This is a genomic window from Micromonospora sp. C81 (assembly GCF_018070425.1).
GTDB classification, from domain to species: domain Bacteria; phylum Actinomycetota; class Actinomycetes; order Mycobacteriales; family Micromonosporaceae; genus Micromonospora; species Micromonospora zamorensis.
Window position 1 is genome coordinate 1 of record NZ_JAGPXS010000016.1, and the last position, 56,533, is coordinate 56,533.

Below are 56,533 nucleotides of genomic sequence, written 5' to 3' on the forward strand. Positions count from 1 at the left end.
TCACCAAGATCAGCGAAGAACTCGGCTACACCCCCAGCATCACCCTCGACCACGGCCTCGCCGACACCGTCGCCTGGTACCGCGACAACCGCACCTGGTGGGAACCCCTCAAGACCACACCCACCGCATGACCCGGCTACTCGTCACCGGCGCCGGCGGGATGCTCGGCCGGGACCTGGTCACCGTGCTGCGCACCCGGGCCGACCTCAAGGTGACCGCCGCCACCCGCGCCGAACTCGACGTCACCGACCCCATCGCCGTCCGGGGCGCGGTTGCCGACCACGACATCGTGATCAACACGGCAGCGTGGACCAACGTCGACGGCGCCGAGGCTGACGAGGCGGCAGCCACCGCCGTCAACGGCACGGGGGTGGCGAACCTCGCGGCGGCGTGTGCCGCCACGGGTGCTCGACTCATCCAGGTCTCCACCGACTACGTCCTCGCCGGTGACGCGCAAACCCCCTACCCCGAGGACGCGCCCACCGCACCGGTCAACGCGTACGGCCGCGGCAAGCTGGTCGGCGAGCACGCCGTCGCCCGGCTGCTACCCGACGCCGGGTACGTGGTCCGCACCGCCTGGCTGTACGGCGCACACGGAACGAACTTCGTGGCCACCATGCTCCGGCTCGCCACCCAGCGGGAGCACCTCGATGTGGTCGACGACCAGCACGGCCAGCCCACCTGGTCCTTCACCCTCGCCGAGCGGCTGGTCACGCTCGCCGACGCGGCGTTGGACGGTCAGGCGGCTCCCGGCATCTACCACGGCACCTGCTCCGGCCAGACCACCTGGTACGGGCTGGCTCGCGCCGCGTTCATGCTGGCCGGCCTGGACCCCGACCGCATCCGGCCCACCACCAGCGACCGGTATCCGCGTCCCGCCCCCCGGCCTGCGTACAGCGTGCTGGGGCACAGCCGCTGGGCAACCGCGGGTCTGCCGCCGCTTCCGGATTGGCACGACGCCCTGGTTGACGCGTTCGACTCCCCCGATCCACCCGCCCCGTGGAAGGTCGCACGAAGCTCACCCTCGTCACCGGCCTGATCGGTCTGCCGCTGCTCGCCACCATCGTCGAGTTGCACACCAGCGCCGGGAACCGCGAAGGCGGTCCCCGGCGCTGTGCGTCACACGATCAGAGGTCCGCCTGACCCGGCCGATCCTCCAGGTCCGCGGAGCCCGCAGAGCTGGTCGGCTTACCGGCCTCACCGGTCGGCACGATCGGCGTGTCCCGCTCGTCGCTGGCCGGCGCCGCAGCCTCACCGTTCAACAGCCCCGTCAGCGGTGCACCGGTGATCCGGCGGAACGTCCGGCCGACCCGCTGACGGTCCAGCACCGCAACCTCAAGCTGGTTGGCGGCGATCGTCCGGGCAGCGCCGCCCTCCCCACCAACCGTGCTCAGCGCCTGAACCGCGACCTTCACCGCCTCAGAGAGCGACATGTCCGCCCGGTGGTTGGACTTCAGCACGCCGGTGATCGCCTCGGCCTGGCCGCCCATGGCCATCCGCCCCGGCTCGTCATTGACCGAGCCGTCGTACGTCAGCCGGTAGAGCTCGTCGTCGTCCGGAGTGGCACCGACCTCCGCCACGCAGATCTCCACCTCGAACGGCTTCGACTGCTCGGTGAAGATCGCACCGAGCGTCTGCGCGAACGCGTTGGCAAGTGCCCGGCCGGTGACATCGCGCCGGTCGTAGCTCAGCCCGTTCAGGTCGGCCATCCGCACACCGGCCCGGCGCAGATTCTCGAACTCGTTGTAGCGGCCGACAGCGGCGAAGCCGATCCGGTCGTAGATCTCGCTGACCTTGTGCAGGGCGCTGGAGAGGTTCTCCGCGACGAAGAGCACCCCGCCGGAGTAGCTGAGGACCACCGCGCTGCGACCCCGAGCGATGCCCTTGCGGGCCAACTCGGAGCGGTCGCGCATGATCTGTTCGGGCGAAGCGTAGAACTGCATGGCCACGGCGGCGGTTCTCCTTACGGCGCTGTGCTGACGACTGCTGGCAGGTGGGCGTGGACGAGACTCAGCCGCCCGGGTTCTCCATCCGACCGGCGACAACGCCCTCGGCGATCGTCGCCGTCTCGGCGTCGGTGAGCCGGTAGGTGCCCTCGGCGGTAGCGGTCATCACCACCGGATAGATCCGGCGGGTCAGATCCGGGCCGCCGGTCGCGGTGTCGTCGTCGGCTGCGTCGTAGAGCGCCTCCACCGCGAGCCTGGTCGCGTCCTCGACCGACACACCAGCCCGGAAGCGCTTCTTCAGCGCCGACTTGGCGAAGAGCGAGCCGGAGCCGATCGCGTCGTAACCGGTCTCCTCGTAAGGGCCACCGGTCACGTCGAAGCTGAAGATCCGGCCGGCCCTCGACGGGTCGGCGGCGGCCAGGTCGAAGCCGGCGAAGAGCGGCACCACGGCGAGCCCCTGCATGGCCGCACCCAGGTTGCCCCGGATCATCGAGGCCAACCGGTTGGCCTTGCCGTCGAGCGAGAGCATCGCGCCCTCGATCTTCTCGTAGTGCTCCAACTCCACCTGGAACAGTCGCATCAGCTCGATCCCGATGCCCGCGGTGCCCGCGATGCCGACCAGCGAGTACGCGTCGGCGGGGTGCACCTTCTCGATGTCACGCTGGGCGATCAGGTTGCCCATGGTCGCCCGTCGGTCGCCGGCCATCACCACGCCCTCCGCAGCCGCGACGGCCACGATGGTCGTCGCGTGTGGTGCCAGGTCGGCGGCCATGCCCGGCGGCAGCGGTCGCCGGCCGGGCAGCATCTCGGGGGCCACCCAGCTCAGAAACGTGGTGAAGGAGGACGTCCCCGCGTTGGTGAACACATCTGGTAGACGCCCGGATGGATCAAAGCCCGCTGCCACGTGGTTCCTCTCAGGTACGTGATCGCCCTGGCCAGCCTCATGGGACTGTCACGGAACTGGCCAAGACCACCGTTGCAGTTGAAGCAGAGTATCCCGCCCGCCCATCCGGTGCGATGATCGTGGTCCAGATGTTGCGGGTCGGCGCCGCCGCAGATCGCGCAGACCCCGCCCTGCCCGGCCAGGAGCTCGGGAAACTCCCTCTCCCCGCCGCCGCCGGTGGTACTCGCGGAACCCGCCATGCAGTCGGAGCTTGCTCTCCCTGCCCATCTTGTGGTGGCAAGGCTTGCAGTATCGGCCGTAACCCCCACGACCGGAGCGGTTCCGCGGAAAGTCGGCAAGGGGCTTGGTGGCATCACAGTCCGGGCGTCGCCGGTGGCCATCCGGTGCCGCGTCCGGCCGCGTGCTGGTGGCGCAACTGATCGAGGGGCAGCCACTCGCCGCAGTCGCGGCAACGGCGGTGGCCATCTCGGCTATCGAGAGGACGAGCATGCCCGATTTATCCAGACATGCTCTATTCGCCCCCTTTTTGCACGTATCCCCTCACGAACTCCTCTGCGTTCTCTTCGAGGACGGAGTCGATCTCGTCGAGGAGGTCGTCGACATCCTCGGTGATCTCGGCGTGCCGCTCGGCCACCTCAGGGTTGGCCTCGGTGGTGACGTCCTCGATTTCCTCGCCCTGACGGGACTTGCCGGACTGCGACTGGCCGCCGCTGTCATGAGTGGCCACTGCTGCCTCCTCCACGATCGTCTGCGATGAACTTACCTCGCGCGGGCGACGAAAAGCCCGCCGCGCGCCGGCTTGCGGCACACGACGGGCATCCGGACGCGTGTTCAGCCCCCGGTCAACGTCTCCAGCAGGTCCTTGGCGCTAGCGCAGCGGTCGAACAAGGCGCCGACGTGCGCGCGAGTGCCCCGCTCCGGCTCCATCATCGGGACCCGGACCAGCGACTCCCGGCCCACGTCGAAGATAACCGAGTCCCAGCTCGCGGCGACCACCTCGGAGGCGTACTGGGCCAGGCAGCGGCCACGGAAGTAGGCCCGGGTGTCCTCCGGCGGCTCCGTCATCGCGGAGCGGGTCTCGTCGTCGGTGAGCAACGTCTTCATCGCCCCCCGGCTGACCAGGCGGTGGTAGAGCCCCTTCTCCGGCCGGACGTCGGAGTATTGAAGGTCGACCAGCTGGAGCTTGTGTGAGCCCCAGGCGAGCTTCTCCCGCTCCCGGTAACCCTCCAGCAGCCGCAGCTTGGCCACCCAGTCCAACTCGTCGGCGCAGAGCATCGGATCCCGGCCCAGCCGGTCCAAGACGCTCTCCCAGCGGTCGAGTACGTCGACGGTCTGCTCGTCGGCATCGGTGCCGTACCGGTCGTCGACAAAGGACCGGACCCGCTCCAGGTAGGCCCATTGCAGGTCCAGGGCGGTGAGCCGGCGGCCGTCGCGCAGCCGCATGCGGTGCGTCAGGGTGGGGTCGTGGCTGACGGCGCGCAGCTCGCTGACCGGGTCGGCGACGCCGAGATCGGCCCCGAGCGCCTTCTCCTCGATCATGGTGAGGATCAGCGCGGTGGTGCCGACCTTGAGGTAGGTGGAGATCTCGGAGAGGTTGGCGTCGCCGATGATGACGTGCAGCCGGCGGTATTTGTCGGCGTCGGCGTGCGGCTCGTCGCGGGTGTTGATGATCGGCCGCTTGAGCGTCGTCTCCAGGCCTACCTCGACCTCGAAGAAGTCAGCGCGCTGGGAGATCTGGAAACCGTTCTGCCCGCCGTCCTGGCCGATGCCGACCCGGCCGGCGCCGCAGACGATCTGGCGGGTGACGAAGAACGGCGTCAGGTAAGCCACGATGTCGGCGAACGGGGTCTGCCGACGCATCAGGTAGTTCTCGTGGGCGCCGTAGCTGGCGCCCTTGTTGTCGGTGTTGTTCTTGTAGAGGTGGATCGGCTGGCTGCCCGGGATCGTGGCGGCCCGGCGGGACGCCTCGGCCATCACCCGCTCGCCGGCCTTGTCCCAGCGCACCACGTCCCGAGGGGTGGTGACCTCCGGGGTGGAGTATTCCGGGTGGGCGTGGTCGACGTAGAGCCGTGCACCATTGGTGAGTATCACGTTGGCCAGGCCGAGGTCCTCGTCGGCCAACGCCTCGGCCGGGTCGTAGGCGGCCCCGGAGTAGGTGAAGCCGCGGGCGTCGCGCAGTGGCGACTCTTCCTCGTAGTCCCAACGGGCCCGCCCGCCCCGGTTGAGTTCTGGACGTGCGCCATATGCATTGACCACCTGCGATGAGGTGACCATCGGGTTGGCTCCGGCCTGCCCGGGCACGGAGATGCCGTACTCGATTTCGGTGCCCATGATCCGACGTACCGTCATGCGACCACTCGCTTCGCTCGCCCACGGAGCCGGCGTGCCCGCCGCTCACACCATCGAGACTAGTCTGCGCGGTGGCCTACCGCCCGTCGCTGTCGGTCGGCGCGGCGTGACTACCGGGCTTTGGCGGGTTTGAGTGGCACCACAGTCAGGCCCGCCCGGAGGCACGGGTGCACCGTGCGGATCCGGTCGATGGGCGGCCGGGTCGGCCACGATGGGCCGGCTACGACGCAGGCTTTCCTCGGGCCGAACGGGCTCGCCGACGATAGCGACGTAGCTGTGCCGGGCCGGACCACCGGGGAAGCAGCGAAGCGGCGTCTCGCGGTGGGACGCACACAGCGGCGGCACCGGACGGGTCCGGTGCCGCCGCTGGCGGTCAGAGGTACTGGCCGGTGTTGCTGGCGGTCTCGATGGACCGACCGGCCTCGGCGCCCTTGCCTCCGGAGACGAGCGTGCGGATGTAGACGATCCGCTCGCCCTTCTTGCCGGAGATGCGGGCCCAGTCGTCGGGGTTGGTGGTGTTGGGGAGATCCTCGTTCTCGCGGAACTCGTCGACGCAGGCGTCGAGCAGGTGCTGCAGGCGCAGCCCCTTGCGGCCGGACGTGAGGAACTCCTTGATGGCCATCTTCTTGCTCCGGTCGACGATGTTCTGGATCATCGCGCCGGAGTTGAAGTCCTTGAAGTAGAGGACTTCCTTGTCACCGTTGGCGTAGGTGACCTCGAGGAAGCGGTTCTCCTCGGTTTCGGAGTACATCCGCAGCACCACGGCGTCGATCATGGCCGCCACGGTGGCCTGGGCGTCGGCCCCGTGCTCGGCCAGGTCGTCCGGGTGCAGGGGCAGCCCGGAGAGGATGTACTTGGAGAAGATGTCCTTGGCCGCTTCGGCGTCCGGTCGCTCGATCTTGATTTTCACGTCGAGCCGACCGGGGCGCAGGATCGCCGGGTCGATCATGTCTTCCCGGTTGGAGGCGCCGATGACGATGACGTTCTCCAGGCCCTCCACGCCGTCGATCTCGCTGAGCAGCTGCGGGACGATGGTGTTCTCCACGTCGGAGGAGACACCGGAGCCGCGGGTCCGGAAGATCGAGTCCATCTCGTCGAAGAACACGATCACCGGGGTGCCCTCGCCGGCCTTCTCCCGTGCCCGCTGGAAGATCAGCCGAATGTGCCGCTCGGTCTCGCCGACATACTTGTTGAGCAGCTCAGGGCCCTTGATGTTGAGGAAGAAGCTGGTGTGCTTCTCCTTGCCCTGCCGTTCGGCGATCTTCTTGGCCAGCGAGTTGGCCACCGCCTTGGCGATGAGCGTCTTGCCACAGCCGGGCGGGCCGTAGAGCAGGATGCCCTTGGGCGGGCGGAGCTGGTGCTCACGGAACAGGTCCGCGTGCAGGAAGGGAAGCTCCACGGCGTCGCGGATCTGCTCGATCTGCGACTGAAGGCCACCGATGTCGCCGTAGTCGACGTCGGGCACCTCCTCCAGGACCAGCTCCTCGACCTCGCTCTTCGGGATCCGCTCGTACGCGTAGGCCGAGCGGGGCTCGATCATGAGCGAGTCGCCGGCCCGGATCGCCGAGCCGATGAGCGTCTCGGCGAGGTGCACGATGCGCTCCTCGTCGGAGTGGGAGACCACCAGCGCCCGGTCGCCCGGCCCGCCGTTCGGCCCCTCCAGGATCTCCTTGAGCATCACCACCTCACCGACCCGCTCGTAGCCGAACGCGTCGACGATGTTGAGCGCGTCGTTGAGCAGGACCTCCTGGCCACGGCGCAGGTCACCCACCTCGAGCGAGGGCGAGACCGCGACCCGTAGCTTGCGGCCACCGGTGAAGACGTCCACCGTGCCGTCCTCGTGCTTGGCCAGGAAGACGCCGTACCCGCTCGGCGGTTGCGCGAGCCGGTCGATCTCCTCCTTGAGCGTCACGATCTGCGTGCGAGCTTCCTTGAGGGTGCTCACCAGCCGGTCGTTGTTCTCGGTCAGCCGCGCCAACTGTGCCTGGGTGGCCGCCAGCCGCTCTTCGAGCTGCCGGACGTGTCGGGGGCTTTCGGTCAACTTGCGCCGCACCAGAGCGAGTTCCTCCTGAAGGAACGCGACCTGCGTGGAGAGATCGTGGGCTTCCTTCTCCCACCGTGCGGCGCGCGAGTCCGCGTCGTCGCTGCGTGCTGCCACGTCCCACCTCCCCGGGGGGCTTGAACGTTCTGCCCTAACACTAGCCGCTATGAGGCCGATTCGGTCCCACGCAACACCCTCGTCACCGAACCTTGATCGCCAAGGGTGGCCTGACGGGCCGTTACCGGCGTTCGGGTACCGTCGAAGCGTAGGACGGGAGAACATGGGGGGTGCACCGTGGCCGAGGTCGCGACCGATCAGCTGCAGGTCTGGGTGGACCAGGATCTCTGCACAGGCGACGGGCTCTGCGTGCAGTACGCGCCAGAGGTTTTCGAGTTCGACATCGACGGTCTCGCCTACGTCAAGGGCGCCGACGGTGAGCTGCGGATGGCGCCGGGCAGCCGCGTCGACGTGCCGGAGCACCTGCGACTCGAGGTGATCGACTCAGCGAAGGAATGCCCCGGCGACTGCATCCACGTGGTGCGCGGCGACGGTGTCGAGGTCGCCGGCCCGGACGCCGAGGACTGAGCGACCCACCGGCCGGGCCGCACGGCCCGGCCGGCCCCGAAAGGGGTACGCCTCAGAGCATCGGACGACCGACCACCGAGGCGACCAGCCGCGCGAACTCCTCCAGCCGGGCGATCTGACCCGCCCCGCCGTCGTCGAGGGTCTTGCCGAAGCGCAACGCGTCGTGCCGTGGTGTGCCGGCCATCTCCTCGGTCGGCGGCGCCTCGTCCAGTGAGGTCAGCAGCAGGTAGACGTCGATGCTGTCGACCCGGATCTCGCCGCTCTCGGCACGGTTGAGTCGCCGCCGACAGCCGACCTCGGTGACGGTCGAGACCGGCACCACCCGCAGCGACGAGGTCATCGAGCCCGGGGGGCCCTCCTCCGGAGGCACGTCCTCGCCGTGCCAGAGGATCAGGCGGCTGCCGTCGCAGACGACGACCTCCTGCCACACGCCGTTGACCTCGTTGACGAAGCGTTCCAGGGTGAAGCCGAGCACCGACGCCCCACGCAGCACGCCGCCGAGTGCCTCCAGGGCGACGTCCGGGTCGCGCAGGTAGGCCCGCGCCGCCGACTCCAGATCCTGGTACGGCGACCAGTCGGGAAAGACCGCGGGAAGGTCACCGCCGCCGTAGCCCGGTCGGCTCATGCCGGCGCCTCCCCCGGCTCGGCGGTGCCCACGCCCAGCTCGATGGTCACGGCCTGTCCATCTCCCCCGTACCGTCGGGCTGCGCACCGGCCGCCTGGGCGGCGGCGGCCTGTCGGGCCGCCTCCGCCTCACGCAGGTCCTGGCGGCGCTGCGCGTACGCCTCGTTGCCCTTGCTGGGCTTGCGCCGACGCGGCGGCGCGGTCACCCCCGGGGCGAGCTTGCGCGCGGACACCAGGAACGCGGTGTGCGCGATCATCCGGTGGTCCGGGCGGACGGCGAGGCCCTCGGCGTGCCAGTCGCGGACCAGGGACTCCCAGGCGCGCGGCTCGGTCCAGCCGCCGCGCTCGCGCAGCGCCTCCACCAGCTCGGAGAGCTGCGGCGTGGTGGCGACGTAGCCGATGAACACTCCGCCGGGCACCAGAGCCCGCTCGACCATGTCGAGGGTCTCCCAGGGGGTCAGCATGTCCAGGATGATCCGGTCGAAGCCGGTCTCCTGGCACTGCGCTACGTCGCCGACGTGCAGATTCCACGAGGGGTGCGGCCCGTTGAAGAACGCCTCGACGTTGCGCTTGGCGATCTGGGCGAAGTCGTCGCGCAGCTCGAACGAGTGCAGCTCACCCTCGGTGCCGACGGCGCGCAGCAGGGAGCAGCTCAGCGCGCCGGAGCCGGCGCCGGCCTCGAGGACCTTCGCGCCGGGGAAGATGTCACCCATCGCGACGATCTGCGCCGAGTCCTTCGGGTAGATGACCTGCGCGCCGCGCGGCATGGACAGCACGTAGTCCGACAGGAGTGGCCGCAGGGCCAGGAACGCGGTGCCGCCACCGGCGGTGGTCACCACACTGCCGTCGGGGAGCCCGATCAGCGTGTCGTGCGCCAGGATGCCGCGGTGGGTGTGGAACTCCTTGCCCGGCTCCAGCGTCACGGTGTGCATCCGCCCCTTGGGGTCGGTCAACTGGACCCGGTCGCCGGGCCGGAACGGCCCTCGGTGCACGGGTGTCAGCGCCGGGGTGGCGGGGACGGTGGAGGGAGTTGCGGTCACGGTGTCATCTTCCGGTTGGGTTCGAGGAGCTGTGCCAGGTCCGCGATGTGCAGAATGCCGACGACATCTTCGCCTGACGTCACCACGTACTGCGCGCCCGGGTGGGTCTGTACGGCCTCCATCACCCGCTCGCCGTCCCACCCGAGGGTGAGCGTGGGAAGTGTGCCCAGGGACCGGGCCACGGCGTCCACCGCCAGCCACGGCCGGCGCTCGACGGGGACCGCCTCGGCGGCGGCCGGGTCGACCAGCGCCACCGGTCGGCCGGTGGAGTCGGTGACCAGCAGGGCGGCGCCGGGTTGAGCGGCGTCGGCGCGTCGGCGCTGCGCCTCGGCCAGGGGCGTGCCGGTGCTCACCGGCCAGACCGGGCGGGCCAGGCGGGACAGGTCGATCAGCGGGAACCGGCGGCTGACCCGGGCGGCCCGGATCGACTGGCCGGCGCCGCGCCAGAGTGTGACGGCGACCAGCAGCATCAGCGGCAGCGCCAGCGGCGCCAGGCGGTCGGTGACGGTGAGCAGCAGGACCACGACCGTGGTGCCGACGGCGACGACGCGGCCGGCCCAGCCGGCGACCTCGGTGCCGAGGTGCCGGTCGCGGGTCAGCCCCCACACCGCGGCGCGCAGCGCCCGGCCACCGTCGAGCGGCAGCCCGGGCAGGCTGTTGAACAGCGCGACGATGACGTTGCTGACCGCGAGCTGGAAGGCGAGCTGGTGGGCCACTGTCCCCTGGGGCAGGGCGAGCGTGGCGGCGACCGCGAGGACGCCGAGCACCGCGGAGACCGCGGGGCCGGCCAGGGACACCAGCAGGTCGACGCGGGGGGACGGGGCGTCCCGGTCCATCTCGGTGTAGCCGCCGAGCAGTTCCAGGGTGATTCCGCGCACACCGATGCCGTACCGCCGGGCGGTGAGGGCGTGACCCAGCTCGTGCAGCAGCACCGACCCGAGCAGTGACACCACGAAGCCGAAGCCGATCAGATAGCCGCTGATCTGCGGCAGGTCCAGCTGCCGGCGGGCGAACTCGGCGTACAGCACGGCGATAAGCACCGCGAACAGGACCATGGAGACGTTGAGGTGCAGCGGCACCCCGAACACCCGGCCGACGTTCAGGCCGGGGCGCCGGTCGGGTCGGCGCGGCGGCCGGGATGTCTGCTCCATCGCCACGATGCTACGGACCGTTGCTGTGTGGGGCGGGCGGCGGTCGGTGTCACACCGGTGCCCTAACCTTTGCCGACATGACGGCGGAACCGGTCACCACTCCCCAACCTTCCACCCCGGCGCAGGCGCCGCCGACGGTGCGAGCCTCGCTGTCGCCGTCGCGTGCGGCGGATTTCAAGACCTGCCCGCTGCTCTACCGGTTCCGCAGCATCGACCGGCTGCCCGAGCGCACCACCATGGAGCAGGCCCGGGGCACGCTGGTGCACGCGGTGCTGGAGCGCCTGTTCGACCTGCCCGCGCAGGGCCGTACACCGGCGGCAGCTGGCGATCTGGTGGCCCCACAGTGGGACCGGCTGGTCACCGAGCAGCCGGAGCTGGCCGGGGTGTTCGACGGCGCGGAGCCGGCCGACCCGGTGGAGTTCCTCCGCTCGGCCGCCGGGCTGCTGGAGGGTTACTTCGCCGTGGAGGACCCGACCCGGTTGGAGCCGGCCGAGCGGGAGAGCCTGATCTCGGCGGTGGTCGACGACGAGTTGCTGATCCGGGGTTACCTCGACCGGCTCGACGTCGCCCCGGACGGGGCGCTGCGGGTGGTCGACTACAAGACCGGCGGCGCTCCTCGGGAGGCGTTCGAGGCGCGGGCGCTGTTCCAGCTCAAGTTCTACGCCCTGGTGCTGTGGCGCACCCGGGGGGTGGTGCCCCGGGTGCTGCGGCTGCTCTACCTGCGCGACGCCGAGGTGTTGGACTACACGCCGGACGCCGACGAGCTGGTCCGCTTCGAGCGCACGGTGGTGGCCCTGTGGCGGGCCATCGAGCAGGCCACCGCCCGGCAGGACTTCCGGCCTCGGCCGAGCAAGCTGTGCGACTGGTGCAGCCACCAGGCGCTCTGTCCCACCTTCGGTGGCACTCCGCCGCCGTTCCCGGTCGCGGCGGCGAGTGCCGACCCGTTGCGCGACTCCCGATCGGTTCCGGTGGTGCCGGGCGCCGACGAGTGACAGCCGCCCCCCGCGTCGCGGTGAGGTCGGTCCGGCTCCGGCGACGCTGATCGCCTCCTCGGGTCGGTGGGCGAGCCGCGCCGATCGGTTGGGGACCCGACCGCAGCGGTGCCGCTGCGGTCGGGACAGGGCGACCGGCCGGCCTCTACGGTGATCCGCGACGCACCCGCCGACGTACGCGAGGATGACCGGGTGCGGCAGGCCGGACAGGAGGCGAGATGACCGAACAGGCGACCCCGGGGCGGCCGGTGCGGATCCTGCTCGCCGACGACCAGCCGCTGCTGCGTACCGGGTTCCGGATGGTGCTGGGCGCCGAGGGCGACCTGCACGTGGTGGCGGAGGCCGGTGACGGCGTGGAGGCGGTGGAGCTGTCCCGCCGGCTGCTGCCCGACGTCGTCCTGATGGACATCCGGATGCCCCGGATGGACGGGGTGGCCGCGACCCGGGCGATCGTCGACGCCCGACTCCCGGTGCGGGTGCTGGTGCTGACCACCTTCGACCTGGACGAGTACGTGGTGGGCGCGTTGCGTGCGGGCGCCAGCGGGTTCCTGGCCAAGGACGTGCCCGCCGAGGAGTTGATCGCGGCGATCCGCACGGTCGCCGGTGGGGACGCGGTGGTGGCTCCCCGCATCCTGCGGCGACTGCTGGACCGGTTCGCCGAGTTGCTGCCCGACCCGGCGGCGACGCCGTCGGCGGCGCTCGACGCGCTCACCGACCGGGAACGCGAGGTGCTGGTGCAGGTCGCCCGAGGGCTGTCCAACGCCGAGATCGCGGCGGTGCTGTCGGTCAGCGAAACCACCATCAAGACCCACGTCGGGCATGTGCTGACCAAGCTGCGGCTGCGCGACCGGGTGCAGGCCGTCGTGCTGGCGTACGAGTCGGGCTTGGTCCGCCCCAGGGCGTAGCCGCCGGCGGCCCGACTACCTCACCCGGCGTACTCGAAGATCCCACCGTGGGGTGACGGCCGCCGTTGCCTCCGTCACCTACCGTGACCGGAGACGGCCCGGCGCGGTTGACCCTCCTGTGACGTGAGGGGACACAGTCGGAGCCGGCGGGGGGTTTCGCCAGCTGGAAACACGCTCGACCGGTCGCCGGGTCAGGGGCAACCCTGATCCGACATGGGGGTGCACCCGCAGCGGAATATCCGCTCCGGGTCAGCCCCTGGGCGGACGGGGCGGGCGTGAGCAGCACCGATGATTGAACTAGTCGCGCCGGACCATCGGGGGGCGGCGTGCATTTTCGGACAGACGGAAGAGGTAGATGACGTGACCGCGACGGTAGGCCAGCAGGCGCAGGCCGCGGCCCGGGCGAACGACGTGTGGAAGGTGTACGGCAGCGGCGAGGCTCAGGTCATCGCGCTGCGGGGGGTCAGCGCGGAGTTCGAACGTGGCCGCTTCACCGCGATCATGGGGCCGTCGGGGTCCGGCAAGTCGACGCTGATGCACTGCCTGGCCGGCCTGGACTCGGTGACCCGGGGGACGGTGCAGATCGGTGAGACGACCGTCACCGGGCTGGGTGACGCGGGTCTGACGAAGCTGCGCCGCGACAAGGTCGGGTTCATCTTCCAGCAGTTCAACCTGCTGCCCACCCTGACCGCGAAGGAGAACATCCTGCTGCCGCTGTCGATCGCCGGGCGCAAGCCGGACCCGGCCTGGTACGACACGGTGATCAACACGGTCGGCCTGCGGGACCGGCTGGACCACCGGCCGGCGCAGCTCTCCGGCGGGCAGCAGCAGCGGGTGGCGTGCGCGCGGGCCCTGGTCTCCCGCCCGGAGGTGATCTTCGCGGACGAACCGACCGGCAACCTGGACTCGCGCTCCGGCGCGGAGGTGCTCGGCTTCCTGCGTAATTCGGTGCGCGAGCACGGCCAGACCATCGTCATGGTCACCCACGACCCGACCGCCGCCGCGTACGCCGACCGGGTGGTCTTCCTCGCCGACGGGGAGATCGTCTCGGAGCTGATCGAGCCGACCGCTGAGACGGTGCTGGACACCATGAAGAAGCTGGACACTCCGGCTGAGGTGGGCAACTGATGTTCCGGGCGACACTGAAGAGTCTGCTGGCCCGCAAGGTCCGGCTGATCCTGTCCGGGCTGGCGGTCGTGCTCGGGGTCATGTTCGTGTCCGGCGCCTTCGTGCTCACCGACACGCTGGGCCGTTCCTTCGACTCGGTCTTCGCCGACGGCTTCTCCGAGATCGACGTGAACGTCGCGGCGAAGCCGAAGGTGGAGCTCAACGAGATGGAGGGCGAGCAGACCTCCGCTCCCCTGCCGGCCGCCCTGGTGGACCGGGTGAAGCAGGTGCCGGGCGTGGCCTCGGCCACGGGCATCGTGAACGCCGACGGCGCGCGGGTGATCGGCAGCAACGGCAAGGTCGTCAGCTCGTTCGGTCCGCCGCAGCTGGGCGAGAACTGGACCGGTGAGAGCGACCTGCTGCAGCTGCGCGAGGGCCGCGCGCCGCAGGCCGAGGACGAGATCGTCATCAACAAGTCCCTGGCCACCACGGCGAAGGTGCAGGTCGGCCAGAAGGTCGGCGTGCTCACCGCGTTCGAGTCGAAGAAGCGGGACTTCACCCTGGTCGGCATCGCCGGTTACAGCGGTGACCGGGACTCCATCGGCGGGGTCAACGAGGTCTTCTTCACAACCCCGGTGGCGCAACGGCTGATGCTGGGCGAGCCGGACACGTTCAGCAGCATCACCGTGAACGCCGCCAACGGGGTCTCCGACGAGAAGCTGCGCGACGACGTGGCCCGCACCCTGGGCGCGGACTTCGACGTGAAGACCGGCGAGCAGGTGGCCGCGGACGCCTCGGCCAGCCTGAAGGAGGGACTGTCCTTCTTCAACAAGATCCTGCTCGGCTTCGCCGCGGTGGCGCTGCTGGTGGGCACGTTCCTGATCCTCAACACCTTCTCGATCATCGTGGCCCAGCGCACCCGCGAGTTGGCGCTGATGCGCGCCATCGGGGCCAGCGGGCGGCAGATCATCGGTTCGGTGGTGCTGGAGGCCATCGCGGTCGGTCTGATCGCCTCGGTGCTCGGCCTCGCCGCCGGCATCGGGGTGGGCGCGCTGCTGGCGTTCCTGTTCGGCAAGCTGGCCGGCGGCCTGACCCTGGCCGGGATCGGTGTGCCGGCGGCTGCGGTGATCGGGTCGTTCGCCGTGGGGCTGGTCATCACTGTGGTGGCGGCGCTGCTGCCGGCGCTGCGGGCGTCGCGGATCCCGCCGATCGCGGCGATGCAGGACGTGGCCACGCCGGACCGGCCGTTGACCAAGATCACCGTGACCGGGTCGGTGGTCACCGGCATCGGCGCGGTGCTGCTGTTCCTCGGGCTCAGTGGCAACGCCGGCGGTCAGACCCTCGCCACCATCCTCGGTGGGGTGCTGTTCGCCTTCATCGGCGTGGCGCTGCTGACCCCGCTGATCAGCCGGCCGGTGGTGAGCCTGCTCGGGGCGATCTTCTCCTGGTCGGTGCCGGGCAAGCTGGGCCGGCTCAACTCCGGGCGCAACCCGCGCCGCACGGCGATCACCGCCGCGGCGCTGATGGTCGGCATCGCGCTGGTCACCGGCGTCACGGTGATCCTCGACTCGGCCAAGGGCAGCATCAGCGCGCTCGCCCAGGACACCATCAAGGCCCAGCTGGTGATCTCCGGTGTGCAGGGCGGTCCGCGTCCGCCGAGCTTCGACCCGGGTGTGCTGGACCGGGCCAAGGCTCTGCCGGGCGTGCAACTGGTCGACGGCGAGTACGGCGACATGGCGAGGGTCGACGGCGAAAGCACCTGGGTCGCGGCGAGCAGCGACATCGCGTCGCTGCGGCAGATCTTCGGCGCGAAGGCCACCGCCGGTGACATCGACCGGCTCGGGCCGACCCAGATGCTGGCCAGCTCGGACACCGCCACGTCCCGTGGCTGGTCGGTGGGCTCGACGGTGAACGTGCAGCTGACCCGCGGTGAGGTCCGCACGTACACGGTCAGCGGCATCTACGAGTCGTCGCAGCTGACCAACCCGGTGACGCTGCCGCCGGCCGCGGCGAAGGACTTCGCCATCCCGCAGCCCATCCAGGGCTTCATCCAGCTCGCCCCGGGCGCGCGGGTGTCCGACGTGCAGCCGCAGGTGGAGGCGCTCCTCGCGGACAGCCCCGAGGTGTCGGTGGCCGACCGCGACGCGTTCATCGAGCAGCAGACGAGTTCCCTCGACGGCCTGCTCACGATGATCCAGATCCTGTTGGCGCTGGCCATCATCATCGCCGTGCTCGGCATCATCAACACCCTGGCGCTGTCGGTGCTGGAGCGGACCCGCGAGCTGGGTCTGCTGCGGGCGATCGGCCTGCGCCGCGGCCAGACGATGGGCATGATCACGGTGGAGGCGGTGGTGATCTCCGTGTTCGGCGCGTTGCTGGGCGTGGTGGTCGGCACCGGCCTCGGCGCCGCGGTGGTCGAGGCACTCAAGGACGAGGGCATCACCGACCTGATCCTCCCCTGGGGGCAGATGGGTGTCTTCCTCGGCCTCGCCGCGATCATCGGGGTGGTGGCTGCGGTGCTGCCGGCCATCCGGGCGGCCCGGATCAACGTCCTGGGCGCCATCGCCCACGACTGATCGGCACCATGGATGCCCCCGGTCGCCTGGCGATCGGGGGCATCGGCCGTCGCGGACTGACCGATTCGACAGCGGCCGCCAGCGATCGACTGCCAGGCTGGTGGTGCCGGCAGGGCACCGGCCCGCCAGCGACCACGGCGGTGAGCGGGGGCCGGTGACATGACCGATCAGGACGCGTACCAGCGGGCACTCGACAACGCCGAGCGGCTCCTCGGTCAGCCACTGGTGCTGCCGCTCGGCGAGGGCGAACCGCCGGTCGGGCACGACTTCCGTCGTCTCGCCACCGTGCAGACCTTCGGCGAGGCATGGCCCCGGGAGGGCCTGGACCTGCGCAGCCGCTGCCTCGTCTCGGTGGCGGTCGCCGCCACCCTCGGCACCCACGAGCCGCTGCGGGGCCAGCTGCGCATCGCGTTGAGCTCGGGCGTGACCAAGGAAGAGATCGTCGAGGTGTTCATCCACCTGGCCGCGTACGCGGGGGCCGCGAGAGCGTTCGACAGTTACCAGGTGGTCGGGGCGGTCTTCGCCGAACGCCCGTGACCCGGGTCGACCCGTCAGCCGGTCGCCGCGGCCCGGTCGGCCAGCAACGCCGCGAGAAACTCCAGGTCCACGCCGGTCAGGCTCTCCGTCTGGCGTACGCCGACAGTGCTCGCGAGCGCCACCTCCGCCGGTACGGCCAGCACCGCCGCGCCGGACGCGAGCGCGCTGGCCACCCCGGTCGCCGAGTCCTCGATCGCCACACAACGCTCGATCGGCACACCCAGCAGCCGCGCCGCGGTCAGGTAGGGCTCCGGGTGCGGCTTGGCCGCCACCACCTCGTCACCGGCGACCACCGTGTCGAAGTTGTCCCGACCCAGAGTGTCCAGGGCGATCTCGACCAGCGCCCGAGGGCTGGAGGTGACCAGCGCGGTGGGGATTCCCGCCGCGCGGACCGCGCGCAGCAGCTCGAACGCGCCGGGCCGCCAGGGCAGTCCGGTGCGGAACAGCTCCAGGATCCGCGCGTTGATCCACGCCCCGCTGATCTCCGGATCCCGTTCGGGCTGCCCCAGGTCGTCATGCAGGATGCGCATCGACTCGGCCATGGCGGTGCCGACGATCGAGCGGCGGGCGTCCTCCGACAGCTCCCCGCCGTACTCCTGGGCGAGTTCCTGCAGCGCGACGTCCCACAGCTTCTCGCTGTCGACCAGAGTGCCGTCCATGTCGAAGAGCACGGCGGCGGGGTGATGGCTGCTCAGCGGATCCTCCAGGGTCGTGGCCGACATCGGCGATCCTGCCAGGCCGAGGCACCGCCGACGGCCGCGACGGGTGCCGACGTGATCCGGGCAACCCGTTCAGCCCAGGTCGCAGGCCTCCAGGGAGCGCTCGTAGCCGCGGAAGAACGAGTCGGTGCGCTGCTCGGCGGTGCCGTGCGAGCCCTCCGCGAACCACGGTTGGTCGGGGTCGTCGCCGACCGCCGCCACCCCCTCGCGGAACTCGTCCAGGTCGCCTTCGGCCAAGGTCAGCGCGCCGGCACGCACCGAGTCGCCGAGGTACGCCCCGGCCATGCAGTCGGCCTGCAACTCCTGCTGGATGGTGAAGCTGTAGTTGATGCCGAGGCGCACCTGGATGCCGTGCGCGTACTCGTGGCCGAGCAGGTAGAACACGAACGCGTCGCCGACCTGGCGGAACGCCGCCACCGACCAGGCGACGTCGTACGCGATGAAGTCGCCCTGCGAGCAGTAGACGGCGTTGTTGCGGGGCAACGGCTGACCACCGCAGGACACCTCGCCCGCCCGCTGGTAGGGGGTGATCCGCCGGATGGGTTGGAACCGCTGCCCGGACTCCTTGAACTGGGCAGCCCAGTAGCGCTCGGCGATCTCCTGCGCGTCGGCGACGTCCTGCTCGAACTCGGCGACGCTGGTGGTGCTGTCGGCCCGGGTAGTGCTCGGCCCCGGGGATGCCTGCGACCGGCCCGGGGCGGGACGCTCACCCTCCGGTTCGGCCAGCCCGCCGCCCGCGCAGGCGAGTGACACCAGCGCGGCGATCAGCAGGGCGGCCACCGGACCCCGGGCATCGCGCCTCGACCGTGTGCCCACTGTGCCTCCCCAGACATTCGGTGCTCGCGGTGGTAGTACCCCGACGATGCGACCGAAACGCCCCGTCACCGGTTTCACGCACGGCGCGACCGGACGGTTCACGGGGCGGGCTCGACGGGCGGCGGGCTTTACGGGCGGCGGCTCCAACGGGCGGGTCCTACGGGCAGTGCCGCTCAACCACCCGACTCGCGACCGCGCTGCCAGGTGCCACCCTGGTCGCCGTGCCGCTCGGCCTCGTACCGCTGCTGGCGCACCCGGGCATCCCGCCCAGCCACCGGCTCGTCGCCCCCAACCCCACCGACCCGGGTCCCCCGCCCCCGCCAAACCACAACCCCGAACGCGGAGCCAGCCACCACCACAACGATCCCCAGCACCACCCACACAGTCCCCATCCCGCCAAGCTAACCCCCACCCACCACCCGTTGACTGTCCCTGTTGCTCGGCGCTGGTGATCAAGAGCTTTGCGTCAGCCCGCCCGGCGTGTCGTGACGCAAAGCTCTTGATCACCGGGGCGGGTCGGGGTGGGGTGGTGGGGTTGGCGGTGGGGTGGGTGTCCGGGGTTGGGGGTTGGGTTCGACGTTTCTGGTGAGGCGGTGCCGCGGCGGCACCAGCCAACAGGAGGGAGCACCCGTGAAGTACATGATTCTGCTCTACGGATCGCAGCAGGACTACGACGTGTTGTCGGGGCGGGCTTCCGACCGGCCCGCGATGTCGGCCGAGCAGATCGCGGCGATGCACCAGCACATGGAGACGTTCCACCAGGCGCTGGCCGAGTCCGGGGAGCTGGTCGACGCCCAGGGCTTGAGCGAGCCCGTGCACGCGCGCCGGGTGCAGGTACGCGAGGGCGCACCCGTGGTCACCGACGGGCCGTACCCGGAGACGCAGGAGGTCCTGGCGGGTTACACGATCGTGGAGTGCGCCAGCTTCGACCGGGCCACCGAGATCGCCGCCGGCCTGGTCGACCCCAACGCCCCCGGCGGGTACGTGGACGTGCGGCCGGTGCTGGAGGGCATCGAGGACCTGGCCGGCTGACCGGTGGCGGAGACACCTGTCGAGGACCTGCTGCGCGAGCTGGCGCCGCAGGTCCTCGGCGCGCTGGTACGTCGCTACGGGCATTTCGACACCGCCGAGGACGCGGTGCAGGAGGCGCTGATCGCGGCGGCGGGCGGTTGGCCGCGCGACGGCGTACCGGACAACCCGCGCGGCTGGTTGATCACCGTCGCGTCCCGCCGGCTGACCGACCTGCTGCGCCGGGAGCAGGCCCGCAGGCGGCGGGAGGACACGGTGGCGCGGTGGGTGCTGCCGGAGCAGTGGCGCGCTCCGGCGGCTGACCACCCGACGGCCGACGCGGACGACACGCTCATCCTGCTCTTCCTGTGCTGCCACCCGTCGCTGTCGCCGGCGTCGCAGATCGCGCTCACGCTGCGCGCCGTGGGCGGGCTGAGCACCGCCGAGGTGGCACGTGCGTTCCTGGTGCCGGAGGCGACGATGACCCGGCGGATCAGCCGGGGAAAGCAACGGATCCGCGACAGTGGACTGCGGTTCGCGCCGCCGACCGGCCCGGAGCGCGCGGACCGGCTCGCCGCCGTGCTGCACGTGCTCTACCTGATCTTCACGGAGGGGTACGCGCGCACGGCCGGCCCCGGGTTGCTGCGCGCCGACCTGACCGCCGAGGCGATCCGGCTGACCCGCCTGGTGCACCGGCTGCTGCCCGACGATCCCGAGGTCACGGGGCTGCTCGCGTTGATGCTGCTCACCGACGCCCGCGCGCCCGCCCGGCTCGGGCCGCACGGCGAGTTGGTGCCGATGGCCGAGCAGGACCGGAGCCGGTGGCGGGCCGACCAGATCGCCGAGGGGGTCGAGCTGATCACCGGGGCGCTGCCGCGCGGGGTCGTCGGGCCCTACCAGCTCCAGGCGGCCATCGCGGCGGTGCACGACGAGGCGTCCAGTGCGGCGGCGACCGACTGGCCGCAGATCACCGCCCTGTACGAGGTGCTGCTCGGCATGTCCGACAACCCGGTGGTGGCGCTCAACCACGCGGTGGCGGTGGCGATGAGCCGCGGGCCGTCGGCTGGCCTGGCGCTGCTCGCCGACCTGGCCGACGATCCACGACTGGCCGACGACCCACGGCTGCCGGCCGCCCGCGCCCACCTGTGGGAGCTGGTCGGTGAGCGGGTCGCGGCGCGGGAGGCGTACCGGATGGCGGCGTCCCGGTCGACGAACCTGGCGCAGCAGCGCTACCTGAACGCCCGCGCGGACCGCCTCGCGGGCGGCAGCGTGTGACGGTCAGGGGCTCGCGGCCAGGAAGACGAAGGCGGCCATCAACACCAGGTGTACGCCACCCTGCAGCACGTTGGCCCGACCCGGCACGACGGTCAGCACCGCGGTCACGGCGGTCAGCGCGAGCAGCGTGAGCTGGGTGCCGCCGAGGCCGAGCAGCAGCGGGCCGTCCAACCAGATCGAGGCGATCGCGATGGCCGGGATGGTCAGGCCGATGCTGGCCATCGCGGAGCCGAGCGCGAGGTTCAGGCTGGTCTGGACGCGGTCGCGGCGGGCGGCGCGGGCGGCGGCCAGGGTCTCCGGCAGCAGCACCAGCAGGGCGATGATCACGCCGACAAACGCGTGCGGCAGGTTCGCCGCCGCGACCCCGGCCTCGATGGTCGGGGAGACCGTCTTGGCGTCGCCGACCACCGCGACCAGCGCCACCAGCAGCAGGCCCAGGCTCACCAGCGCGGCGCGGGTCGTGGGCGGCTTGGCGTGCTCCTCCGTCTCGATGACCTTGCCCCGGCTGTCGACCGGCAGGAAGTAGTCGCGGTGCCGGCCGGTCTGCACGAGCACGAACAGCCCGTACAGGGCCAGCGACGCGACGGCGGCGAAGACGAGTTGGGCCGGGCTGAACTCCGGGCCGGGGCGGGCCGTGGTGAAGCTGGGGATGACCAGACTCAGGGTGGCCAGGGTGATCACGGTGGCCAGCGCACCGCCGGTGCCCTCCGGGTTGAACACGGCGACTCGGCGGCGCAGCGCCCCGAGCAGCAGGGACAGGCCGAGTATCCCGTTACAGGTGATCATTACGGCGGCGAAGACCGTGTCGCGGGCGAGCGACTGGGTCTTCTCCGGCCCGCTGATCATGAGCGTGACGATCAGGGCCACCTCGATCACGGTGACCGCGACGGCGAGCACCAGGGACCCGTACGGCTCCCCCACCCGGTGGGCGACCACCTCCGCGTGGTGCACCGCCGCGAGCACCGCGCCGCCCAGCAGCACCGCGACGAGCACGATGACGGGCCCAGGCAGGCTCCGCCCCCAGGTGACCATCAATATCAGGACGGCGAGCACAGGTACGACAAACGTCCAGTCGGTCAAGCGGGAGCGAAGGAGGGCGGCCATGCCTTACAGAGTGCCAGGTCAAGTGATCATGTGCCCACCATCGACGCGGCGAAATGCGGCCGTCCGTGGCCTTCACCACGTTAACCCGTAACCGATAGGTTACGCTTCCCAGGTGAACGAGGTGGCCACCGCGATCGCGGATCCGGTACGACGGCACATCCTGACCCTGCTGCGCGACGAACCGTTGTCCGCGGGTGACATCGCCCAGCGATTCGTGATCAGCCGACCCGCGATCAGCCGCCACCTGCGGCTGCTGCGCGAGAGCGGTCTGGTGCACGACGAGATGGTCGGCCGACAGAGGATCTACCGATTCGATCCGCGCCCGCTCGCCCCGCTGGTCGACTGGCTCGCCGCACTCGCGGCCCCCGACCGGTGGGAGCGGCACCTCGACGCGTTGGAGACCGAGGTCTATCGCACCCGCCGAGAGCGCCGCAGCCGCGGCCCGGCGGAGCACCGAAGGGAGCACACGGCATGACCCGTACACCCGCCGGACGCCTTTTTCGCACCGCCACCGGCCACGATCTCGTCCTGACCCGGACGTTCCGCGCCCCGGCGACGGACGTCTGGGCCAGCCTGACCGAGTCGGAGCGGACGGCCCGCTGGTTCGGCCCCTGGAAGGGCGACGCCGCGCCCGGACGGACCATCCAGGTCCAGATGGCGTACGAGGAGCAGCAGCCCTGGTGTGAGGTGCGCATCGACGCGTGCGAACCAGAGCGACACCTCGCCGTGTCGATGATCGACAGCTACGGGACCTGGCTGCTGGAGATGGTGCTGACCGAGACCGACGGCACCACCGAGCTGCGGTTCGTCCAGCACCTCACCAGCGTGGAGGGCATCGCCGAGGTCGGCGCCGGCTGGGAGTACTACCTGGACATGCTGGTCGCCTCCCGGGACGGCTCACCCCTCCCCCAGTTCGACGACTACCACCCCAGGATGCAGCCCTACTACCAGGCGCTGGTCGCCGAGGCGTCCACACCGCACGCCTAACCGTCGATCTCCTGGCGCAGCTTGCCGAACTCGGCGGTCAACGCCGGCAGCGGAAAGTGCGCGTTCAGACCACTGGGGTTGGGCAGCACCCAGAGCCGGGCCGGGCCCAGCCGGTCCGGCTGCGGACCCAGCCCGGCCCGGGGTCGGACGAAGGCGATCCGGTACGCGGTCACCCCGAGGATGGCCACCCACCGCGGCCGGTACCGCTGCGCCTTCACCGCCAACCCCGTCACGCCGGCCACCAGCTCCGCCGACGTCAGTTCGTCGGCGCGGGCGGTGGCCCGGTTGCTCAGGCTGGTGATGCCCAGTCCCTGGCGCAGCAGCTCGTCGTGTTCCCACGGGTGCAGCTCCCGGTCTGTGAAGCCGCCGCCGTGCAGGGCCGGCCAGAACCGGCTGCCCTTACGGGCGAAGGGCAACCCCACGGCGGCGGAATAGAGGCCCGGGTTGAAGCCACAGAACAACACCCGCAGGCCGGGGCCGATCACGTCCGCGAGGCCCCGGCCGGCCGCCGCCGCCACCTCCTGCGGGGTCGGCCGCCGAAACGGCCCCGCCTGCTGCGCGCCCATCTGACCGATCCTGCCGTACGCCGGAGTGTCGGACCCGGCGCACGCCGACGATCACGCCTTGACACCCTCAACGCATGCAGTCAACCGACCACCTCGCCGCCAGCCGCTACGCCCGGATGCGCTGGAACACTCCGCTGTCGCAGGAGCACGCGGCGTTGCTGCTGCAACGACTCGACGTCCGCCCGGGCGCGCGCGTGCTCGACCTCGGCTGCGGCTGGGGTGAGCTGCTGCTGCGGGCGGTCGCCGCCGGAGGCGTGTCCGGCCCGGTCGCGACGAGGGGCGTCGGCGTCGACACCGACGACGCTGCCCTCGCCCGGGGGCGGCGGCTGGCCGCGGGGCGGTCCCTGAACCGGCACGTCGCCTTCGTGATGGGCGAAGCGGCGGCCTGGCAGGAGCCCGCCGACCGGGTCCTCTGCATCGGCTCGGCGCACGCCTTCGGTGGCACCGACGCCGCCCTCGACGCCCTCGCCAGGGTGGTCCGGCCCGGCGGAAGGCTGCTGTTCGGTGAGGCGTACTGGGAACGTCCCCCCACGCCGGCTGTCGAGCAGACCTTCGGAGCGGAGGTCACGGATCTGCCGGGGCTCGTCGAGGCCGCCCGTGACCGGGGATGGCGGGTGCTGCACCTGAGCACCGCCGACCAACGGGAGTGGGACGACTTCGAATCCACCTGGCTGGCGGGCCGCCAGGAGTGGCTGCTCAGCTACCCGGAGGACCCCCGGGCGGCCGACGTCCGCGCGGAGCTCGACGACCGCCTGCGCGAGTACGTCGACGGCTATCGCGGCGTTCTCGGCCTCGCCTACCTCGTCCTCGGTCGCTGACCGGTCGCCCTTGCCACCGCTGGCTACGCTGCGCGTGGTGAGCGCCGGACCTCGTCTCGCCCTGCCCTGGCGGGTCCTCGTCGTGTCCGTCGGCGCGGTGCTGGTGTGGCTGCTTGTCGGGGCTCTTCTCGATGGCGACTACGACCGCCCGACCCATGTGGCCAGGGCCATCCTCACGACGGTGCTCGTCGTACCCCTGGTGGTGGCCGCCCGTCGCCTGCTCGACCGTCGCCCCTGGACCGGTCTCGGGTTGCCCTCCCTGCGCACCGGTTGGCGACGACTGCTGCTCGGCATGGCCTGCTGGCTCATCCCCGCCGCGGCGGGGTTCGCGCTCTGCCTCGGCTTCGGTTGGGTCGAGATCCGCCTGCGCACCTCCGCGCCGGACGCCCTGGGCGTGGCGGCGCTGCTGGTCGTCCTCGTCTTCCTGTACGAGGCGCTGCCGGAAGAGCTCGTCTTCCGCGGCTACCTTCAGCGCAACCTCGCCACCCGGTTACCGGCCTGGCAGGCCGTCCTCGGGCAGTCCGTGTTGTTCACCCTGTTCGGGTTTCTGGTCGGCGCCGCCACCTCCCCCGACAGACTGCTGCTGTTCTTCGTCTTCGCTCTGCTCCTGGGTGGCTTCCGGGTCGCCACCGGCGACATCTGGGCGGGCATCGGCTTCCACGTGGCCTTCCAGACAGTCGCCCAACTGGTCGGCGACGTGGGCGCCGTCTTCGACGTGACCGGATCGGGCGTCCTGGGACTGGTCGCCATGGGTGCCATACCGTTCACGTTCGGCTGGGCAGCCGTGCAACGGCTGCACCGCGACCGCCTGAGCTGGCAGGCACGTGAACCGGAGCCGACCGGCTGACGAGCACACCAACGGTCAGGGCGTTCGGACGACGTCACCAGCGTCGGCTCGCCCGGCTGGGTGACCGGGCGGCGCCTGCGGAGCCGGTACGCGTTGGCGGGGCCATCCGCCCGGGCGCCGCGTCGGCGGGTGGGTGGGCTGGTCGCCGGCGCGGGGCCTGGGCAGCACCAGGCAGACGATGGCGAGCAGCACGGCCGCGACGATGCCGTCGAGCCAGTAGTGGTTGCCAGTGGTCACCACCACCAGCAGGGTGGCGAGCGGGTGCGCCAGCCACAGCCACCGCAGGCGCCCGCCGGTCACCGCGATGAGCGCGACGGCCACGGCGAGGGCCCAGCCGACGTGCAGGGAGGGCATGGCGGCGTACTGGTTGCTCAACGCGTCCGTGTCGGGTGGGCCGTAGACGGCGGGCCCGTAACGGCTGCCGGTGTCCACCATGCCGGTCAGGGCGGTCAGTCGCGGCGGTGCCAGCGGGACCAGGAAGTGCAGCGCCAGTGCGGCCGCGGTGAGCCCGGCGAGCATTCGACGCGTCCAGAGATAACGCACGGGGTGTCGTACGTACAGCCAGATCAGACAGAGGACCGTGGCGGGGAAGTGCACGTACGCGTAGTAGCCGTTGGCCAGGTGCACCAACAGCTCGTGGGAGAGCACCGGGCGTTGGAAGGCGGCCTCGTCGGGCAGGTGAAACAGGCGCTCCAACCGCCAGATCCACTCCCCGTTTCCCACAGCGGTCGACACCCGGTCGGCTCCCGCCACCCGAGCCGCCTTGTAGATGAGAAACAGAGCGGCGACGAGCCCCAGCTCACGGAGAGCCCGGCGCAGTGCGGCGGCTCGCCGGGCGGGTGCCGCCGGCCGCGCCGCTGGCAGCTCCGCGGTATCCACAGACCCCTCGATTCGGTGACGTTCGCTCGTGCCGGTCCTGGCTGGACAGGCCGGGGCCGCCGCCGTCTTCGGACGGCGGCGGCCCCGGGTCGGACGGCCCGACGTCAGCGTCGGGGGGTCGGTCCGTCGTGCGTGGTGTCGGCGCGCACCTGGTCGAAGGCGGGTGCGCCGTCGATCGCGTCGGCGGCGACGGCGGTCGACGTGGCGGCGTCCGGCAGGTCGAGGCTGGTCCGCAGGGTGATCGGCTTGAGCAGGAGCGCGGCGACGATGCCGACGACCCCGATGGCGGCGGAGATGAGGAAGATGTGTCCGGTGGCGTCACCGTACGCGGCCCGGACAATGTCCTGGACCTGCTCGGGCAGGGCGGTGATGTTGAGGTTGCTGCTGCCACCCGCGCTGCCGGAGGTGGGGATCCCGGCGGCGGCGAGGTCGTGGGTGATCTGGTCGCTGACCCGGCGGGCGAGGACGGCGCCGAGAACGGAGACGCCGATGGTGCCGCCGAGCGACCGGAAGAACGCGACGCTGGAACTGGCCGCGCCGATGTCCTTGAGCGAGACCGTGTTCTGAACGGCGAGAACGAGGTTCTGCATGGTCATACCGACGCCGACACCGACGATGAACATGGCGGCGCCGACCAGGACGAGCGACGTCTCGTGGTCGATGGTGCCGAGCAGGGCGAACCCGGCGACGAGGAGGATCGAGCCGGCGACGATGTACGGCTTGATCTTTCCGCTCTTGGTGATCAGCCGACCGGCGACGATCGAGGAGCCGAGGACGCCGGCCATCATCGGGATGGTGAGCAGGCCTGCCTCGGTCGGGCTGTAGCCGCGGCCGATCTGGAAGTACTGGCCGAGGAAGACAGCACCGCCGAACATGGCCATGCCGACCGCGAGGCTGCCGAGGATGGCCAGCGCGGTGGTGTGCTGACGCACGATGCCGAGCGGGACGACCGGCTCGGCAGCGCGCGACTCGACCCAGACCGCCAGTGCCAGCAGGACGAGCGTGCCGCCCACCATGGCCGCGGTCTGCCAGGAGGCCCAGGCGAACGAGCTGTCGACGAAGGAGATCCAGATCAGCAGCAGACTGACGCCAGCGGCGATGAGACTGGCACCCAGGTAGTCGATCTTGACGTTCTCCCGGCGTGCGGTCGGCAGGTGCAGGGTGGCCTGGAGCAGGATCAGCGCGATGGCGGCCACCGGCACGCCGACGAAGAAGCACCAGCGCCAGCCGAGCCAGGACGTGTCGACGATGAGGCCGCCGAGCAGCGGACCGCCGACCGTCGCGACGGCCATGACTCCACCGAGGTAGCCGTTGTAGCGGCCCCGCTCCCGCGGCGGGATCATGGCCGCGATCGCCACCTGGACGAGGGCCTGCAGGCCGCCGACCCCGATGCCCTGGAACGCGCGGGCGGCGATGAGCTGGCCGGCGCTCTGCGAGAAGCCCGCGATGACCGAGCCCACCAGGAAGACCACGATGGCGATCTGGATGAGGAGCTTCTTGTTGAACAGGTCGGCCAGTTTGCCCCAGATCGGGGTGGTTGCCGTCGCGGTGAGCAGGGTCGCGGTGACCACCCAGGTGTACTGGGTCTGCGAGCCGTTCAGCGATCCGATGATCTTCGGAAGCGCGGTCGAGACGACCGTGCTGCTCAGCATCGCGACGAAGAGCACCAGCAGCAGGCCACTGAGCGCTTCCAGTGTCCGCCGATGGGTCATCGGCTCAGCGCCGGCCGTGATGGTGGGTGCGCTCATCGCGCGGCCTCCAGGTTGTCGTTGTCGTTGTTTCCGAGGGCGACCTCGATGTCGCCGGTGAACCGGCCGAGGGCGGCACTGAGCGCCGCCACCTCGTCGGGAGTCCAGTCGGCGAGCGCTCGTTCGAGCACCTCGCCGTACCACCGGTGGCTGTCGGCCAGGGCGGCACGGCCGGCCGGGGTGACCGCCAGGAAGGTCGCCCGCCTGTCGGTCGGGTCCGGCCGCCGCTCGACCAGGCCGTGCGCGACGAGCGCCGCGACCGAGCGGCTGACGGTCGACGCGTCCAGCCGAGTGCGGTCGGCCAGGTCGCGGGCGTGGCAGTCGCTGGAGAGCTGATCGATCTGCACGAGCATGCCGAGCATGCCCGCCGGAATCGCCGGGCGTTCGTCAGCCCGGCGCTGCTTCAGCAGTCGAACGCTTTTGACCAGGTCGTACAGGCGAAGGCCGAGTTCACTAGCGCCGCTTTCCACGTCTGCTCCCACACGAGAGTTGGTTGCCTCAAGCAAGCATTCACCGATCTTGCCCACTAGGCAAGTTTGCTCATTGAGAAGTCGCTCACCCGCACGTACCCTCGGTGCGATGGACGAGACGACCGGTCTGCGGGAGCGCAAGAAGGCGGCCACCCGTCTCGCCCTGCACGAGGCGGCCCTCCGTCTCGCCGCCGACGAGGGCATCGACGCGGTGACGGTCGAGGCCATCGCCGACGCCGCCAACGTCTCCCGGCGGACCTTCTCCAACTACTTCTCGAACAAGGAGCAGGCCCTCTTCCACGGCGACACCATGCGCCTGCACCGGCTGTTGCAGCTGATCCGCGAACAGCCCGTCGACGAGGCGCCGTGGACCGTCCTGAGCCGGGCAGCCGAGCGCCTCACCGAGGAGGTCTTCGGCGGTTCCGAGCCCTCCTGGCTGACCCAACGCCGGAAGCTGCGCGGGCACCCCGGTCTGGCCCCACACCAGGTGGCGGCGTACGCCGCGATCGAGCGCGAGCTGGCCGCGGAACTCGCCCACCGGCTCACCGACGACGACGTGGCACTGCGCTCGCGCCTCCTGGCCGCGACCTTCCTGGCCATCCTCCGGGTCGCCGTCCAGCACTGGATCGAGCACCCGGGCGACCCGATGGCGGAAACCGTCCGGACCGCACTCGCCGCGGCCGCTCCCGCGGCGGCGCACCGGGGCCACCGGACCAGCACCGGCACCTGACCCCGCTCTCCGATCCCCGCAGAGTCCCCAGGACTCCCCTGCCTCCGGTTCGCCCACAGACTCAGCTCCCGCTGGCCGTCCGGGAATGTCGGAAAGCCCCGCCTCCGGGGGCCGATCCGTCGGTATTCCGGGATTCGACGCGATCGGCGGGCGACGCACCTCAACGGCACGGATGCTGACACGTCGGCCGGACACCCGGTCCGCCGAAGAGGAGCTGCGCGCAGATGGCAACAACGGACAAGGCGTCGGGAGACCGGCTCGGCGCGACACTGGTCATGGCCTGCCTGGGGGTGTTCGTCGCATATCTGCCGGTGACGACGGTGTCGGTGAGCCTGCCGGCGATTCAACGAGGGCTGAACGCGTCGACCGCCGACCTGTCCTGGGTGTCGGACGCCTTCGTCCTGCCGATGGCCGCCCTGATCCTGACGGCCGGCGTCTTCGGCGACGTGCACGGGCGCAAGAAGGTCTTCCAGGCCGGCCTGCTGTTCTGCGCGATCGGCGCGTCCGTCGCGCTGTCGGCGCAGTCGATCGCGATGGTCTGGGTCGGCCAGGCGCTGGCCGGTGTGGGCGCGGCCGCCCTGCTGCCCGCCACGCTGGCGCTGATCAGCCACGCCGTGCCGGACCCGAGGAAGCGCGGCCGGTACATCAGTCTCTGGGCCACCTCGCTGATGCTCGCCCTCGCGCTCGGCCCACTCCTCGCGGGGGCGATCCTCGAGCACGCGTCCTGGCGGTGGATCTACCTGCCGGCCATCCCGCTCGCCCTGCTCACCGCCCTGATCGCCATTCCGCTGGTGACCGACTCGCGGGCGCCGGGAAGGCGGCACCTGGACTGGCCGGGACAGATCACCGCCGCCCTGGCCATCGTCGCTCTGGTCTTCGCCGTCATCGAGGGCGGCGCAGGCTCGTTCACCGACCCCGTCGTGCTCCTGGCGTTCGCCGTGGCCGCGCTCAGCCTCGCCGCGTTCCTCGTGATCGAGCGGCGGAGCAACTCGCCGATGCTGAGCCCCGCCCTGTTCGCCAGCCGCGGGTTCAACGCCACCGCCGTGATCGCCGCTGTCAGCTTCATGGGCGTGATCGGCAGCATCTTCGTGCTCAGCCTCTACCTCGGCCTGGTCCAGCAGCTGTCGACCATGGAAGCGGCGCTGCGGCTGCTGACCAACACGGCGGTCCCGGTCGTCGTGGGGCCGCTGATCGGCCGCCTCATGCACCGCGTGCACGTGCGCTGGCTGCTCAGCGCCGGCCTGTTCATCGCGGCGATCGCCCTGTTCCTCCTCAGCGGCGTCGACGCCGACACGTCCTTCGGACAGCTGAGCTGGCGGCTCGCGCTGTTCGGGCTGGGCCTCGGCGCGGTGCTGACCCCGATGACCGCAACCGCGGTCAGCTCCGTACCGTTCCAGCTGGCCGGCATGGCCGCGGCGGCAAACAACGCCTTCCGCCAGGTCGGCGGCGCGCTCGGCCCCGCCGTCCTGGGCGCCCTGCTGACCAGCAGGGCGGCCAGCTCCCTGCCCGGACATCTCGCCGACGCCGGGGTCAACGACGACCACCGGCAGGCCGCGACCGCGGCGATGGACGACAGTGGCTTCCAGGCGGTCGCCGCCGTCGACTACGGCGCTCAGCGGGACGTCGCTCTGAACGCCCTCGACAAGGCGTTCCTCGACGGCTTCCACCTGTCCCTGAGCGTGTCGGCCACGCTGATGCTCATCGCCGCCCTGGCCGCGGTCCTCCTGCTGGGCCACCCGCGCCCGGTACGCGACCCACAGCCAGCCGCCCAGCGACCCGAATCCGTCCCGGCCTGACCTCGCCAACCGAAGGACGGCGGCGTCAGCGGCTCCTACGCTGGTGACGCCGACGACGATCAGGAAGACCGTGACTCCTTCCCTGGACCAGCTCGACCTGCAACTGCTGCAGGCCCTGCAACTCGACGGTCGCGCCCCCTTCAGCCGGATCGCCGCCGCCCTCGGCGTCTCGGACCAGACCGTCGCCCGCCGTTTCCGCCGCCTGCAAACCCAGGCGGGGCTACGCGTGCTGGGCATGACCGACGAGAGCCGCGTCGGCCGCTCCAACTGGATCGTCCGGCTCCGGTGCACCCCGGACATGTCCGAACGGCTGGCCGACGCCCTCGCCCGCCGCCCGGACACCTCCTACGTCGCGCTGATCTCCGGCGGCAGTGAGGTGGTCTGCGAGATAAGGCCCCGCAGTCGCGCCGCCCGCGACGAACTGCTGCTGGGCCGGTTGCAGCGCACCTCACGGGTGATCGGGTTCAGCGCACACTGCCTGTTGCACCGCTTCTACGGCGGTCCCCTGCGCTGGCTGCAGAAGGCCAACGCCCTCAGCGCCGAGCAGGAGGCGGCGCTGCGCCCCGCGCCGCTGGACAAGGCCGCCCCAGGCACCGTCACGGTCGACGACACCGACGAGGCGCTGCTCGCCGCGCTGTTCCGGGATGGCCGGACCGGCCTCGCCGACCTGCAGAGAGCGTGCGGCCAGTCCGAGGACGTGGTGCGGCGCCGCCTGGACCGGCTGCGCGGCGACGGCGCGCTCTACTTCGCCGTGCAGTATCTGCCGGAACACGTGGGCCGCGAGATCGGCGCGATGCTGTGGCTGACCGTGGCGCCGTCCGCGCTGGCCGCGGCCGGGCACGCGCTCGCCGAGCACACGGAGGTGGAGTTCGCCGCCGCGGCCACCGGCCAGACCAACATCATCGCTGCCGTCCGCTGCCGTGGCACCGAGGAGCTGTACGCGTACCTGAACGACAAGATCGGCGCGCTGGACGGCATCCGCACCGTCGAGACCGCGCTGATGCTGCGCCAGATCAAACAGCTGGCGCTCGCGCCTGCGGCCGTACCAGGCTGAGAGTCCCGGTGGCACCGTCCAGTGGGTGGTAGCCGACGGGCACGGGCTTGACGGAGCGCAGACATCGGAGGTTTACTGCGTCAGCGATGCATGTCGATGGGCTTCGATCGTCCACATTGGCCGGCTGAGGTCGTCGTCGCTGCCATCGCGAACGTGTCGTCGCCGTCGCGCCAGCCGTCTCCTGGCACTGTCGGCAGCGACGCGACGCTCCCCCCTCGGCGGGCGGGGAGCACCCGGCACGGCAACCCGCACTGCGCAGCGTCGCGCTCCCCCGCAGGACGATCCCCACCGGCACGGCACCACCCCGCACCATCTCAGCCGAGCATCGGCGGCCCGGCTCCGTACCACCGCCATCTCGGCCCCGGCGAGCCCCCACAGCTCCGTGACGCGCGCCCGGGTCGACGCTCAGCAGAGGAGCAAGAGCATGCGTTCCCGTCCCCGTCTGTTAGCACTCGTCACCGGCCTCGCCGTGTTCCTGACCAGCCTGGTGGCCCTTCCGACGCCGGCCTCGGCGGCACCGCTGACCAAGGTCCTGGTGTTCAGCAAGACCGCCGGCTTCCGGCACTCGTCCATCCCGAACGGCATCGCCGCGATCCAGCAGCTCGGCTCGGCCAACGGCTTCACCGTGACCTCGACCGAGGACGCCGCCCAGTTCACCACCAGCAACCTGGCGCAGTACCAGGCGGTGGTCTTCCTGTCGACGACCGGTGACGTCCTCAACGCCAGCCAGCAGACGGCCTTCGAGTCGTACATCGCCGCTGGTGGCGGGTTCGTCGGCGTGCACGCAGCCGCCGACACCGAATACAGCTGGCCGTGGTACGGCTCGCTGGTCGGGGCATGGTTCGACTCGCACCCGGCGATCCAGACCGCGACCGTGAAGATCGAGGACCGGACGAACCCGTCGACCGCCCACCTGAGCGACACCTGGGTCCGCTCCGACGAGTGGTACAACTACCGCACCAACCCCCGGTCCAGCGCGCGGGTCCTGGCCAGCCTCGACGAGTCGTCCTACAGCGGCGGCAACATGAGCGGCGACCACCCGATCACCTGGTGCAAGGCGTACGGCGGTGGACGGGCCTGGTACACGGGCCTCGGGCACACCGAGGCGTCGTACACCGACCCGAACTTCACCCGGATGCTGCTCGGCGGCCTCCAGGTCGCCGCGGGCTCCGTCACGGCAGACTGCTCGCCGCGCACCACGACCCCGCCGCCGAGCGGCTCCACGCTGCGGGCCCGGGCCAACAACCAGTACGTCAGCGCGCTCAACGCCACCACCGCGCTGATCGCCAACCGCAGCAGTGTCGGCACCACCGAGCGGTTCGACCTGGTCAACCTCGCCAACGGCAACGTGGCGCTGCGCTCCAAGGGCAACGGGCAGTTCGTCGCCGCCGAGAACGCCGGTGCCGCCGCCCTGATCGCCAACCGGGCCACCGCCGGCGCGTGGGAGACGTTCCAGCTCGTGCGCAACTCCGACGGCACGGTGAGCCTGCGGGCCACTGTGAACAACCGTTACGTCGCCGCCGAGAACGCGGGCGCCTCCGCGCTGATCGCCAACCGGACCTCCATCGGTCAGTGGGAGAAGTTCGACCTCGTCACCGGCTGACCTGGTCCCCCGCACGTTCCCCACGATCCCCATCTGGTCGTGGTGCGCCCCCGCGCGCCCGTCCACCGGTCGTCGAGAAAGGACGATCATGCTTTCGTACCCCCGGCGCTGGCCCCGGGCTCTCCTCGCGGCGGTCACCACCGTCGCGAGCGTGACCCTGGCTGTGGCCGCACCGTCGACCGCCCAGGCGGCGGTCATTCCCGCCTCCGACTATCAGCAGGTCAAACTCGCCACCGGCTCGGCCGAGCTGGGTGAGGCCATGTCCCTGGCCGTGCTGCCCAACCGCTCGGTGCTCCACACCGCCCGCAACGGTGTGCTGCGGGTGACCGACGTGGCCGGCAACACCAAGGTGTCCGGCACCCTGTCGGTCTACACCCACGACGAGGAGGGGTTGCAGGGCGTCGCCGTCGACCCCAACTTCGCCAGCAACCGGTGGATCTACCTGTACTACTCGCCCACGTTGAGCACGCCGTCCGGGGACGCACCGACCACCGGCTCGCAGTCTGACTGGGACCGGTGGAAGGGGCACCTGCGGCTGTCCCGGTTCACGCTCAACAGCGACGACACGCTCAACCTGGGCAGCGAGAAGATCGTGCTCCAGGTCGCCAACGACCGTGGGCAGTGCTGCCACGTCGGCGGTGACCTGGACTTCGACGCCGCCGGCAACCTGTACCTGACCACCGGCGACGACACCAACCCGTTCGAGTCGTCCGGCTACGCGCCGCTGGACGAGCGGACCAACCGCAACCCGCAGTTCGACGCCCAGCGCTCGGCGGGCAACACCAACGACCTGCGGGGCAAGGTGCTGCGGATCAAGCCGCAGGCGGACGGCACGTACACGATCCCGTCGGGCAACCTGTTCGCGCCCGGCACGTCGGGCACCCGTCCGGAGATCTACGCGATGGGTCTGCGCAACCCGTTCCGGATGAGCGTCGACAAGGCGACCGGTGTCGTCTACCTCGGCGACTACGGCCCCGACGCCGGGAGCACGAACTCCAGCCGTGGCCCGTCGGGTCAGGTCGAGTTCAACCGCATCGCGGCGCCCGGCAACTACGGCTGGCCGTACTGCACGGGCGCCAACACCAGCACGGAAACATACAATGAATACACCTTCCCGTCCGGGCCGTCGCAGTCCAAGTACAACTGCACGGGCGGGCCGACGAACAACTCGTTCCGCAACACCGGGCTCGGCACGCTGCCCGCGGCGAAGCCGGCCTGGATCAAGTACGCGGGTGACTCCGGCTCACCGTCGGAGTTCGGCAGCGGCTCGGAGTCGCCGATGGGTGGGCCGGTCTACCGGTACGACGCCTCGCTCAACTCCAGCATCAAGTTCCCGGCGTCGCTGAACGGCCAGTTCTTCGCCGGCGAGTACGGCCGCCGCTGGATCAAGGCCATCGCGGTCAACTCCGACGGCTCCCGGGGGGAGATCTCCAACTTCCCGTGGAGCGGCACACAGGTCATGGACATGGCCTTCGGCCCGGACGGCGCACTCTACGTGCTGGACTACGGCACCGGCTCGAACAACCAGGCGCTGTTCCGGATCGAGTACATCGGTGGTGGCAACCGCAGCCCGATCGCTGTCGCCTCGGCGAACCCCACGTCGGGGGCCAACCCGTTGACTGTCACCTTCTCGTCGGCCGGCAGCTCCGACCCCGAGGGTGGGGCGCTGAGCTACCTGTGGACGTTCGGCGACGGCACCACGTCGACGGCGGCGAACCCCACCAAGACGTACACCACGAACGGCACGTACTCCCCCACGTTGAAGGTCACCGACCCGACCGGCCTGTCCGGCACGGCGAGCCTGGTCATCACCGTCGGCAACACGGCCCCGACGGTGACGCTGACCGCGCCCACCGACGGGCAGTTGTTCAACTTCGGTGACACGGTGCCGTACCAGATCTCGGTGAGCGACCCGCAGGACGGCACGATCGACTGTTCCAAGGTCAGCCTGACGTACGCGCTGGGCCACGACAGCCACGCCCACCAGATCACCTCGAAGAACGGGTGCAGCGGCTCGATCACCGTGCCGACCGACGGGGAGCACGACTCGGCGGCCAACATCTACGGCGTCTTCGACGCCGCCTACACCGACAACGGTGGGCTCACCACGCACAGCATCAAGACCCTGCAACCGAAGCACCGGCAGGGTGAGCACTTCAGCGCCCAGTCCGGCGTCCAGGCCACCGACCACACCAACGCCGAGGGTGGCCGTACCGCCGGGTTCATCGAGAACAACGACTGGATCTCGTACCAGCCGTACAACCTGTCCAACGCGACCCGGTTCACCGCCCGGGTCTCCTCGGCCGGCGCCGGCGGCACCATCGAGGTCCGTGCCGGCTCCGCGACCGGATCCCTGCTGGGCACCGCCACGGTGCCGGTGACCGGTGGCTGGGAGACCTTCGTCGACGTCTCCACCGCCATCAGCAACCCGCCCAGCGCGTCGACCTCGCTGTACCTGGTCTTCAAGGGTGGCTCGGGCAACCTGTTCGACGTCGACGCGTTCACCTTCACCACCGGCACCACCACCCCCAGCGGGGGGATCACGCTGCGGGCGCAGGTCAACAACCAGTACGTGTCGGCGGTCGGCACCAACCCGCTGATCGCCAACAAGGCCAGCGTCTCGACGACCGAGCAGTTCGACCGGGTGGACGCCGGCAACGGCAACATCGCCCTCCGGTCACGCGCCAACGGGCTGTTCGTCTGCGCCGAGAACGAGGGCGCGGAGCCGTTGATCGCGAACCGCACGACGGTCGGACCGTGGGAGACCTTCCAGATCATCACCAACTCGGACGGGACGGTCGGCCTGCGGGCACTGGCCAACAACCAGATCGTGGCCGCCGAGGACGCCGGGGCGGGGGCGTTGATCGCCAACCGCACGTCGGTCGGCTCCTGGGAGAGGTTCGTCCTCACTGGCTGAGCGACGGAGCCCGGCCTGGTCGGTGGCCGGGCCGGCCCGCTGATCCAGAGTGGGAGTCCGGGGCGGGCGGTGACATCCGCCCGCCCCGGTTCTTCTCGCCGTCGTCTCGGGGTGCGGACTCAGGAGTCTGCCGGCACCCCTGCCTCGAGCTGACCGATCATCGGCGCGAGGAGGTCGTTGAGCTCCCGGGCCAGCACCGCCACGGCTCGGCGCGCGGTGACCGCCACGGAGCCGTCCGGACCGTCCGGGGCGGGCGGCAGGTCGTCGAGCGGGAGCGGCGCCTCCACCTGGAGCATCGCCCGCAGGTGCGGGCTTCGCGTCTGATCCTGCTCCGTCGGTGTGGTGAACTGGCCGAACAGCTGGGGCCAGTCTCGCCAGCCGCGGTCACGCTGCCACTGCTTGGTCCAGGTGAGCTCGGCCGGCCAGCCGGAGACCACCGCCACGGCGCAGACCATGCTGCCGTCCCACGGGCTTCGCGTGCAGGTCGCCGACACGATCCGCCGGTGCCAGCGGACGAAGCCGGGCGACAGCTCGCCGGCGATCCGCCAGGCCGTCGCCGCGAACTCGACCGGGGCGATGTCACCCCAGGTCACGGCGAACTCGTCGATCCGCCCCAGCACCTCGGCCTCGTAGCGGCCCCGCCCGTCGGTGCCGTGCTCACGGTCGAACTGCTCATCCAGCCAGAAGGCGCGCGGCTCCGGCATCGTCTCCCCCGTTCGTCGCGATGGCACCCCGCCTTCGGCACCCGGCCCCGGTTGGTGAGGACGGTTTCCGGCACGGTGCGGAGGGTGCCGCAGTCAGGCAACCGTCACTGACCGTACACGAGTTGCCCACATTGGATCGGCTGTTCGCGCTTGGTGTGAGCGGTGCGGCGTCGGAGCGCACCGGGCACCGGTGGCGGGATTCCGGCACTGCAAGCTCGGTGACAGCCGTGGCGGCTTGACAAGGAACCGGATCCAGAGTGGACGATGCACCGTGCGAATTCTCGTGGTGGGTGGCAGTGGCCTGATCGGCGCTCATGTCGTGGACGTGCTGCGCGAGCGCGGCCATGCCACCACCACTGTGGCGCGTACCGCCCATCCGGGTGTCGACCACCTGCTCGATGTCGGTTCCGCCTCGATCGAGGAGCTGCGGCCGTTGCTCGCCGGGCACGACGGTGTCGTGTACGCCACCCGCACCGACGAGCAGAAGCCGTTGCCCAGGCCGATCTATCCGGAGTTCCGCCGCGACAACGTCGAGCCGGTGGTACGCCTGTTCACCGCCGCCCGCCTGGAGGGCCTCACCCGCGGGGTCGTGATGGGGTCGTACTACACCTATTTCGACCGGCTGCATCCGCAGTGGCGCCTCGCCGAGCGTCACACGTACATCCGTTGCCGGCTGGAGCAGGCCCGCGAAGGGCGCATCGCGGCCGGCCCGGATCTGCCGGTCGCCGTCCTCGAACTGCCCTTCGTCTTCGGTCGGGCCGGTGACCGGCTGCCGAACTGGGCCGGGCCGCTGGACCGGTGGGCCCGCTCCCGTACACCTCTGGTCGCGCCGACCGGCGGAAGCGCCGCGGCCTCGGCCCGCAGCGTGGCCGAGGTCGCGGCCGACGCCCTGGAGCAGGCCAGCGGCGCGGACATCCCGGTCGCCGACGAGAACCTGACCTGGGCCGACATGATCGCGCGCATCGCGGACGCGGTCGGCCGACGCCGCCGGGTCGCCCGGCTGCCGGCCGGCGCGGCGAAGGCCGCGCTGCGCCTCGGCGGCGCGCTACAGGCCCTCGCCCGCAAGGAGTCGGGCGTCAACCCCAGCTACCTCGCCGATCTCCTGCTCGCCGAGCTGTTCATCGAGCCGACGACCGGCCGGCCGCTGGATCCGGCGCTGCGGGAGACCTTCGCCCGACACGCCTAGGCCGGCGGGCGGGCGAGATAGGCGGTCTTGACGTCGGGCGAAAACCCGCAGGCGCGGTAGAAGCCGTGCGTCGCGGGGTTGCGCGAACCCGTCATCAGCATCGCCTTGTAGCAGCCCGCGTCCCATGCAGCCTGGAGCGTGTCGGCCATGATCTGCCGCCCCAGACCGGTGCCTCGCCGTGATTCCTCCACGACGACGTTCTCGATGACGGCGTACGGGGACGCCGACCGGCTCAGGTTGGGGATCACGTTGAGGTACGTCGAGGCGACGACGGCCCCGTCCAGTTCGAGGACGAAGAGGTGCAGCCCCGGTGAGCCGAGGATCTGGCGTAAGACCGCCGCGGCGGAGTCATCGTCGAGCACCGGATCGTCCGGGTTCAGCTGTCGGTAGAGGCGGATGATCTGCGCCAGGTCGTCAGGCCGAGCCGCACGGAACATGCAGTGAGCGTAACCAGAGCCCCCACGGCGGCCGCTCCCACGTCGCTACCGGTCGACGCGTCTCATGCCGCGATACACCACGGTGATGATCAGGAAGAGCGTGCCGACCAGCACAAGGGTGATCACGGCGTTGACCGCCACGGGCAGGTCCCGAACCAGGTACTGCTTGACGTAGTTGCTGCCGAGGATGACGGGGACATAGATCCACCAGGGCGCCCACTTGCCGTTCGGTTGCTCTTCCCCGCTCACGGACGACCTCTTTCGACAGTGCTGCCAGGACCCCCGCCGACCGTGCGGCGACGCTGCATCCACCCTGGCCCCGAATGTCGGCCGTGCCATCGACGCGGGGAACGAGAACGGCCTCATCAGTTGGTACCACGACCCGACCCGGACGCCGTCGCTCACGCCTGCGCCTGCCGCGCGGCGATCTCGACGAACTCCCGCACCAGCGGCGACCGGTCGTCCTCGGCCCAGGCCAGGCACACCTGGTTGTGCCCGAGGTCGCCGACGGACACGTGGACGACGTCCGGCCTGGTGTAGAACGTCGCGGTCGACAGCGGCAGGATCACCACCCCGGCGTACGCGGCGACGTGTTCCAGCTTCTCCTCGACGGAGTTCAGCTCGGGCCGGGGGCGGGGGTCGGGATCCGTCGGACGGTTCGGCAGGTCCCGCCACTCGGGCACCGCATCCGGGTCCTGGAGCAGCCGCTCCTCGACGAGCTCGGCCAGGTCGATCGACTCCTTCCCGGCCAGGCGGTGCTCGTGGGGCAGGACCACGACACGGGGTTCGGTGAACAGGGGGCGCAGGCTCAGGCCGCGCTGGTCGACCGGAAGCCGCACGTAGCTGACGTCGGCGCGCCCCTCGCGTACCACCTCGGCCTGGTCGTTCCAGGAGGTACGGACGACACCGACGGACAGGTCGGGGTGCCGGTCGGCGATCGCGCGAGCCTCGGCGGTGACGATGATGCCGGGCATGAACGCGATGGTGAACGTCGGTCTGCCGTGCGCGGCACGTTGCACCCGCCGGTGCAGTGCCTCGGCGGAGGCGAGCAGCGGACGAGCGTCGGTCAGGAGTTGGCGGCCGGCCTCGGTCAGCACGGTGGAGCGACGATCACGGACGAAGAGCTCTGCGCGGAGTTCGTGCTCGAAGGCCCGGATCTGGCGTGACAGGACCGGCTGGGCGATGTGCAGCCGCGCGGCTGCCCGACCGAAGTGCAGCTCCTCGGCGACCGCCACGAAGTAGCGCAGCTTGCGCAGATCGACGTCCATCCGGTCCCCGTCCGGTTCGGGTTGCTGATCGTTCCACGATACCCACCGGCTTCATGCTCATCGGGTATCACAGCAGGTGAAAGAGGTCTTGGACGCGGGCGTCGGGGTCGACGCATGGTGGGAACCGTCTTCACCACGAACCCCGGAAGGACACGATCATGAACCTCAGCGACCAGCGTGTCGTCGTACTCGGCGGAACCTCGGGAATCGGGCTCGCCACCGCCACCCGGGCCGCCCGCGAGGGCGCCCAGGTCGTGGTCGCCTCCCGCAACCGGCTCAGCGTCGACCGCGCCCTGGCGACCCTGCCGACCGGCACCCAGGGGTACGTCGCCAACCTCACCGATCCCGGCGACGTGGCCCGGCTGTTCCAGGGCCTCGGGCCGTTCGACCACCTCGTCTACACCGCCGGTGAGCCGCTCGCGCTGATGTCCGTCGACGCCCTCGACCTCGCCGCCGCCCGTACCGCCTTCGACCTGCGCTACTTCGGCTCCCTGTCGGCGGTCAACGCGGCACTGCCGTACCTGCGCCCAGGTGGGTCGATCACCCTCACCACCGGCACCGCCAACCACCGGCCGAGCGCCGGCTGGTCGGTGGCGGCCAGCATCACCGGGGCGATCGACGCGCTGGTCCGCGCGCTCGCCGTCGAACTCGCCCCGATCCGGGTCAACGCCGTCTCCGCAGGCGTGATCCGCTCGCCGCTCTGGGACCCGCTTCCGGAGGAAACCCGAGAGCAGATGTACGCCCAGCTCAGCGGGTCACTGCCGCTCGGTCGGGTGGGCGAGCCGGAGGAGGTTGCCGAGGCCTTCGTCTACCTGCTGCGGGCGACCTATGCCACCGGCACGGTGGTGACCGTCGACGGCGGCACCCTGATCGCCTGAGCCGGACTCGATCACGTCGATCATGGAGTTGTGGTGCCCGGAACACGGCAAACCTTTACCTTTGTCACCCACCACAACTCCATGATCGACAGAGTGCCTGGTTCTGTGGCAGGGTTTGGCGGTGAAGGACTTCGGTGTCCGCGCGGCCAGCTCGGCAGATCGCGCGTTCCTGGTCGACATGCTCACGGCGGCAGTGAACTGGTTGCCGGAGCGCAACTGGCCCCGCGAGCAGATCCTGGCTGACCCGGCGCTGGCGCACTACGTCACCGGTTGGATGCGGCCCGACGACTTCGGGATGGTCGCGACGGAGCCGGCGGGCCGGCCGGTCGGGGCGGCCTGGTTCCGGTACCTGACCGCCGCCGACCCGGGTTACGGGTACGTGAGCGACGACGTGCCGGAGCTGACCATCGGTGTGGTGGAGTCGTGGCGGGGCCAGGGGGTGGGTCGGGCCCTCCTGCGCGCCGTCCTGAACGCCGCGCGCGAGCGCGGCGTTCGCACCGTCTCGTTGAGCGTGGAAAGGGCGAACGTCGCCAGACAGCTGTACGTGGCTGAAGGGTTCCGCACTGTCGAGTCGTTCGAGAACGCGGACACGATGGTGGCCGAGATCCAGGCCTGACGCTCACGAACACCCGCCGGGCCCTCACCTGAGCTGTTCGGCCAGTCCGACGATGATGCCCTCGGGACCGCGGACGTAGCAGAGCCGAAAGATGTCCTCGTACCGCTCCAGCTCGCCCACGAGGTCCGCGCCACGGGCACGCAGGCGGGCGACGACGTCCTCGATGTCGTCGACGGCGAACATGATGCGACGAAGACCGAGCGTATTCGCCGGCGCGTCCCTGGGCTCGGGGCTGATCGCCTTCGGCGTGTGGAACATCGCCAGCTCGACCTTGCCCTGGCCGTCCGGGGTGCGCAGCATCGCGACCTCCTGCCGGACGTCGTCGACCCCGATGACACGTTCCACCCACCGTCCCTCGACCGGCCCTCTGCCCTCCAGCTCCATGCCCAGTTCGACGAAGAACGCAATGACAGCGTCGAGGTCCTCGACAACGATGAGGACGTTGTCCATCCGCTGGATCGCCATGCTGGATCTCCCTGGTCCGGTACGGCCCCTGTGGCCGCATCCTCCCCCGGGACGGAGCCGCCCGGCCGTTCTCGACACAGGTTTCGTCAGTCAGTGGCTGACCCCCATCGGGCCACGCCCGTTCCTCGGGCATTCGCCCTGGTGGCGGCCCGCCCAGGCCGCTCGCTCAGTAGCCAGCGAAGTGCGGAGCCAGCGCGATCGTCACGAAGCGGATCGTCCGGCCCAGCAGGCAGGTCACCGCGAAGGCCGTGGAACTCATGGGTGTACGGCCCAGGTAGACGCTGACGGCCAGCAACGGCGGGAACCCGGTGATCGCGCTGACCAGCAGCATCCCGGTGGCCTGGCGGGGACGTTCCATCACCTCGACGAGTCGCGCCCCGGCCGCCTTCGGGCGGGCGAGCATCGTCGCCAGCCGCCCCGCCGGCTCCCGCACGGCGGGTGTGCGCCTGCTGAGCCGGCCTTGCAGCCAGGACGAGTGGATCGCGCCGCGCGCGGCGAGGAAGATCAGGACCTTGCCTGCAGTCTGACCGGCCGCGGCAGCTACACCCAGCGCCACCGACGGCGCGCCGGTCGTCGCCACGGCCGCGATCAGGTACGGCTCGGCCGGTGTGAACGGCAGGAAGGCCGACAGGAGCCCGACGGCCGCAGCCGCCAGGACGGCGATCATGGCCGGGTGTGCGGCAGGCCCGCCGGCAACTTGGCGGCGCAGACCAACGAGACGACCTTCACCGCGGCGACCGCGAGGGCGAACGTGACGGCCACGGCCGTCGGGGCGACGATCGCCAGGATCACCACCGCGGCGGTGTTCAACGCCTTCGCAGGCGGCGACCAGTTCCACAGGTAGATGCGGCGGTCGACGCTGGCGAAGTAGTTCGGACTCAGCAGCGGCCAGCGCAGGAACATCAGGCTCAGCAGCTGGTCGATGACCATGAACTGGACGAGAAACACCGCGACCGGCAGGGCGGTGTCGGGCCGCAGCACGACCAGCGCGGCGGCACAGGCCGACGTGCAGGCACGGTCGGCGACGATGTCGAAGACCGCGCCGGTGCGCGTCTCCTGCCCCAAGGCCCGGGCGGCGGCGCCGTCCAGGATGTCACCGATCCAGTAGATCAGGTATGCGGCGACGAGCAGGTGGACGCTGCGGTGGGTCAACGCCGCCACGGCGAGCGCCACCGAGATGGCGGTCCGGACGGCGGTGATGGCGTTGGGGACGTTGACCAGCGTGACCGGCGGGCTGAGGCCGAGGGCTGTCATTCGGCGTCCTTGAGGATGCGGTGCATCTCGGCGGTGCGTCGGTTCAGATCGGCCAGCTGCGCGCCCATGTCGGCGAGCAGGCGCTGCGTTTCGGCGGCCTGCTCCGCGTACTGCCGCTGCAGTTCGCCGGAGACGGCGACCCGCTTGCGGACGCCGGCATACCAGATGGCCGCGATGACCACGGCGGCGATGACGATGAGGAAGACCGAGGCGGCGATGTCCATCTAACTGTTTCCTTTGGGTACGGCGTCGCCGTCTCCGGCGGTGCTCAGGGTCGTGGCGGCGACCGCCACCACGTCGGGCGTGAGGTGCAGTGAGAACGGGGTGGCCTCGTAGTACTTGAGTGCCTTGCCGTCCGCGGACAACTCCAGATGCGCGGTGACCAGCCCGGCCTTTTCCAACTTCTTGAGGTGCACCTGGAGCAGCGCGCGGCTGATGCCCAGGTCACGGGCGAGTTGTGAGACGTAGGCGCGTTCGCCGGCCAACGCCGCGAGCACACGCAATCGGTGCGGGCTGGCCAGCGTGGCGAGGACCTCGACCAGCCGGTCACCGCTCAGCTCCCATACCTCACCTTGGCTCATGCCAACTATTATTGGCATACGCAAGTCAGAGCGTCAACTCGGGGTGGGGCGAGCGGCGCGGCAAGGGTATTTTCGACCCAACCGTCCGAATCCAAAGGGGTAGCTGCCCGGCGGCGGCACGGCTCTACGACCGCCGGCGTCTGAGGCCGACCTCGTGGCGGCGCAGGAGGCAGTCGGCCAGCCGCTGCCGCCGGACCTGCGGGCCTGGTGGTTGTACGCCGACGGGGCGCATTCCGGCCTTCAGGTCGACGGAGGGTGGCTCATCCCGCCCGGCTTCGTGCCCTACCCGATCGGTGAACCGTTGGAGAGTCGACGCTTGTGGATGGACGGCGGCCCCAGGAACGGCTGCGTGATGGAGTTCCATCGGGACACCGGCGCGCTGGCGCACTGGCCCAGCCACCATGGGCAGATGTGGCCGACGTTCTCGACGACATTGCCGAGCGACTGGAGGAAGGCGAAGCGGAACTCCATGACTCAGGTCGGATCGACTGGCCATGATGTCCGTCTCGGTCAGGGGTTGATCAGTCTCCAGTCGCCTTCGGAGATGACCTCAACGGTGCCATCGACCACCTTGATGGCGGTGTTGTCGTCGATGGCGTACGTCGGGACCGGGATTCCGGACGCCCATTTCTGGATGTTGGACAGCTCGGTGTCCTCCATCTCCGGATGGTTGAGGTGGGGGTACAGAGTGAAATCCACCAGCCCCAGCGCCCGATCGGCGTCCTGCGCCATGTCGCTGCCGTCAGGGACGAACTCTCTGTCGAATTCGGCGTCGCAGTTGTACGGGGTGACCGCGATGCTCCCGGCACTGACCCCCACGTAGACCGTGTCACTCAACGACGGCAGGAGGTCGGCCAGGCCCGACTGACGCAGCCAGTAGGTCAGGTACAGCACATCGCCGCCCCAGACGAGGAGGGCATCGGCCTCCCGGACCGCCGGGACCCAGTTCTCCTCTCGAATGGTCGGCAGCGCGGTGAGCTCCAACATCCCCAGGGATTTCCAACCGAGCTGGGACAGCGGGATCGAAGCCTGGCCGTGGATCGCCTTCCATGCCCTCTCAGCTCCACCGGGGAAGGGGTAGACCGCGGTGGGGATGAACAGGGCCGTGGATTCGGCGATCGGCTTGCCCAGCAGGTCGACGAGCGCATCGGAGATGCTCGGGTTACAGATGCCCGACGACGTGAGAAGAAACTTCATGGAATCCGCTCTCCTGAAGCCACCACATGACGGCGATCATGTTGTCCATTGAGGCCAGCGTCCCGGCTTGCCGAGCCGAGCGACACACCGCTGGATCATCCGCTGGCGGCCGTCCAACCGTCAACCGCCTCCGCCCGCAGCGCTCCGCGAGCTGCACGGCAGGAGCCGAGCATGCCTCGGTGGCAGCTCGGTCCTCGTGACACGCTGCGGGTCCGGGCAGGAGACGTCAGCGAAGCGGATCGGGGAAGGGGACTTCTCCCCTCAGCGCCTTCTCGGCCAACTCCGTCCGCTCCGCATGAAGAACGTTGTCCTGCAGAGGGTGCCTGGGCACGTTGACACACCGCTGACCTGCCAAGACCTCGCACACAGGGCATTCCAGGAAGAGCCCGTTCGACGGCACCAACTCGACGCCCTGAGACAGCGCCGCCCTGCCGATCTTGACGATCGAGTGGTACAGGTCGGGGTCCTGATGCCGGGCCGCGGCAGCAGCGACCTCCCGCAGCCCTTCCCAGAACCGTTCGGCAGCCCTTGGCTCCTCCACGTTGATGCGCACGCCAGCGCCTGCCCGCAACCAGGCCGACGAAACCCCGGCACGGTCTCGGACTCGTTCACACCAACAGATCTCAGCCGCCCGCCACTTGGCGTTGTATTGATCGTGAGCGGCCCGGAGACGCCCTGATCGTTACGGGCGGTACGTCCATCGGCAGGACTGCTCCCCCTCCTGAGTGCCACTGCCTCCACTGCCGCAGACGGTTCAGGGAGGGGAGTGGCGCGCCCGGCGAGGTACGTAGCCTGACCTGGGAACGGTCTTACGCCACGTCCATCGCTTGATCGTTCCACGAATGCTTGAAGAAGGCGTCTTAGCAGTGGCCCTCCAACCAGGTGTCGACGCCGGCCAAACCTATCTATACCTGACCAGTTAGCAGAGGTGGCTGGTTCCAGGCATAGCGAGCATGCTGGGCCACATCCCCCTAAGCCGGGTCACGAGACGAAATTAGAATTTTCCCATCTCTGGACTGTCCGCGCTAACCCAGCCTGAGTAGTAGGCTAATCGGTCAGTAATGTCGTACCCGAGTTCGGCGAGCGCCTTGCGGGTTTTCGCATCGTCGGCTACGCGCCGTTCGATTCTGTAGGGAAAATTGCTCCACTCGGCACATCGCCGTTGTTGGGCTGCTCGCGGCTTGGTGGAAGCCCAAGGACTGAGTTGACGACCAGGCGGCCGACCGTCTCAACCTTCGACGACGGTCGGCCTCTTCATCGCGGCCCGGTACGCCTGCTACTGCATCACCAGCTCGTCGTGCCGGTGAGGACTCCTCATGGTGTCCTAGAACTAGCCGCAGTATGTGAGCGTGCAGTAGAGCTGAACGCTGTTGCCGCCGACCTGGCCTTCGGCGTAGAAGTCGTTGTTCGGGTACTGGTTCGCGAGGTAGATCGGCCCGGCGTACTGGCTGTATTGGTTCGCATCCTCCTTCGATCCGTACGTCACCCCGCCGCCTGCGGGCACCCTGACGAGCGTCGCTCTGGTGTATTTCGTCGTGCCGGTGGTATTGAACGTCACGGCACACATGGTGTTACTGTTCCGGTGCTTCGAAACCACGAGACGGCCGTTGGGGAATTCGTGCGCCTTAATGCGCATGTACTCCGAGCCGCCGCAGATTTCCGGTCCAGTCGCCGCGTGCGCCGGGGTCGCCATCCCTCCGACGAGGAGAACCGTGGCGAGCGCGGCGCCAACCCCACTAGCAATTTTCAACTTTTTCATGGCGAGGATTATAGACATGACCCCTGTCGATCTGACTAGCGCCGAGGTGGCGGCCGTGCGCCCGCGGTCTCGACATGCTCGTCCGGTTCATCGGGCTCGCGGATGCGGCTGTGCTCCCACCTGGCTGTGCCACCCTGCTCGCCCACGAAGGGCAGCGGCACCACCTTCCCGAGGAACTTCGCGCCGACGCAGTGGGTCATCCATGCAGGCGCGGACGTGGAGCGCGTCCTGCAGGACTGCTAGGCGACAGCCGGTCATCGGGGTGAGGGCATTGCAGTGATCGCCTGGCTGGAAGCATGGGCGGATGAGGTCGAGGCTACGCAAGCTACACATCGACGGCCGGAGGTTCACCTGGAAGGCCGACATCCGATCCGCATCTGACCCGGACGGTCGTCTGCACCGCTGCATAAGGCTCCGCGTGTGGGGTGCAGGAAAAAACGGTCACGTCCTACAGGTCGACCTGACCGAGCTGCCCTCCTCAGCACCCACCGTTGCCTCTGGCTATCCGTACGTCGAGACCGACGTGCACGGCAGTGGGGAAACGTATCCGTTCCCGACAGCTGCGGACGTACGCATTCTTGTCTGTTACGGGCTGAGCGCTGGTTGGACACCGGAGGCGTTGGGTGGGACGTTCCAAGTCACCCCGGCAGCTGAACTCGAGCTACCGGGGTTTGCCATCACCGATCTTCTATGGGCCGTTGACCAGCACCGCTAGTGCTGGGCGCAGACCGACGGCGTCAGGTGCCCGCACGACAACAATGACCGACTGCCAGAGCTGGCCGCACGTGTCACCCACGTCCCGAGACTGGTCTGTCACCTACATCCTGAGACCCGACATCGCCGGCAGTCCGGCCGGCCCGGTCAGAGGCCAAGGCTCCACCTGATGTTCGCCAAACGATCGGGTGAGGCTGTCTAGAGGAGCTTTGCCGTTCTCGGCGGTGCCGAGCGAGGGGTCGGCCGATGACGTCGCTGGTGGTGTAGGCAGTCATTCCGAGCGTGAGCAGGTGCGGCCGCTGGTCGGCCGTCCAGTCCGCGGTTTCATTGCCTGCTCGGATCAGCTCGGGGGCCACGTGTAGTAGTAGCGACGTCTCCTCCCTACCAGGGAGGGCCTCACGCGCCGGGCATTGATGCGCCCTTCGGTGAGGACCAGGCCGCCGAGGACGTCCCGGAAGCCGTTGACGGCCTGGAGACGGCGTGATCATGGTTCGAGGGCCCTCGGGACGACCGTAATTGCAGGTCAGCGACCTTGCGCCCGTCACTTGGCGTTGAAGTAGCTGGCCTCCGGGTGGTGGACCACGATCGCGTCGGTGGCCTGCTCCGGCATCAGCTGGAACTCCTCGGACAACTCGACCCCGATCCGCTCCGATCCGAGCAGGTCCACGATCTTCGCCCGGTCCTCCAGGTCAGGGCAGGCCGGGTAGCCGAACGCGTACCGGCAGCCCCGGTAGTCGTTGCGCAGCAGACCGGCCAGGTCCGTCGGGTCGTCGTGGCCCAGCGGACGGCCGTCGGGCAGGGTCAGCTCCGCCCGGATGCGCCGGTGCCAGTACTCCGCGAGCGCCTCGGTGAGCTGCACGGACAGGCCGTGCACCTCCAGGTAGTCGCGGTACTCGTTGCGGGCGAACAGCTTCGCCGCGTACTCGCTGACCGGCTGGCCCACGGTGACCAGTTGCAACGCGACCACATCGAGCTGGTCGCCCTTGGGCTTGAAGAAGTCCGCCAGGCAGAGCCGCCGCTCCTGGCGCTGGCGGGGAAACGAGAACCGGGCGCGCTCCGCGTGCCCGTTCTCGTCGAGCACCACCAGGTCATTGCCTTCGGAGTACGCGGGGAAGTAGCCGTACACCACGGCTGCCTCCAGCACCTGGTCGGCGATCAACCGGTCCAGCCAGTAACGCAGACGCGGCCGGCCCTCGGTCTCCACCAGCTCGTCATAGGACGGACCGTTGCCGCCTCGGGCGCCGTTCAGCCCCCACTGCCCACGGAAGGTGGCCCGCTCGTCGAGCAGCGCCGCGTAGTCGGCCATCGGAACGCCCTTGATCACCCGGGTGCCGAAGAACGGCGGGGTGGGCACGGCCACGTCCACTGCCACGTCGGAGCGGGTCGAGGAGTCGTGCAGCTCCGGCAGGGACTCGCTGACCATGGACCGTTGCCGTTCCCGGCGGGCCCGCCGCGCCGCGAGCGCCGCTTCCCGCTCCGGGTCGATCACCGGCGCGCCGCCACGCTTGGCGGTCATCACCTTGTCCATCAGGGACAACCCCTCGAAGGCGTCCCGGGCGTAGTGCACCTGCCCGGGGAACATCGACCGCAGGTCGTCCTCGACGTACGCGCGGGTCAGCGCCGCCCCACCCAGCAGGACGGGCCAGCGCTCCGCGACCCCGCGCGTGGCCATCTCGGCGAGGTTTTCCTTCATGATGACGGTGCTCTTGACCAGCAGCCCGGACATGCCGATGGCGTCGGCGCGGTGCTGCTCGGCGGCGTCCAGGATGGCGCTGATCGGCTGCTTGATGCCGATGTTCACCACCTCGTAGCCGTTGTTCGACAGGATGATGTCGACCAGGTTCTTACCGATGTCGTGCACGTCGCCACGCACGGTGGCGAGCACGATGCGGCCCTTGCCGCCGTCCTCGACGGTCTCCATGTGCGGCTCCAGGTAGGCCACCGCGGTCTTCATCACCTCGGCGGACTGGAGCACGAACGGGAGCTGCATCTGGCCGGAGCCGAACAGCTCACCGACCACCTTCATACCGTCCAGCAGGATGTCGTTGATGATCGACAGCGGGGACCGGCCGCCGGCCATCGCCTCGTCCAGGTCGGCCTCCAGGCCGTTGCGCTCACCGTCGATGATCCGCCGCTTGAGCCGCTCGTCCAGCGGCAGCGCCGCCAACTCCTGCGCCCGGCTGGCCCGGGCGCTGGTCACGTCGACACCCTCGAACAGCTCCAGGAAACGCTGCACCGGGTCGTACCCCTCGCGGCGCCGGTCGTAGACCAGGTCCAGGGCGACCTCGCGCTGCTCCTCGGGGATCTTCGACATCGGCAGGATCTTGCTGGCGTGCACGATCGCCGACGTCAGCCCGGCCTGCACGCACTCGTGCAGGAACACCGAGTTGAGCACCTGCCGGGCGGCCGGGTTGAGCCCGAAGGAGATGTTCGAGATGCCCAGCGTGAAGTTGACGCCCGGGTAGCGGCGGGTGATCTCCCGGATCGCCTCGATCGTCTCGATGCCGTCGCGGCGGGTCTCCTCCTGGCCGGTGGCGATCGGGAAGGTCAGCGCGTCGATCAGGATGTCGGAGCGGTCCAGGCCCCACCGGCCGGTCAGGTCGTCGATCAGCCGCGCCGCGACCCGGACCTTCCACTCCTGGGTACGCGCCTGCCCCTCCTCGTCGATGAGCAGCGCCACCACTGCGGCGCCGTGCTCGCGGACGATCGGCATCACCCGCGCGTACCGGGAGTCGGGACCGTCGCCGTCCTCGAAGTTCACCGAGTTGACCACGCACCGGCCGCCGAGCATCTCCAGACCGGCCTCCACCACGTTCGGCTCGGTGGAGTCCAACATGATCGGGAGCGTCGACGCGGTGGCGAACCGGCCGGCCAGCTCGCGCATGTCCTGCGTGCCGTCGCGGCCGACGTAGTCCACGCACAGGTCGAGCAGGTGCGAGCCGTCGCGGGCCTGACTGCGGGCGATCTCCACGCAGGCCCGCCAGTCGCCGGCGAGCATCGCATCCCGGAACGCCTTGGAACCGTTGGCGTTGGTCCGCTCCCCCACCATCAGCACCGACGCGTCCTGGGCGAACGGCACCGGGTGGTAGACCGAGGAGACACCCGCCTCGTGCCGGGGCTCACGGGCCGGGGCGGTGACGCCGTGCAACCGCTCGGACAGCACCCGGATGTGCTCCGGGGTGGTGCCGCAGCAGCCGCCGACCAGCCCCACGCCGTACTCGGTGATGAACCGCTCCAGGGCCTCGGCCAGCTCCACGGGAGTCAGCGGGAAGTATGCCCCGTCGGCGGTCAGCACCGGCAGGCCGGCGTTCGGCATCACCGACAGCGGGATGCGGGAGTGCTGCGACAGGTATCGCAGGTGCTCGCTCATCTCCGCCGGGCCGGTCGAGCAGTTGAGCCCGATCAGGTCCACCCCGAGCGGCTCGATCGCCGCCAGGGCCGCACCGATCTCGCTGCCCACCAGCATCGTGCCGGTGGTCTCCACCGCCACGTGGCAGATGATCGGCACCGACTGGCCCAGCTCGGCCATCGCCCGCTTCGACCCGACCACGGCCGCCTTGACCTGGAGCAGGTCCTGGCAGGTCTCGATGATCAGCGCGTCCGCGCCACCGACGATCAGACCGGCGGCGTTCTCCTGGTACGCGTCGCGCAGGGTCGCGTAGGCGGCGTGCCCGAGGGTGGGCAGTTTGGTGCCCGGCCCGATCGACCCGAGCACGAACCGGGGCCGCTGCGGGGTGCTGGCCGCGTCGGCGGCCTCCCGGGCGATGCGGGCGCCCGCCTCGGACAGCTCCCGGATGCGCTGCGGGATGTCGTACTCGGCGAGGTTGGCCAGGTTGGCGCCGAACGTGTTGGTCTCCACGCAGTCGGCGCCGGCGGCCAGGTAGGCGTCGTGCACCCCACGCACCACGTCCGGCCGGGTGACGTTGAGGATCTCGTTGCACCCTTCGAGGCCGTCGAAGTCGTCGAGCGTGAGGTCCGCGGCCTGCAGCATCGTGCCCATCGCCCCGTCGGCGATGAGAATCCGGTCGGCCAGCACATCCATCAACGAAGTCCGCACCCGTTCAGGTTAGTGCCGTCCCCGCCGCACCCAGCGCCCCTCGGCACCCGATCCCATATTGTGTCAGCGGGATCACCTGTCTGGTTCGTTCGTGTATGACCGGTCGTCGGTCCGGTGGACCGGCGCGGCCGACGGGCCGCATCCCTGCCCGGCACGTAGGCTGGCGGACGTGAAGGACAACAGGGACGCCGCTGTGCCACACGGTATGACGACCGGGCGCGATCCCGGCGCCGGCCGCGACGAGCAGGGTGAGGTGACGGCGTGACCGAGTTCGACGGACTGCCGGTGCTGCGGTCCCCGGTGGCCATCGCCGCCTTCGAGGGCTGGAACGACGCCGCCGACGCGTCCACCGCGGCCGTCGAGCACCTGGAACAGGTCTGGAACGCGCGGCAGATCGCCGAGTTGGATCCGGAGGACTTCTACGACTTCCAGGTCAGCCGGCCCACCATCACCATGGCCGACGGGGAGACCCGCCGCGTGGAGTGGCCGACGACCCGGTTCATGGTGGCCAGCCCGGAGGGCACCGACCGCGACGTGGTGCTGATCCGCGGCATCGAGCCGAGCATGCGCTGGCGGACGTTCTGCGAGCAGGTGCTGGAGATCTGCCACAGCCTCGAGGTCGAACGGGTGGTGCTGCTCGGCGCGCTGCTGGCCGATGTTCCCTACACCCGGCCGCTGCCGATCAGCGGCAGTGCGTCCGACGCGCAGGCCGCCGAGCGTTACCAGCTCACCCCCACCCGCTACGACGGGCCGACCGGCATCGTCGGTGTGCTGCACGACGCCTGCACCCGCGCCGAGGTCGACGCAGTGTCGTTCTGGGTGCACGTGCCGCACTACGCCAACAACCCGCCCTGCCCCAAGGCCACCCTCGCCCTGCTGCACCGGGTCGAGGAGGTCGTCGACCTGCCGGTGCCGATGGCCGACCTGGCCGAGGAGTCCGCCGAGTGGGAGCAGCGGGTGCGCAGCGCCGCCGAGCAGGACGCCGAGCTGGGCGAATACGTTCGTGAGCTGGAGGAACGGGTCGGCGACGAGGGCATCACCCCGTTGACCGGCGACGAGATCGCCCAGGAGTTCGAGAAGTACCTGCGCCGACGGGGCGGTTCAGCCGGCCCGACCGCCGGCTCCTGGTAGCCAACTGTTCACTGCGGGCCCTCGGACCTTCTCTGGTCCGAGGGCCCGTTTTTTGGCGTGTCCGGGGTGGCGCCGTCACACCCGCTAGGGCATCCTAGGAACCTAGATGTGATCAAGGAGGCGGGTGTGCAGATCAATCCCGGGGCCGCCGAGTTCCCGCACCGACAGATTGCCACGCAGCTCAAGGCCCAGGTCCGCCGCGGCGACTGGGGACCCGGCGAGCGACTGCCGTCCATCCCGGCCATCGCCGAGATGTTCGGCGTCGCCAAGCAGACAGTGCAACGCGCCGTCGACCAACTGCGGGTCGAGGGCATCCTGATCACCAAACCCGGCTCCGGTACGTACGTCCGGGGCACCCGCCGCCGACTCAACCGACTCTCCCGAGGGCGGTACGGCGGCTTCCGCGGCTACCACACCGACCTGGCCGCCCGGTACCGCCAACAACTCGTCTCCGTCGGCCACTCCCCCGCCCCCGCCGAGGTCGCCGACGCGTTCGGGGTGCCCGACGGCACCAACCTGCTCTGCCGGCGACACCTCGTCCGCACCGACGACTCCCCCGTCGAGGTCGGCGCGTCCTGGTTCCTGCCCCGCGACACCGCCGGCACCTCGCTGGAGCGCACCGAGGCCTTCGGCCGCCCCCTCTATCAGGAGGCGGAGGAAGCCACCGGGCGGCGGTACGTCTCCGCCACCGACACGATCAGCGCCCGCCAGCCCAGCCGGGAGGAGGCCGAGACACTCCAGATCCGGCCGGACACCCCGGTGCTGCACCTGCTGCACGTCGCGTACGACACGCACCACAAGCCGATCGAGGTGGCCCAGGCCACCTGGCCCGGCCCGATGACGACCCTCACCGAGGAATACAAGATCCCCGCCCCGACCCCCGACCCGGAGCCCGACCCCGGCCTGGTCCTGGGCTGACCCGGTCCCGCCCACGCCCCGCGCGATCCGCGCCCATCCCGTTGATCATGAGGTTGACGGGTCCGGCGGAGATCAAACCGCCCGTCAACCTCATGATCGACGGGGGCGTCGCGGTGATCGACTCGGGTTGCAAGAAATCGGGGCATCACACCGGCCCGGACACCGCGACTTCCTGAAAGCCGAGTCGATCACGCCCGCCGCGGCGAGGCGCGCGGCGCCGCGGCGAGGCGCGCGGCGCTGCGGCGCGCGTGCCGTCTGCCGGGAGAGGGTGCTCAGAGGCGGATGCCCAGGAGGGCGTCCACCGTGTTCGCGAAGAGGGCGGGCGCTTCGGCGTCGTCCGTGGCGCCGGCGAGGGTCGCCTCGGCCCAGTGGTCGGCGACCGCCAGGGCACCGGGAGTGTCGAGGTCGTCGGCCAGGCGCTCGCGTACGCCGGCCAGCAGCTCGGCCCCGGACGGCCCGGCCGGCGCGGCGGCGGCCCGCCGCCAACGGTCCAGGCGCTCCTTGGCGGTCGTGAGCAGCTCGTCGGTCCAGGTGCGGTCGCTGCGGTAGTGCCCGGAGATCAACGCCAGGCGGACCGCCATCGGGTCGACCTTGTCGGCGCGCAGCCGGGACACGAAGACCAGGTTGCCGCGGGACTTGGACATCTTTTCGCCGTCCAGGCCGATCATCCCGGCGTGCACGTAGTGCTCGGCGAACGGCGCCTGACCGGTGAGCCGCTCGGCGTGCGCGGCGGACGCCTCGTGGTGCGGGAACAGCAGGTCGTTGCCGCCGCCCTGGACGTCGATCCGGTCACCGAGCAGGTTCAGCGCGATGACCGCGCACTCGATGTGCCATCCGGGGCGGCCCGGGCCCAGCTCCCCGCCCGGCCAGGACGGCTCCCCCTCGCGGGCGCCACGCCACAGCAGCGGGTCCAGTGGGTCGCGCTTGCCGGCGCGGTCGGGGTCACCGCCGCGCTCCGGGAAGATCTCCAGCATCTGCTCGCGGGTCAGGTTCGACTCGTAGCCGAACCGGCCCGTGGCGGAGATGTCGAAGTAGACGTCGCCGGTGCCGTCGTCGAGGCGGTACGCGGCGCCGTCCTTGACCAGCACCTCGACCTTGTCGGCGATGTCCGGGATGGACTCGACAGCGCCCACGTAGTGCTCCGGCGGGATGATCCGCAGAGCCTCCATGTCCTCGCGGAACAGCGCCGTCTCCCGCATCGCCAGGACCACCCAGTCCTCGCCGTCGCGGGCGGCCCGCTCCAGCAGCGGGTCGTCGATGTCGGTGACGTTCTGCACGTAGCGCACCGGGCGGCCGGCGTCCCGCCACATCCGCTGCACCAGGTCGAACGTGATCATGGTGGCGGCGTGGCCGAGGTGGGTGGCGTCGTACGGGGTGATGCCGCAGACGTACATGCTCCCCGCGTCGGCCGGTTCGCTCGGGTGGACACCCTGCCGCGCCGAGTCGTACAGCGCCAACGGCTTGCCCCTGCCCGGCAGCCGTGGCACCTCGTGTCCCGCCCAAGACTCCATGGGATCAGCCTAGCCAGCCCGACGACGAGGTCGGAGCGCCTCACGGGTGATCAAGATGACAACGGGTCACATGGGCGGCCAGGGGATCGCCGGCCAGTCCTCCGGTGGCTGCGGGAAGCGACCGGTCTCGCGCAACCGGTCGATCCGGGAGGCCACCTCGGTCACCTCACTGATGGTGAGGTGGTCGGCCAACTCCGCGCCGAGCGCGCCGGCGATCTGCCCGGCGAGCCCGTCGAGCATCTCCACGGCGTCCGCGGGCAGCTGCTTGCCGGCCCAACCCCAGAGCACCGTACGTAGCTTGTCCTCCACGTGGAAGCTCACCCCGTGGTCCACGCCGTAGATCCGGTCGTCGGCACCGACCAGCACGTGAGCGCCCTTGCGGTCCGCGTTGTTGATCACCGCGTCGAGCACCGCGAGGCGGGCCAGCCGTGGGTCGTCGGCGTGCGCGAGGGCGTACGCGGCGCCGTCGTCGTCGCGGGCCGCGGCGATCGGGAACCAGCGTGGCGGCAGCTCCCCGGCCGGCAGGAACCCGACCAGCGGCTCGGCGTCCTCCGGCTCGTCGATCCACAGCTGGCAGGAACCGGGGCCGAACGGGCCGTCGCGCAGCACGGTGGGCGGCACCAGGTCCCAACCGGTCGCCCGGGAGACCAGGTACGCCGAGACCTCCCGGCCGGCCAGGGTGCCGTCGGGGAAGTCCCAGAGCGGGCGCTCGCCCCGGACCGGTTTGTAGACGCAGCGGGCGGTGACCCCCTCCAGGGTCAGGATGCCGCGCAGGGTCGTGTTGGACGCGTCGACCAGCCGACCTTCCAGGTCGAGTACGCCGTCACGCAGAAGCCGCAGCGCGGCGTCGCCGTCCTGGCGAGGCTGGAGGCCGGACGAGGTCACCGGTGATAACCGTTGTGCCGCGGGCACAGGTGCCCGGCGGGGTCCAACGGTTGGCCGCAGAGCGGGCACGGCGGCCGGCCCGCGTTGACCACTCGCCGGGCCCGCTCGATGAACTGGCGGGTCGCCTGCGGGGTGAGCCGGACCCGGAGCCGGTCCAGGTCCTCGTCCGGCTCTTCGTCCTCGTCGTCGTCTTCGTCCTCGTCGTCCTCGTCGCCCAGCTCGACCTCGGGCTCCACCTCGCCCGCGGCGATCGCCTCGATCACCACGGTCGCGGTGTCCACGTCGAAGGCCAGCCCGAGGGTCCCGACCCGGAACTCCTCGTCGACCGGAGTGTCCAGTGGCTCGTTGTCGCCGATCACCGGCGCCAGCTCGGGCAGATCCACCCCGAAGCGACGTTGTGCCTCGGTGAGCAGCTCCTCCAGCTTCTCGGCGAGCAGGGACACCTGGACCTTCTCCAGCGCGACGCTGACCAGCCGGCCGCCGCCGCGAGCCTGCAGGAAGAACGTGCGCTCCCCCGGCGGCCCGACAGTCCCGGCGACGAACCGCTCCGGCGGTTCGAAGGCGTGCACCTGGTGGGTCATACCCACGACCCTATCCGGCCCGCCATGGCACCGCGCACCCCACCGACCCGAATCACCGTGGTCCCCGCCACGCCCGGCGCACCGGCCCTTGCACCCGGGCGTGGCGCACTCCGGCTCACCGGCCGGCCCCCGCGCCGCCGCCCACCGGGGCGTCGGAGTCGGCCGCGCTCGTCGCCGCCCGCGCCGCCCGGCGGCGCTTGCGTGGCGGCGGCGCGAGTGCGGCCAGGTCGCCCCCGGTGTCGTTGAGCCGCAGCAGGAACGGCCGCAGCGTCGTATACCGGATCGCCGTCACCGACG

Annotated in this window: 58 protein-coding genes and 1 pseudogene (1 of these 59 cut by a window edge); 24 read left to right on the forward strand and 35 right to left on the reverse strand. The window is 70.4% G+C overall.

All coding sequences use genetic code 11. The features are described from left to right. Positions 1–131: pseudogene (locus KBX46_RS32680) on the forward strand (dTDP-glucose 4,6-dehydratase); the annotation flags it as partial. Continuing rightward, positions 128–1,039 carry a dTDP-4-dehydrorhamnose reductase gene (gene rfbD / locus KBX46_RS23510; RefSeq protein ID WP_210794090.1) on the forward strand — a complete coding sequence of 304 codons (912 nt, stop codon included), beginning with the start codon at positions 128–130 and terminating at the stop codon, positions 1,037–1,039. The pseudogene KBX46_RS32680 and the gene rfbD, both read left to right, overlap by 4 nt. An 88-nt stretch (positions 1,040–1,127) precedes the next feature. Here rfbD and prcA read toward each other — a convergent pair whose 3' ends face one another. The 6 genes from prcA to arc all read right to left on the reverse strand — a co-directional run bounded on the left by prcA (position 1,128) and on the right by arc (position 7,357). Then, on the reverse strand, positions 1,128–1,949 hold the full coding sequence (prcA, locus tag KBX46_RS23515) for a proteasome subunit alpha (RefSeq protein WP_210794091.1): 822 nt from the start codon (positions 1,947–1,949) through the stop codon (positions 1,128–1,130). A 61-nt stretch (positions 1,950–2,010) separates the two neighbouring features. Continuing rightward, the gene (prcB, locus tag KBX46_RS23520) at positions 2,011–2,850 is read right to left on the reverse strand and encodes a proteasome subunit beta (protein WP_210794092.1); all 840 of its coding nucleotides are present in this window, start codon (positions 2,848–2,850) and stop codon (positions 2,011–2,013) included. Further along, positions 2,769–3,230: an endonuclease VII domain-containing protein gene (locus KBX46_RS32685; RefSeq protein WP_308159673.1), complete on the reverse strand. Its 462-nt coding sequence runs from the start codon at positions 3,228–3,230 to the stop codon at positions 2,769–2,771. The genes prcB and KBX46_RS32685 overlap by 82 nt, the downstream gene beginning before the upstream one ends. Positions 3,231–3,361: 131 nt before the next feature. Continuing rightward, on the reverse strand, positions 3,362–3,577 hold the full coding sequence (locus tag KBX46_RS23530) for a ubiquitin-like protein Pup (RefSeq protein ID WP_088948111.1): 216 nt from the start codon (positions 3,575–3,577) through the stop codon (positions 3,362–3,364). Between the two features lie 104 nt (positions 3,578–3,681). Beyond that, on the reverse strand, positions 3,682–5,199 hold the full coding sequence (dop, locus tag KBX46_RS23535) for a depupylase/deamidase Dop (RefSeq protein ID WP_374225016.1): 1,518 nt from the start codon (positions 5,197–5,199) through the stop codon (positions 3,682–3,684). Positions 5,200–5,572: 373 nt separating this feature from the next. Next, complete coding sequence (gene arc, locus KBX46_RS23540) at positions 5,573–7,357, reverse strand: proteasome ATPase (RefSeq protein WP_088948109.1); 1,785 nt, start codon at positions 7,355–7,357, stop codon at positions 5,573–5,575. 177 nt (positions 7,358–7,534) lie between these two features. On the opposite strand from arc, the gene KBX46_RS23545 reads away from it, so the two are divergent. Further along, positions 7,535–7,825 carry a ferredoxin gene (locus tag KBX46_RS23545; protein WP_074309704.1) on the forward strand — a complete coding sequence of 97 codons (291 nt, stop codon included), beginning with the start codon at positions 7,535–7,537 and terminating at the stop codon, positions 7,823–7,825. Positions 7,826–7,877: 52 nt separating this feature from the next. Here KBX46_RS23545 and KBX46_RS23550 read toward each other — a convergent pair whose 3' ends face one another. From KBX46_RS23550 to KBX46_RS23560, 3 genes are read right to left on the reverse strand one after another with little or no spacing between them, the layout of a single operon-like run. After that, positions 7,878–8,450, reverse strand: a complete 573-nt coding sequence (locus KBX46_RS23550; protein ID WP_088948107.1) for a hypothetical protein — start codon at positions 8,448–8,450, stop codon at positions 7,878–7,880. A 46-nt stretch (positions 8,451–8,496) separates the two neighbouring features. After that, positions 8,497–9,489 (reverse strand): tRNA (adenine-N1)-methyltransferase, encoded by a 993-nt coding sequence (locus tag KBX46_RS23555; RefSeq protein WP_088948106.1) that lies wholly within the window; start codon positions 9,487–9,489, stop codon positions 8,497–8,499. Continuing rightward, positions 9,486–10,577 carry a M50 family metallopeptidase gene (locus tag KBX46_RS23560; protein WP_374223690.1) on the reverse strand — a complete coding sequence of 364 codons (1,092 nt, stop codon included), beginning with the start codon at positions 10,575–10,577 and terminating at the stop codon, positions 9,486–9,488. Before KBX46_RS23560 ends, KBX46_RS23555 begins: the two co-directional genes overlap by 4 nt. Positions 10,578–10,717: 140 nt before the next feature. Between KBX46_RS23560 and KBX46_RS23565 the strand changes: the two genes are divergently transcribed. The 5 genes from KBX46_RS23565 to KBX46_RS23585 all read left to right on the forward strand — a co-directional run bounded on the left by KBX46_RS23565 (position 10,718) and on the right by KBX46_RS23585 (position 16,757). Continuing rightward, on the forward strand, positions 10,718–11,632 hold the full coding sequence (locus tag KBX46_RS23565) for a PD-(D/E)XK nuclease family protein (protein ID WP_088948104.1): 915 nt from the start codon (positions 10,718–10,720) through the stop codon (positions 11,630–11,632). 218 nt (positions 11,633–11,850) lie between these two features. Continuing rightward, entirely contained in the window at positions 11,851–12,537 is a 687-nt protein-coding gene (locus KBX46_RS23570) for a response regulator transcription factor (protein ID WP_210794094.1), read from the forward strand. A 360-nt stretch (positions 12,538–12,897) separates the two neighbouring features. After that, positions 12,898–13,665 (forward strand): ABC transporter ATP-binding protein, encoded by a 768-nt coding sequence (locus KBX46_RS23575; protein ID WP_088948102.1) that lies wholly within the window; start codon positions 12,898–12,900, stop codon positions 13,663–13,665. Next, a complete protein-coding gene (locus tag KBX46_RS23580; RefSeq protein WP_210794095.1) occupies positions 13,665–16,220 on the forward strand; it encodes an ABC transporter permease in 2,556 nt (851 codons plus the stop codon). The genes KBX46_RS23575 and KBX46_RS23580 overlap by 1 nt, the downstream gene beginning before the upstream one ends. 159 nt (positions 16,221–16,379) lie before the next feature. After that, complete coding sequence (locus KBX46_RS23585; protein WP_088948100.1) at positions 16,380–16,757, forward strand: carboxymuconolactone decarboxylase family protein; 378 nt, start codon at positions 16,380–16,382, stop codon at positions 16,755–16,757. A gap of 14 nt (positions 16,758–16,771) precedes the next feature. On the opposite strand, the gene KBX46_RS23590 is transcribed toward KBX46_RS23585, so the two are convergent. From KBX46_RS23590 to KBX46_RS23600, 3 genes are all read right to left on the reverse strand, one after another. Then, a complete protein-coding gene (locus KBX46_RS23590) occupies positions 16,772–17,428 on the reverse strand; it encodes an HAD family phosphatase (protein WP_099857432.1) in 657 nt (218 codons plus the stop codon). Positions 17,429–17,548: 120 nt separating this feature from the next. After that, positions 17,549–18,292, reverse strand: coding sequence for a neutral zinc metallopeptidase (locus KBX46_RS23595; protein ID WP_210794096.1), 744 nt, complete (start codon positions 18,290–18,292; stop codon positions 17,549–17,551). 173 nt (positions 18,293–18,465) lie between these two features. Further along, on the reverse strand, positions 18,466–18,684 hold the full coding sequence (locus tag KBX46_RS23600; RefSeq protein WP_210794097.1) for a hypothetical protein: 219 nt from the start codon (positions 18,682–18,684) through the stop codon (positions 18,466–18,468). Positions 18,685–18,931: 247 nt separating this feature from the next. Here KBX46_RS23600 and KBX46_RS23605 point away from each other — a divergent pair, with 247 nt between their 5' ends. Both KBX46_RS23605 and KBX46_RS23610 read left to right on the forward strand, forming a co-directional pair. Next, a complete protein-coding gene (locus KBX46_RS23605; RefSeq protein ID WP_231927465.1) occupies positions 18,932–19,324 on the forward strand; it encodes a YciI family protein in 393 nt (130 codons plus the stop codon). 3 nt (positions 19,325–19,327) lie between these two features. Next, positions 19,328–20,575, forward strand: coding sequence for an RNA polymerase sigma factor (locus KBX46_RS23610; protein WP_210794098.1), 1,248 nt, complete (start codon positions 19,328–19,330; stop codon positions 20,573–20,575). 3 nt (positions 20,576–20,578) lie between these two features. On the opposite strand, the gene KBX46_RS23615 is transcribed toward KBX46_RS23610, so the two are convergent. After that, a complete protein-coding gene (locus KBX46_RS23615) occupies positions 20,579–21,679 on the reverse strand; it encodes a calcium:proton antiporter (protein ID WP_099853335.1) in 1,101 nt (366 codons plus the stop codon). Positions 21,680–21,791: 112 nt separating this feature from the next. On the opposite strand from KBX46_RS23615, the gene KBX46_RS23620 reads away from it, so the two are divergent. Beyond that, positions 21,792–22,154, forward strand: a complete 363-nt coding sequence (locus KBX46_RS23620; RefSeq protein WP_172862031.1) for a metalloregulator ArsR/SmtB family transcription factor — start codon at positions 21,792–21,794, stop codon at positions 22,152–22,154. Beyond that, positions 22,151–22,666 carry an SRPBCC family protein gene (locus KBX46_RS23625; RefSeq protein ID WP_210794099.1) on the forward strand — a complete coding sequence of 172 codons (516 nt, stop codon included), beginning with the start codon at positions 22,151–22,153 and terminating at the stop codon, positions 22,664–22,666. The genes KBX46_RS23620 and KBX46_RS23625 overlap by 4 nt, the downstream gene beginning before the upstream one ends. On the opposite strand, the gene mug is transcribed toward KBX46_RS23625, so the two are convergent. After that, positions 22,663–23,232: a G/U mismatch-specific DNA glycosylase gene (gene mug, locus KBX46_RS23630; RefSeq protein ID WP_088948092.1), complete on the reverse strand. Its 570-nt coding sequence runs from the start codon at positions 23,230–23,232 to the stop codon at positions 22,663–22,665. The two genes, KBX46_RS23625 and mug, sit on opposite strands and share 4 nt — an antisense overlap. 74 nt (positions 23,233–23,306) lie before the next feature. On the opposite strand from mug, the gene KBX46_RS23635 reads away from it, so the two are divergent. Together KBX46_RS23635 and KBX46_RS23640 are read left to right on the forward strand one after the other, a co-directional pair. After that, the gene (locus KBX46_RS23635) at positions 23,307–24,050 is read left to right on the forward strand and encodes a cyclopropane-fatty-acyl-phospholipid synthase family protein (protein ID WP_088948091.1); all 744 of its coding nucleotides are present in this window, start codon (positions 23,307–23,309) and stop codon (positions 24,048–24,050) included. 37 nt (positions 24,051–24,087) lie between these two features. Continuing rightward, the gene (locus KBX46_RS23640; protein ID WP_210794100.1) at positions 24,088–24,897 is read left to right on the forward strand and encodes a CPBP family intramembrane glutamic endopeptidase; all 810 of its coding nucleotides are present in this window, start codon (positions 24,088–24,090) and stop codon (positions 24,895–24,897) included. 15 nt (positions 24,898–24,912) lie between these two features. Here the strand turns inward: KBX46_RS23640 and KBX46_RS23645 are convergent, their stop codons facing one another. The 3 genes from KBX46_RS23645 to KBX46_RS23655 form a co-directional block, all read right to left on the reverse strand. Continuing rightward, complete coding sequence (locus KBX46_RS23645; protein ID WP_307871409.1) at positions 24,913–25,776, reverse strand: phosphatase PAP2 family protein; 864 nt, start codon at positions 25,774–25,776, stop codon at positions 24,913–24,915. 104 nt (positions 25,777–25,880) lie between these two features. Then, positions 25,881–27,524: an MDR family MFS transporter gene (locus tag KBX46_RS23650; RefSeq protein ID WP_210794101.1), complete on the reverse strand. Its 1,644-nt coding sequence runs from the start codon at positions 27,522–27,524 to the stop codon at positions 25,881–25,883. Next, positions 27,521–27,994, reverse strand: coding sequence for a MarR family transcriptional regulator (locus tag KBX46_RS23655; RefSeq protein ID WP_308159674.1), 474 nt, complete (start codon positions 27,992–27,994; stop codon positions 27,521–27,523). Before KBX46_RS23655 ends, KBX46_RS23650 begins: the two co-directional genes overlap by 4 nt. Positions 27,995–28,103: 109 nt before the next feature. Here KBX46_RS23655 and KBX46_RS23660 point away from each other — a divergent pair, with 109 nt between their 5' ends. From KBX46_RS23660 to KBX46_RS23680, 5 genes are all read left to right on the forward strand, one after another. Next, a complete protein-coding gene (locus KBX46_RS23660) occupies positions 28,104–28,724 on the forward strand; it encodes a TetR/AcrR family transcriptional regulator (protein WP_088948088.1) in 621 nt (206 codons plus the stop codon). A gap of 224 nt (positions 28,725–28,948) precedes the next feature. Then, positions 28,949–30,520 (forward strand): MFS transporter, encoded by a 1,572-nt coding sequence (locus KBX46_RS23665; RefSeq protein ID WP_210794102.1) that lies wholly within the window; start codon positions 28,949–28,951, stop codon positions 30,518–30,520. Positions 30,521–30,590: 70 nt separating this feature from the next. Then, positions 30,591–31,574: an Lrp/AsnC family transcriptional regulator gene (locus KBX46_RS23670; RefSeq protein ID WP_210794103.1), complete on the forward strand. Its 984-nt coding sequence runs from the start codon at positions 30,591–30,593 to the stop codon at positions 31,572–31,574. A 424-nt stretch (positions 31,575–31,998) separates the two neighbouring features. Next, entirely contained in the window at positions 31,999–33,177 is a 1,179-nt protein-coding gene (locus KBX46_RS23675) for a ThuA domain-containing protein (RefSeq protein WP_210794104.1), read from the forward strand. A gap of 88 nt (positions 33,178–33,265) precedes the next feature. After that, positions 33,266–36,094, forward strand: a complete 2,829-nt coding sequence (locus KBX46_RS23680) for a PQQ-dependent sugar dehydrogenase (protein WP_210794105.1) — start codon at positions 33,266–33,268, stop codon at positions 36,092–36,094. A gap of 119 nt (positions 36,095–36,213) precedes the next feature. On the opposite strand, the gene KBX46_RS23685 is transcribed toward KBX46_RS23680, so the two are convergent. Then, positions 36,214–36,798, reverse strand: a complete 585-nt coding sequence (locus KBX46_RS23685) for a hypothetical protein (protein ID WP_210794106.1) — start codon at positions 36,796–36,798, stop codon at positions 36,214–36,216. Between the two features lie 271 nt (positions 36,799–37,069). Between KBX46_RS23685 and KBX46_RS23690 the strand changes: the two genes are divergently transcribed. Continuing rightward, positions 37,070–37,984, forward strand: a complete 915-nt coding sequence (locus tag KBX46_RS23690) for an NAD(P)-dependent oxidoreductase (RefSeq protein ID WP_210794107.1) — start codon at positions 37,070–37,072, stop codon at positions 37,982–37,984. Here the strand turns inward: KBX46_RS23690 and KBX46_RS23695 are convergent. The 3 genes from KBX46_RS23695 to KBX46_RS23705 form a co-directional block, all read right to left on the reverse strand. Further along, positions 37,981–38,421 carry a GNAT family N-acetyltransferase gene (locus KBX46_RS23695; RefSeq protein ID WP_210794108.1) on the reverse strand — a complete coding sequence of 147 codons (441 nt, stop codon included), beginning with the start codon at positions 38,419–38,421 and terminating at the stop codon, positions 37,981–37,983. The genes KBX46_RS23690 and KBX46_RS23695 overlap by 4 nt on opposite strands. 45 nt (positions 38,422–38,466) lie before the next feature. Continuing rightward, complete coding sequence (locus KBX46_RS23700) at positions 38,467–38,670, reverse strand: hypothetical protein (protein ID WP_210794109.1); 204 nt, start codon at positions 38,668–38,670, stop codon at positions 38,467–38,469. Positions 38,671–38,822: 152 nt separating this feature from the next. After that, on the reverse strand, positions 38,823–39,689 hold the full coding sequence (locus KBX46_RS23705) for a LysR family transcriptional regulator (protein ID WP_210794110.1): 867 nt from the start codon (positions 39,687–39,689) through the stop codon (positions 38,823–38,825). 158 nt (positions 39,690–39,847) lie between these two features. Here KBX46_RS23705 and KBX46_RS23710 point away from each other — a divergent pair, with 158 nt between their 5' ends. Together KBX46_RS23710 and KBX46_RS23715 are read left to right on the forward strand one after the other, a co-directional pair. Beyond that, positions 39,848–40,567: an SDR family oxidoreductase gene (locus tag KBX46_RS23710; RefSeq protein ID WP_210794111.1), complete on the forward strand. Its 720-nt coding sequence runs from the start codon at positions 39,848–39,850 to the stop codon at positions 40,565–40,567. Positions 40,568–40,688: 121 nt separating this feature from the next. Continuing rightward, positions 40,689–41,183 carry a GNAT family N-acetyltransferase gene (locus KBX46_RS23715; RefSeq protein WP_210794112.1) on the forward strand — a complete coding sequence of 165 codons (495 nt, stop codon included), beginning with the start codon at positions 40,689–40,691 and terminating at the stop codon, positions 41,181–41,183. 24 nt (positions 41,184–41,207) lie between these two features. Here KBX46_RS23715 and KBX46_RS23720 read toward each other — a convergent pair whose 3' ends face one another. From KBX46_RS23720 to metH, 10 genes are all read right to left on the reverse strand, one after another. Then, entirely contained in the window at positions 41,208–41,648 is a 441-nt protein-coding gene (locus KBX46_RS23720) for a VOC family protein (protein ID WP_210794113.1), read from the reverse strand. A gap of 166 nt (positions 41,649–41,814) precedes the next feature. Further along, positions 41,815–42,315: a hypothetical protein gene (locus tag KBX46_RS23725; protein WP_210794114.1), complete on the reverse strand. Its 501-nt coding sequence runs from the start codon at positions 42,313–42,315 to the stop codon at positions 41,815–41,817. Continuing rightward, positions 42,312–42,902, reverse strand: a complete 591-nt coding sequence (locus KBX46_RS23730; RefSeq protein WP_210794115.1) for a CDP-alcohol phosphatidyltransferase family protein — start codon at positions 42,900–42,902, stop codon at positions 42,312–42,314. The genes KBX46_RS23725 and KBX46_RS23730 overlap by 4 nt, the downstream gene beginning before the upstream one ends. After that, complete coding sequence (locus KBX46_RS23735; protein ID WP_088948075.1) at positions 42,899–43,126, reverse strand: hypothetical protein; 228 nt, start codon at positions 43,124–43,126, stop codon at positions 42,899–42,901. Before KBX46_RS23735 ends, KBX46_RS23730 begins: the two co-directional genes overlap by 4 nt. Beyond that, complete coding sequence (locus tag KBX46_RS23740) at positions 43,127–43,483, reverse strand: winged helix-turn-helix domain-containing protein (protein ID WP_088948074.1); 357 nt, start codon at positions 43,481–43,483, stop codon at positions 43,127–43,129. A gap of 282 nt (positions 43,484–43,765) precedes the next feature. After that, a complete protein-coding gene (locus tag KBX46_RS23745) occupies positions 43,766–43,954 on the reverse strand; it encodes a hypothetical protein (RefSeq protein ID WP_210794116.1) in 189 nt (62 codons plus the stop codon). Between the two features lie 39 nt (positions 43,955–43,993). Then, a complete protein-coding gene (locus KBX46_RS23750; RefSeq protein WP_210794117.1) occupies positions 43,994–44,680 on the reverse strand; it encodes a Type 1 glutamine amidotransferase-like domain-containing protein in 687 nt (228 codons plus the stop codon). 226 nt (positions 44,681–44,906) lie between these two features. Further along, on the reverse strand, positions 44,907–45,233 hold the full coding sequence (locus KBX46_RS23755; protein WP_088948072.1) for a hypothetical protein: 327 nt from the start codon (positions 45,231–45,233) through the stop codon (positions 44,907–44,909). 777 nt (positions 45,234–46,010) lie between these two features. Next, positions 46,011–46,439 carry a hypothetical protein gene (locus KBX46_RS23760; protein ID WP_157743978.1) on the reverse strand — a complete coding sequence of 143 codons (429 nt, stop codon included), beginning with the start codon at positions 46,437–46,439 and terminating at the stop codon, positions 46,011–46,013. Positions 46,440–47,694: 1,255 nt separating this feature from the next. Further along, positions 47,695–51,195, reverse strand: a complete 3,501-nt coding sequence (metH, locus tag KBX46_RS23765; RefSeq protein WP_247668084.1) for a methionine synthase — start codon at positions 51,193–51,195, stop codon at positions 47,695–47,697. A 276-nt stretch (positions 51,196–51,471) separates the two neighbouring features. On the opposite strand from metH, the gene KBX46_RS23770 reads away from it, so the two are divergent. After that, complete coding sequence (locus tag KBX46_RS23770; protein WP_030332815.1) at positions 51,472–52,341, forward strand: PAC2 family protein; 870 nt, start codon at positions 51,472–51,474, stop codon at positions 52,339–52,341. Between the two features lie 126 nt (positions 52,342–52,467). Further along, entirely contained in the window at positions 52,468–53,259 is a 792-nt protein-coding gene (locus KBX46_RS23775) for a GntR family transcriptional regulator (RefSeq protein ID WP_088948070.1), read from the forward strand. Between the two features lie 272 nt (positions 53,260–53,531). Here the strand turns inward: KBX46_RS23775 and mshC are convergent, their stop codons facing one another. From mshC to KBX46_RS23795, 4 genes are all read right to left on the reverse strand, one after another. After that, positions 53,532–54,770: a cysteine--1-D-myo-inosityl 2-amino-2-deoxy-alpha-D-glucopyranoside ligase gene (mshC, locus tag KBX46_RS23780; protein WP_210794118.1), complete on the reverse strand. Its 1,239-nt coding sequence runs from the start codon at positions 54,768–54,770 to the stop codon at positions 53,532–53,534. 66 nt (positions 54,771–54,836) lie between these two features. Next, positions 54,837–55,655: an SCO1664 family protein gene (locus KBX46_RS23785; RefSeq protein ID WP_210794119.1), complete on the reverse strand. Its 819-nt coding sequence runs from the start codon at positions 55,653–55,655 to the stop codon at positions 54,837–54,839. Beyond that, a complete protein-coding gene (locus KBX46_RS23790; protein ID WP_088948067.1) occupies positions 55,652–56,236 on the reverse strand; it encodes a DUF3090 domain-containing protein in 585 nt (194 codons plus the stop codon). The genes KBX46_RS23785 and KBX46_RS23790 overlap by 4 nt, the downstream gene beginning before the upstream one ends. A gap of 115 nt (positions 56,237–56,351) precedes the next feature. Further along, positions 56,352–56,533: the 3' end of an MSMEG_4193 family putative phosphomutase gene (locus KBX46_RS23795; protein ID WP_088948066.1), read on the reverse strand. Its footprint extends 541 nt past the window's final position; the window shows 182 of its 723 coding nt (coding positions 542–723); its start codon lies beyond the right edge, outside the window; the stop codon is at positions 56,352–56,354.

Coding starts and splice junctions, on each gene's coding strand:
- rfbD (WP_210794090.1), top strand. CDS start 128: ATGACCCGGCTACTCGTCACCGGCGCCGGCGGGATGCTCGGCCGGGAC.
- KBX46_RS32685 (WP_308159673.1), bottom strand. CDS start 3,230: ATGGCCACCGGCGACGCCCGGACTGTGATGCCACCAAGCCCCTTGCCG.
- dop (WP_374225016.1), bottom strand. CDS start 5,199: ATGACGGTACGTCGGATCATGGGCACCGAAATCGAGTACGGCATCTCC.
- KBX46_RS23550 (WP_088948107.1), bottom strand. CDS start 8,450: ATGAGCCGACCGGGCTACGGCGGCGGTGACCTTCCCGCGGTCTTTCCC.
- KBX46_RS23565 (WP_088948104.1), top strand. CDS start 10,718: ATGACGGCGGAACCGGTCACCACTCCCCAACCTTCCACCCCGGCGCAG.
- KBX46_RS23570 (WP_210794094.1), top strand. CDS start 11,851: ATGACCGAACAGGCGACCCCGGGGCGGCCGGTGCGGATCCTGCTCGCC.
- KBX46_RS23580 (WP_210794095.1), top strand. CDS start 13,665: ATGTTCCGGGCGACACTGAAGAGTCTGCTGGCCCGCAAGGTCCGGCTG.
- KBX46_RS23585 (WP_088948100.1), top strand. CDS start 16,380: ATGACCGATCAGGACGCGTACCAGCGGGCACTCGACAACGCCGAGCGG.
- KBX46_RS23600 (WP_210794097.1), bottom strand. CDS start 18,684: ATGGGGACTGTGTGGGTGGTGCTGGGGATCGTTGTGGTGGTGGCTGGC.
- KBX46_RS23605 (WP_231927465.1), top strand. CDS start 18,932: ATGATTCTGCTCTACGGATCGCAGCAGGACTACGACGTGTTGTCGGGG.
- KBX46_RS23615 (WP_099853335.1), bottom strand. CDS start 21,679: ATGGCCGCCCTCCTTCGCTCCCGCTTGACCGACTGGACGTTTGTCGTA.
- KBX46_RS23625 (WP_210794099.1), top strand. CDS start 22,151: ATGACCCGTACACCCGCCGGACGCCTTTTTCGCACCGCCACCGGCCAC.
- mug (WP_088948092.1), bottom strand. CDS start 23,232: ATGGGCGCGCAGCAGGCGGGGCCGTTTCGGCGGCCGACCCCGCAGGAG.
- KBX46_RS23635 (WP_088948091.1), top strand. CDS start 23,307: ATGCAGTCAACCGACCACCTCGCCGCCAGCCGCTACGCCCGGATGCGC.
- KBX46_RS23650 (WP_210794101.1), bottom strand. CDS start 27,524: ATGAGCGCACCCACCATCACGGCCGGCGCTGAGCCGATGACCCATCGG.
- KBX46_RS23660 (WP_088948088.1), top strand. CDS start 28,104: ATGGACGAGACGACCGGTCTGCGGGAGCGCAAGAAGGCGGCCACCCGT.
- KBX46_RS23665 (WP_210794102.1), top strand. CDS start 28,949: ATGGCAACAACGGACAAGGCGTCGGGAGACCGGCTCGGCGCGACACTG.
- KBX46_RS23675 (WP_210794104.1), top strand. CDS start 31,999: ATGCGTTCCCGTCCCCGTCTGTTAGCACTCGTCACCGGCCTCGCCGTG.
- KBX46_RS23680 (WP_210794105.1), top strand. CDS start 33,266: ATGCTTTCGTACCCCCGGCGCTGGCCCCGGGCTCTCCTCGCGGCGGTC.
- KBX46_RS23685 (WP_210794106.1), bottom strand. CDS start 36,798: ATGCCGGAGCCGCGCGCCTTCTGGCTGGATGAGCAGTTCGACCGTGAG.
- KBX46_RS23695 (WP_210794108.1), bottom strand. CDS start 38,421: ATGTTCCGTGCGGCTCGGCCTGACGACCTGGCGCAGATCATCCGCCTC.
- KBX46_RS23705 (WP_210794110.1), bottom strand. CDS start 39,689: ATGGACGTCGATCTGCGCAAGCTGCGCTACTTCGTGGCGGTCGCCGAG.
- KBX46_RS23710 (WP_210794111.1), top strand. CDS start 39,848: ATGAACCTCAGCGACCAGCGTGTCGTCGTACTCGGCGGAACCTCGGGA.
- KBX46_RS23720 (WP_210794113.1), bottom strand. CDS start 41,648: ATGGCGATCCAGCGGATGGACAACGTCCTCATCGTTGTCGAGGACCTC.
- KBX46_RS23725 (WP_210794114.1), bottom strand. CDS start 42,315: ATGATCGCCGTCCTGGCGGCTGCGGCCGTCGGGCTCCTGTCGGCCTTC.
- KBX46_RS23730 (WP_210794115.1), bottom strand. CDS start 42,902: ATGACAGCCCTCGGCCTCAGCCCGCCGGTCACGCTGGTCAACGTCCCC.
- KBX46_RS23735 (WP_088948075.1), bottom strand. CDS start 43,126: ATGGACATCGCCGCCTCGGTCTTCCTCATCGTCATCGCCGCCGTGGTC.
- KBX46_RS23740 (WP_088948074.1), bottom strand. CDS start 43,483: ATGAGCCAAGGTGAGGTATGGGAGCTGAGCGGTGACCGGCTGGTCGAG.
- KBX46_RS23745 (WP_210794116.1), bottom strand. CDS start 43,954: ATGGAGTTCCGCTTCGCCTTCCTCCAGTCGCTCGGCAATGTCGTCGAG.
- KBX46_RS23750 (WP_210794117.1), bottom strand. CDS start 44,680: ATGAAGTTTCTTCTCACGTCGTCGGGCATCTGTAACCCGAGCATCTCC.
- KBX46_RS23760 (WP_157743978.1), bottom strand. CDS start 46,439: ATGAAAAAGTTGAAAATTGCTAGTGGGGTTGGCGCCGCGCTCGCCACG.
- metH (WP_247668084.1), bottom strand. CDS start 51,195: ATGGATGTGCTGGCCGACCGGATTCTCATCGCCGACGGGGCGATGGGC.
- mshC (WP_210794118.1), bottom strand. CDS start 54,770: ATGGAGTCTTGGGCGGGACACGAGGTGCCACGGCTGCCGGGCAGGGGC.
- KBX46_RS23790 (WP_088948067.1), bottom strand. CDS start 56,236: ATGACCCACCAGGTGCACGCCTTCGAACCGCCGGAGCGGTTCGTCGCC.